Source organism: uncultured Brachyspira sp., assembly GCF_944390595.1.
Taxonomy (GTDB): domain Bacteria; phylum Spirochaetota; class Brachyspiria; order Brachyspirales; family Brachyspiraceae; genus Brachyspira.
The window spans coordinates 1-54,227 of sequence record NZ_CALXRN010000067.1 but is presented as its reverse complement, the minus strand read 5'-3'; the positions used below and the strand labels follow the sequence as shown (position 1 = coordinate 54,227).

General features: G+C 28.2%; 50 protein-coding genes and 2 pseudogenes. 20 read left to right on the top strand and 32 right to left on the bottom strand.

Going from position 1 to position 54,227, the window contains the following annotated elements:
- From Q0J90_RS03630 to Q0J90_RS03605, 6 genes and pseudogenes are all read right to left on the bottom strand, one after another.
- A pseudogene (locus Q0J90_RS03630) lies at nt 1-1,411 on the bottom strand (methyl-accepting chemotaxis protein); the annotation flags it as partial.
- A 67-nt stretch (nt 1,412-1,478) separates the two neighbouring features.
- Nucleotides 1,479-2,891 carry a F0F1 ATP synthase subunit beta gene (gene atpD / locus Q0J90_RS03625; protein WP_297276612.1) on the bottom strand — a complete coding sequence of 471 codons (1,413 nt, stop codon included), beginning with the start codon at nt 2,889-2,891 and terminating at the stop codon, nt 1,479-1,481.
- A gap of 60 nt (nt 2,892-2,951) precedes the next feature.
- Entirely contained in the window at nt 2,952-3,860 is a 909-nt protein-coding gene (locus Q0J90_RS03620) for an inositol monophosphatase (protein ID WP_297276611.1), read from the bottom strand.
- 24 nt (nt 3,861-3,884) lie between these two features.
- Entirely contained in the window at nt 3,885-4,664 is a 780-nt protein-coding gene (locus tag Q0J90_RS03615) for an MlaD family protein (RefSeq protein ID WP_297276610.1), read from the bottom strand.
- Between the two features lie 39 nt (nt 4,665-4,703).
- Complete coding sequence (locus Q0J90_RS03610) at nt 4,704-5,483, bottom strand: ABC transporter ATP-binding protein (RefSeq protein WP_297276609.1); 780 nt, start codon at nt 5,481-5,483, stop codon at nt 4,704-4,706.
- Between the two features lies 1 nt (nt 5,484).
- Nucleotides 5,485-6,462 carry a type I phosphomannose isomerase catalytic subunit gene (locus Q0J90_RS03605; RefSeq protein ID WP_297276608.1) on the bottom strand — a complete coding sequence of 326 codons (978 nt, stop codon included), beginning with the start codon at nt 6,460-6,462 and terminating at the stop codon, nt 5,485-5,487.
- A 295-nt stretch (nt 6,463-6,757) separates the two neighbouring features.
- Here Q0J90_RS03605 and frr point away from each other — a divergent pair, with 295 nt between their 5' ends.
- Genes frr through Q0J90_RS03590 form a run of 3 tightly spaced genes read left to right on the top strand, consistent with a single transcriptional unit; the run spans nt 6,758 to nt 8,937 of the window.
- The gene (gene frr, locus Q0J90_RS03600) at nt 6,758-7,306 is read left to right on the top strand and encodes a ribosome recycling factor (protein WP_028329620.1); all 549 of its coding nucleotides are present in this window, start codon (nt 6,758-6,760) and stop codon (nt 7,304-7,306) included.
- Nucleotides 7,303-8,025 carry an isoprenyl transferase gene (locus Q0J90_RS03595; protein WP_297276607.1) on the top strand — a complete coding sequence of 241 codons (723 nt, stop codon included), beginning with the start codon at nt 7,303-7,305 and terminating at the stop codon, nt 8,023-8,025. The genes frr and Q0J90_RS03595 overlap by 4 nt, the downstream gene beginning before the upstream one ends.
- 6 nt (nt 8,026-8,031) lie before the next feature.
- Nucleotides 8,032-8,937 carry a phosphatidate cytidylyltransferase gene (locus Q0J90_RS03590; RefSeq protein ID WP_297276606.1) on the top strand — a complete coding sequence of 302 codons (906 nt, stop codon included), beginning with the start codon at nt 8,032-8,034 and terminating at the stop codon, nt 8,935-8,937.
- A gap of 77 nt (nt 8,938-9,014) precedes the next feature.
- Here the strand turns inward: Q0J90_RS03590 and Q0J90_RS03585 are convergent, their stop codons facing one another.
- The 6 genes and pseudogenes from Q0J90_RS03585 to Q0J90_RS03560 form a co-directional block, all read right to left on the bottom strand.
- Nucleotides 9,015-10,595: an amidohydrolase gene (locus Q0J90_RS03585; RefSeq protein ID WP_297276605.1), complete on the bottom strand. Its 1,581-nt coding sequence runs from the start codon at nt 10,593-10,595 to the stop codon at nt 9,015-9,017.
- Between the two features lie 28 nt (nt 10,596-10,623).
- Nucleotides 10,624-12,447 (bottom strand): ABC-F family ATP-binding cassette domain-containing protein, encoded by a 1,824-nt coding sequence (locus Q0J90_RS03580; RefSeq protein ID WP_297276604.1) that lies wholly within the window; start codon nt 12,445-12,447, stop codon nt 10,624-10,626.
- 92 nt (nt 12,448-12,539) lie between these two features.
- Nucleotides 12,540-13,955: a UDP-N-acetylmuramoyl-L-alanine--D-glutamate ligase gene (gene murD, locus Q0J90_RS03575; RefSeq protein ID WP_297276603.1), complete on the bottom strand. Its 1,416-nt coding sequence runs from the start codon at nt 13,953-13,955 to the stop codon at nt 12,540-12,542.
- A 46-nt stretch (nt 13,956-14,001) separates the two neighbouring features.
- Complete coding sequence (locus tag Q0J90_RS03570) at nt 14,002-15,024, bottom strand: sugar kinase (RefSeq protein WP_297276602.1); 1,023 nt, start codon at nt 15,022-15,024, stop codon at nt 14,002-14,004.
- A gap of 150 nt (nt 15,025-15,174) precedes the next feature.
- A pseudogene (locus tag Q0J90_RS03565) lies at nt 15,175-15,993 on the bottom strand (sialidase family protein); the annotation flags it as partial.
- Nucleotides 15,994-16,023: 30 nt separating this feature from the next.
- Nucleotides 16,024-16,500: a sialidase family protein gene (locus Q0J90_RS03560; RefSeq protein ID WP_297276601.1), complete on the bottom strand. Its 477-nt coding sequence runs from the start codon at nt 16,498-16,500 to the stop codon at nt 16,024-16,026.
- Between the two features lie 176 nt (nt 16,501-16,676).
- Between Q0J90_RS03560 and Q0J90_RS03555 the strand changes: the two genes are divergently transcribed.
- On the top strand, nt 16,677-17,270 hold the full coding sequence (locus tag Q0J90_RS03555; protein ID WP_297276600.1) for a hypothetical protein: 594 nt from the start codon (nt 16,677-16,679) through the stop codon (nt 17,268-17,270).
- Between the two features lie 126 nt (nt 17,271-17,396).
- On the opposite strand, the gene epsC is transcribed toward Q0J90_RS03555, so the two are convergent.
- The 6 genes from epsC to Q0J90_RS03525 form a co-directional block, all read right to left on the bottom strand.
- Nucleotides 17,397-18,107, bottom strand: coding sequence for a serine O-acetyltransferase EpsC (gene epsC / locus Q0J90_RS03550; protein WP_297276599.1), 711 nt, complete (start codon nt 18,105-18,107; stop codon nt 17,397-17,399).
- Nucleotides 18,108-18,126: 19 nt separating this feature from the next.
- Complete coding sequence (locus Q0J90_RS03545; protein WP_297276598.1) at nt 18,127-19,041, bottom strand: PLP-dependent cysteine synthase family protein; 915 nt, start codon at nt 19,039-19,041, stop codon at nt 18,127-18,129.
- Nucleotides 19,042-19,213: 172 nt separating this feature from the next.
- Nucleotides 19,214-21,205 carry an OPT family oligopeptide transporter gene (locus tag Q0J90_RS03540; protein ID WP_297276597.1) on the bottom strand — a complete coding sequence of 664 codons (1,992 nt, stop codon included), beginning with the start codon at nt 21,203-21,205 and terminating at the stop codon, nt 19,214-19,216.
- Between the two features lie 196 nt (nt 21,206-21,401).
- Nucleotides 21,402-22,133 (bottom strand): signal peptidase I, encoded by a 732-nt coding sequence (gene lepB / locus Q0J90_RS03535; RefSeq protein WP_335823462.1) that lies wholly within the window; start codon nt 22,131-22,133, stop codon nt 21,402-21,404.
- A gap of 35 nt (nt 22,134-22,168) precedes the next feature.
- The gene (gatC, locus tag Q0J90_RS03530) at nt 22,169-22,492 is read right to left on the bottom strand and encodes an Asp-tRNA(Asn)/Glu-tRNA(Gln) amidotransferase subunit GatC (RefSeq protein ID WP_297276595.1); all 324 of its coding nucleotides are present in this window, start codon (nt 22,490-22,492) and stop codon (nt 22,169-22,171) included.
- A gap of 108 nt (nt 22,493-22,600) precedes the next feature.
- Complete coding sequence (locus tag Q0J90_RS03525) at nt 22,601-24,040, bottom strand: aminoacyl-histidine dipeptidase (protein WP_297276594.1); 1,440 nt, start codon at nt 24,038-24,040, stop codon at nt 22,601-22,603.
- A 250-nt stretch (nt 24,041-24,290) separates the two neighbouring features.
- On the opposite strand from Q0J90_RS03525, the gene Q0J90_RS03520 reads away from it, so the two are divergent.
- From Q0J90_RS03520 to Q0J90_RS03510, 3 genes are all read left to right on the top strand, one after another.
- The gene (locus Q0J90_RS03520; protein ID WP_297276593.1) at nt 24,291-25,364 is read left to right on the top strand and encodes a ribonucleotide-diphosphate reductase subunit beta; all 1,074 of its coding nucleotides are present in this window, start codon (nt 24,291-24,293) and stop codon (nt 25,362-25,364) included.
- 15 nt (nt 25,365-25,379) lie between these two features.
- Complete coding sequence (locus Q0J90_RS03515) at nt 25,380-27,701, top strand: ribonucleoside-diphosphate reductase subunit alpha (RefSeq protein WP_297276592.1); 2,322 nt, start codon at nt 25,380-25,382, stop codon at nt 27,699-27,701.
- Between the two features lie 329 nt (nt 27,702-28,030).
- Nucleotides 28,031-28,999 (top strand): glycosyltransferase, encoded by a 969-nt coding sequence (locus Q0J90_RS03510; protein WP_297276591.1) that lies wholly within the window; start codon nt 28,031-28,033, stop codon nt 28,997-28,999.
- A 2-nt stretch (nt 29,000-29,001) separates the two neighbouring features.
- On the opposite strand, the gene Q0J90_RS03505 is transcribed toward Q0J90_RS03510, so the two are convergent.
- Both Q0J90_RS03505 and Q0J90_RS03500 read right to left on the bottom strand, forming a co-directional pair.
- Nucleotides 29,002-29,178: a hypothetical protein gene (locus Q0J90_RS03505; protein WP_297276590.1), complete on the bottom strand. Its 177-nt coding sequence runs from the start codon at nt 29,176-29,178 to the stop codon at nt 29,002-29,004.
- Nucleotides 29,179-29,197: 19 nt separating this feature from the next.
- Nucleotides 29,198-29,644: a CAP domain-containing protein gene (locus tag Q0J90_RS03500; protein WP_028329603.1), complete on the bottom strand. Its 447-nt coding sequence runs from the start codon at nt 29,642-29,644 to the stop codon at nt 29,198-29,200.
- Nucleotides 29,645-29,760: 116 nt separating this feature from the next.
- Between Q0J90_RS03500 and Q0J90_RS03495 the strand changes: the two genes are divergently transcribed.
- Complete coding sequence (locus Q0J90_RS03495) at nt 29,761-30,213, top strand: hypothetical protein (protein ID WP_297276589.1); 453 nt, start codon at nt 29,761-29,763, stop codon at nt 30,211-30,213.
- 27 nt (nt 30,214-30,240) lie between these two features.
- Here the strand turns inward: Q0J90_RS03495 and rfaD are convergent, their stop codons facing one another.
- Both rfaD and rfaE2 read right to left on the bottom strand, forming a co-directional pair.
- A complete protein-coding gene (gene rfaD / locus Q0J90_RS03490) occupies nt 30,241-31,185 on the bottom strand; it encodes an ADP-glyceromanno-heptose 6-epimerase (RefSeq protein ID WP_297276588.1) in 945 nt (314 codons plus the stop codon).
- Between the two features lie 17 nt (nt 31,186-31,202).
- A complete protein-coding gene (gene rfaE2 / locus Q0J90_RS03485; protein ID WP_297276587.1) occupies nt 31,203-31,661 on the bottom strand; it encodes a D-glycero-beta-D-manno-heptose 1-phosphate adenylyltransferase in 459 nt (152 codons plus the stop codon).
- Between the two features lie 170 nt (nt 31,662-31,831).
- On the opposite strand from rfaE2, the gene Q0J90_RS03480 reads away from it, so the two are divergent.
- Nucleotides 31,832-32,644, top strand: coding sequence for an ATP-binding protein (locus Q0J90_RS03480; protein ID WP_297276586.1), 813 nt, complete (start codon nt 31,832-31,834; stop codon nt 32,642-32,644).
- An 89-nt stretch (nt 32,645-32,733) separates the two neighbouring features.
- Entirely contained in the window at nt 32,734-33,072 is a 339-nt protein-coding gene (locus tag Q0J90_RS03475) for a cupin domain-containing protein (RefSeq protein ID WP_297276585.1), read from the top strand.
- Nucleotides 33,073-33,134: 62 nt separating this feature from the next.
- Here Q0J90_RS03475 and Q0J90_RS03470 read toward each other — a convergent pair whose 3' ends face one another.
- The gene (locus Q0J90_RS03470; protein WP_297276584.1) at nt 33,135-34,142 is read right to left on the bottom strand and encodes a calcium/sodium antiporter; all 1,008 of its coding nucleotides are present in this window, start codon (nt 34,140-34,142) and stop codon (nt 33,135-33,137) included.
- A gap of 29 nt (nt 34,143-34,171) precedes the next feature.
- Complete coding sequence (locus Q0J90_RS03465) at nt 34,172-34,774, bottom strand: hypothetical protein (RefSeq protein ID WP_297276583.1); 603 nt, start codon at nt 34,772-34,774, stop codon at nt 34,172-34,174.
- A 162-nt stretch (nt 34,775-34,936) separates the two neighbouring features.
- On the opposite strand from Q0J90_RS03465, the gene Q0J90_RS03460 reads away from it, so the two are divergent.
- From Q0J90_RS03460 to Q0J90_RS03435, 6 genes are all read left to right on the top strand, one after another.
- Complete coding sequence (locus Q0J90_RS03460; protein WP_297276582.1) at nt 34,937-35,263, top strand: YbjQ family protein; 327 nt, start codon at nt 34,937-34,939, stop codon at nt 35,261-35,263.
- Between the two features lie 13 nt (nt 35,264-35,276).
- Nucleotides 35,277-35,597: a YbjQ family protein gene (locus Q0J90_RS03455; protein WP_084548621.1), complete on the top strand. Its 321-nt coding sequence runs from the start codon at nt 35,277-35,279 to the stop codon at nt 35,595-35,597.
- An 18-nt stretch (nt 35,598-35,615) separates the two neighbouring features.
- Entirely contained in the window at nt 35,616-36,272 is a 657-nt protein-coding gene (locus Q0J90_RS03450) for a TIGR00730 family Rossman fold protein (protein WP_297276581.1), read from the top strand.
- Entirely contained in the window at nt 36,272-36,865 is a 594-nt protein-coding gene (locus Q0J90_RS03445) for a hypothetical protein (protein ID WP_297276580.1), read from the top strand. The genes Q0J90_RS03450 and Q0J90_RS03445 overlap by 1 nt, the downstream gene beginning before the upstream one ends.
- A gap of 130 nt (nt 36,866-36,995) precedes the next feature.
- Nucleotides 36,996-38,381: a sodium-dependent transporter gene (locus tag Q0J90_RS03440; RefSeq protein WP_297276579.1), complete on the top strand. Its 1,386-nt coding sequence runs from the start codon at nt 36,996-36,998 to the stop codon at nt 38,379-38,381.
- A 45-nt stretch (nt 38,382-38,426) separates the two neighbouring features.
- The gene (locus Q0J90_RS03435) at nt 38,427-39,626 is read left to right on the top strand and encodes a MalY/PatB family protein (RefSeq protein ID WP_297276578.1); all 1,200 of its coding nucleotides are present in this window, start codon (nt 38,427-38,429) and stop codon (nt 39,624-39,626) included.
- A gap of 86 nt (nt 39,627-39,712) precedes the next feature.
- On the opposite strand, the gene Q0J90_RS03430 is transcribed toward Q0J90_RS03435, so the two are convergent.
- From Q0J90_RS03430 to Q0J90_RS03410, 5 genes are read right to left on the bottom strand one after another with little or no spacing between them, the layout of a single operon-like run.
- On the bottom strand, nt 39,713-40,648 hold the full coding sequence (locus Q0J90_RS03430) for a UDP-N-acetylmuramate dehydrogenase (RefSeq protein ID WP_297276577.1): 936 nt from the start codon (nt 40,646-40,648) through the stop codon (nt 39,713-39,715).
- Entirely contained in the window at nt 40,617-42,005 is a 1,389-nt protein-coding gene (murC, locus tag Q0J90_RS03425) for a UDP-N-acetylmuramate--L-alanine ligase (protein WP_297276576.1), read from the bottom strand. The genes Q0J90_RS03430 and murC overlap by 32 nt, the downstream gene beginning before the upstream one ends.
- A 39-nt stretch (nt 42,006-42,044) precedes the next feature.
- A complete protein-coding gene (locus Q0J90_RS03420; protein ID WP_297276575.1) occupies nt 42,045-43,115 on the bottom strand; it encodes a glycosyltransferase in 1,071 nt (356 codons plus the stop codon).
- Complete coding sequence (locus Q0J90_RS03415; protein ID WP_297276574.1) at nt 43,112-44,206, bottom strand: FtsW/RodA/SpoVE family cell cycle protein; 1,095 nt, start codon at nt 44,204-44,206, stop codon at nt 43,112-43,114. The genes Q0J90_RS03420 and Q0J90_RS03415 overlap by 4 nt, the downstream gene beginning before the upstream one ends.
- Before the next feature lie 20 nt (nt 44,207-44,226).
- Nucleotides 44,227-45,117, bottom strand: coding sequence for a toxin A (locus Q0J90_RS03410; protein WP_297276573.1), 891 nt, complete (start codon nt 45,115-45,117; stop codon nt 44,227-44,229).
- Between the two features lie 221 nt (nt 45,118-45,338).
- On the opposite strand from Q0J90_RS03410, the gene Q0J90_RS03405 reads away from it, so the two are divergent.
- Nucleotides 45,339-46,361 (top strand): diguanylate cyclase, encoded by a 1,023-nt coding sequence (locus Q0J90_RS03405; RefSeq protein ID WP_297276572.1) that lies wholly within the window; start codon nt 45,339-45,341, stop codon nt 46,359-46,361.
- Between the two features lie 26 nt (nt 46,362-46,387).
- Here Q0J90_RS03405 and Q0J90_RS03400 read toward each other — a convergent pair whose 3' ends face one another.
- A complete protein-coding gene (locus tag Q0J90_RS03400; RefSeq protein WP_335823585.1) occupies nt 46,388-47,230 on the bottom strand; it encodes a hypothetical protein in 843 nt (280 codons plus the stop codon).
- Between the two features lie 44 nt (nt 47,231-47,274).
- On the bottom strand, nt 47,275-48,696 hold the full coding sequence (locus tag Q0J90_RS03395) for a fibronectin type III domain-containing protein (RefSeq protein WP_297276570.1): 1,422 nt from the start codon (nt 48,694-48,696) through the stop codon (nt 47,275-47,277).
- Between the two features lie 196 nt (nt 48,697-48,892).
- Here Q0J90_RS03395 and Q0J90_RS03390 point away from each other — a divergent pair, with 196 nt between their 5' ends.
- A complete protein-coding gene (locus Q0J90_RS03390) occupies nt 48,893-49,660 on the top strand; it encodes an ankyrin repeat domain-containing protein (protein WP_297276569.1) in 768 nt (255 codons plus the stop codon).
- A gap of 32 nt (nt 49,661-49,692) precedes the next feature.
- Here the strand turns inward: Q0J90_RS03390 and Q0J90_RS03385 are convergent, their stop codons facing one another.
- The gene (locus tag Q0J90_RS03385) at nt 49,693-51,165 is read right to left on the bottom strand and encodes a 4Fe-4S dicluster domain-containing protein (RefSeq protein WP_297276568.1); all 1,473 of its coding nucleotides are present in this window, start codon (nt 51,163-51,165) and stop codon (nt 49,693-49,695) included.
- Nucleotides 51,166-51,486: 321 nt separating this feature from the next.
- On the opposite strand from Q0J90_RS03385, the gene ald reads away from it, so the two are divergent.
- Entirely contained in the window at nt 51,487-52,599 is a 1,113-nt protein-coding gene (gene ald / locus Q0J90_RS03380; RefSeq protein WP_297276567.1) for an alanine dehydrogenase, read from the top strand.
- 152 nt (nt 52,600-52,751) lie between these two features.
- Nucleotides 52,752-54,113: a sodium:alanine symporter family protein gene (locus Q0J90_RS03375; RefSeq protein ID WP_297276566.1), complete on the top strand. Its 1,362-nt coding sequence runs from the start codon at nt 52,752-52,754 to the stop codon at nt 54,111-54,113.
- Nucleotides 54,114-54,227: the final 114 nt, after the last annotated feature.

The following is a 54,227-nucleotide window of genomic DNA, read 5'->3' as shown; positions in this document are numbered from 1 at the left end:
CTAAATAAATACTTATAGAAGATTTTATAACTGTGTTTCTGAAGATTGTATTTTCTCTATAAGACTCGCCATAACGCCAAACATTCATTATATATATACTGTCAAATAATAAATATTTGATGGCATATGTATTAGATTCTCTAAGATAAATAACTTTTACAGTCTTTATTGAATTTAAAAAACTATCATTCTTAGAATCTTTTAAATAACCGGCTGAAACTTTGTTATCTAATTCCCTCTGCATATCAGGTATAGCTGTAGGATTATTAGAAAGTTTAATAGAATATAATGAATCCGCTATAAAAATATTAATATTATTTTTAACTCCAAACTTGTTTAATACATCCATATAAATAGAACTTCTAACTTCTAAAGTTGTAAAGCCTACATTGTTGCCATTAAAGACAATAGGAGTATGTATATAAAATGTTTCATTATTCTGATTTATATCTACAATAGAATTTGTATTTGCTAATAATTTACTAGCATTATTAGCAGAAATATTAGGTCTGAAATTAGTACTTATTGTTATCAAATTATCAATATTATACTGCCAATTTACCAATATGTTTTCTATATTTTCACCAGCAACATTAACATTAATATTTTCTTTATCATTAAAAAATATAGAAAAAGACACTATATTATGATCATTAGCATATCTTGTACTTAAATATCTTGCTATTACATTTACATAGTCATTTAATCCATATCTATTTACTGATATTAAATTCATATATGAAACAATATTATCTGATATATCAACATATTTGTTAACACTGCTATAGAAACTATTAACAAAATCATTGGCATATTGTTTTTTTAATATAACATCATGAGTTTTATCATAAGCTACTTCTGATCTGTAATGCATACCATTAACTAAAGTAACTACAAAGATCATTGTAGCCATAGAAATAGGAAGAAAGTGATATATCATAGGAAGATGATATTCTTTCTGACCTGTTTTCTTATATATAGGACCAACTAATATATTAAAAGAAATAGAAGCAATGGACATAGCTATAGTTATTAAAAATATAACCATTATAAGACGTATATTAAGCATTTCAAATAAAGAAATGCTACCAAGATATATATGGACACTATATGAAAAAACAGCAACCAAAACTACAGCTATGCCTGCTTTTAATACATATATCTTACCTATAGGAATAGATTTACCTTTTTCCAATTTAAGGCAGTCAAAATAAATACTTAAAGAAAAAACAATAATTAAAAGAAAAATAAATATATATAAATAACTTATTAAAGAATTAGACAATTGATAAACAGTTTTTAATAAAATAGAAAAAGCAGATACAGAAATAATCCCTGCCAAAATAAAAAGTACAGGCATATAAAATTTTAATCTCTTTTTCAATATATCTTCATTAACTTTAAAAATCATATCAGCAACCTGAATAAATTATATACTGTTTCAATCATCGGTATAATATTGTTATTTATTAATAATTTTAACTTGCCATAGTTTTAGCTTTAGAAACAGCCTCTTCTATAGATCCTACAAATCTAAATGCCTGATCTGGCAAATCATCATAATCACCGTTACAAATTCCCTTAAAGCTTCTTATAGTATCTTCCAATTTTACATATCTTCCCTGAAGTCCTGTAAACTGTTCTCCTACAAAAAATGGCTGGCTTAAAAACTGCTCTATTTTTCTAGCACGTGCTACAACCAATTTATCATCTTCTGAAAGCTCATCTGCTCCAAGTATTGCAATAATATCCTGTAAATCTTTATATCTTTGAAGTATATGCTGAACTTTTCTGGCAACATCATAATGTTCCTGACCTAAAATATTTGGATCCAATATTCTGCTTGTTGAAGCCAAAGGATCTACAGCAGGATATATACCTTTTTCACTAACCTCCCTTGATAATACAGTCGTAGCATCAAGGTGTGTAAATGCTGTAGCCGGAGCTGGGTCTGTAAGGTCGTCAGCAGGTACATAAACAGCCTGTATTGAGGTAATGGAGCCATTTTTAGTAGATGTTATTCTCTCCTGCAATCCTCCCATCTCAGTTGCTAAAGTAGGCTGATAACCAACAGCTGAAGGCATACGTCCAAGCAATGCTGATACTTCACTTCCAGCCTGAGTAAATCTAAATATGTTGTCAATGAACAATAATACATCCAAACCAGCTGAATCTCTGAAATATTCTGCCATAGTCAAGGCTGATAATGCTACTCTAAGTCTTGCTCCAGGCGGCTCATTCATTTGTCCGTAAACTAAGCAGGTTTTATTTATAACGCCAGACTCTTTCATCTCGCACCATAAATCGTTTCCTTCCCTAGTTCTCTCTCCAACACCTGCAAATACAGAATATCCTCCATGTTCGCTTGCTATATTATGTATAAGCTCCATTATAAGAACTGTTTTTCCTACTCCGGCACCGCCGAATAAACCCGTTTTTCCTCCTTTGATATAGGGAGCTAATAAGTCTATTACTTTGATACCAGTTTCAAAAATTTCCAGCTTAGGTTCTAATGTTTCAAACTTAGGAGGAGCAGCATGTATAGATCTATATTCTTTAGCAGCTATAGGTTCGCCTTTATCAACTGTTTGACCTAAAACATTGAATATTCTGCCTATAGTTTCATTTCCAACTGGAACCATTATATGATTTCCGCTATCAAATACATCGTCTCCTCTTGATAAACCATCTGTAGATTCTAAAGCTATAGCTCTTACTCTCCCGCCGCCCAAATGCTGCTGAACTTCACAAACTATATGTCTTTGAATTCCTTCTACTTCTTTATCTATATAAAGTGCATTTAATATAGGAGGAAGATGACCTTCTTCAAATTCAGCATCTAGGGTAGAACCTACAACCTGAATAATTTTTCCTCTTTTTCCCTCTACCATAAAATATTCCTTTAGATTATTAAAATTTTTAAGTTAATATATTTTATATTGATTACAAACTTATTCAAGTACATTTATCATTTCTTTGTGAATTTTTTTATTGCTTGCTATATATTGCTTTTTTGAAAAGATATTATATTCATTCATTTTTATATTGCTTACCATTCCGCCGGCTTGCTTTAATATTATAGTTCCTGCACATACATCCCAAGGAGATAATCCATACTCAAAAAAACCATCAGCAGCACCCTCTGCCACCATGCATATATCCAATGCAGCTGAACCATCTCTTCTTAATGCTAGACTCCTTTTAACCATATTGGCAAAATCCACCATTCTGTCATGCAAAAAATAATCATCAACACTAGCATTATAATAAAAACCAGTTATTACAACAGATTCTATTAACTTATTATTATTGCTGACTTTAATTACTTTATTATTCTTATATGCCTTTGATTTTACATGTGCTTTATAAACGGAATCTGTTAAAGGAGCATATATAACTCCTAGTATAGGCACTCCTTTATAAGCCAAGCCTATTGATACGCAATAAAAAGGATATCCATGTATAAAATTACTTGTTCCATCAATAGGGTCTACTATCCAAAGGAAATCTTTATTATCCGGATTATTAGATTCTTCACCAAAAAATCCAAAACCCGGATATTTTTTCATCAGATATTCCCTTATTATAGTCTCATTTTTTACATCTATTTCTGTAAATAAATCGGTCTTACCTTTCTTGGAAACTTTTTTCGGACATCCGAAATATTTCAAAGAAAATTTACCAGCTTTAACTGCTATTTTTTCAGCATCTTTTAAACATCTGTTCAATTTACTCTTAGAAAATTTCTTTATTTCATCCTGTATCTTTATATATTCTGCTTCTTTATCTGACAATTTATTTTTTTTCACTTTACTCCCTGAAATACTTTTCATTATCAAAGTCATGAAATCATCTATCATAAGAAAATCCCCCGTAACAATATGCTACTTAACTTCCTTTTCTCTAAAAAGAAGAACTGAAGGGTTATCTCTCAATTTCTCGCTAAATATTTTCAAGTTAGTAATTATTGCAGAAATATTAGTCTTCATTCCAGCATCTTTAAATAAAGCTCCTGCTGTTCCATTTCCATTTTCAACATCATTAATAACAGATGCTAAATCCTTTGTAATACTGTTAATATGTGATAAACTGTCATTAACATTTGAAATAGATTTTGTAATATTTTCTTCATTAGTACCTATAACATCTGAAATCATGTTAATAGTTTGAGCAAGATTAGTAATTATTGATGAGAACTCTTGAAAATTTAAATCTTTACCTATATCACCGATAGAACCTAAAGTAGTTTCTATACTGAAAGGTTCAACTCCTTTAACCACACTTTCAGGAGCTATACTTTTCATTCCTGTAGTATCTATGGCAGGAGGAGATACCATTATGTATTTTTCTCCCAATCCTAAACCAACTGTTTGTATAGAGAATTTTGTACCTTCTGGAATAATAACAGTTTTATCGGTTATAAACAAAGTTACTCTTATTGTACCATCTGCATTAATGCTTATCTTTTCAATAAAGCCTATCTGTATTCCGCCGCCTCTATATGAGACTTTACCATTTTCCTGCAAATCACCGATAAATACATAGTCTACATATATTCTATATCCATCACCTTTCAACTTGAAATTACCTAACAATACTATTGCACATACAAATATTACAATAGTAATGATAAAAAATATGCCTAATTTTACTTTATTTTTCATATGCTGTCCTTATCCTAAAAATTATATATAAAAATAATATTAATCTTTTGGTCTTATACTTTCTATATCTTCACCTTTTTTAGCTATACTGCTCATAAAAAAGAACTTTAAATGAGGATTTTCTATCTCATGCAAATGATCAGGGTCTCCTCCTTCTATAATCTGTCCTTTATGCAGCATAACAACTCTATCCGACATTCTAAATACACTGGTCATATCATGTGTAATAACTATGCTTGTAACATTAAGTATAGACTGCATTTTTACTATTAAATCGTCTATAACCCTAGACATAACAGGATCCAAACCAGTTGTAGGCTCATCGTATAGCAATATCTCAGGGTCCATAGCTATAGCACGTGCTAATCCCACACGCTTTTTCATACCTCCGGAAAGTTCGGAAGGCATCTTATGTTCTATATTAGGCATACCTACCATCTCCAATACTTCTGCAACTTTTACTTTTATTCTTTCTTCCGGCATACCCTTTTTTATTCTTCTTAATCCGAAACTTACATTTTCATAAACATTCAATGAATCGAATAAAGCTGCACCTTGAAAAACCATAGCAAATTTTTTACGCACCTCTGTTAATTCATTATCTGAAATCTGATTGATATCATGTCCGTCTATTATTATTGTACCGGAATCGGGCTGAAGAAGTCCTATTAAATGTTTTATAAGAACACTTTTTCCGCATCCTGAATTACCTATTACAGATAATGTTTCACCTCTATTAACTTTGAGATTAACACCATTCAATACTTTCTGCGGTCCAAAAGTTTTATAAACATCTTTTAATTCTATAATATAGCTCATATTATAAAGTTATCCTCAAAAATTTTATACTATTATCAGTGTTTATTATATATTCACCCAAACTGGCTGGTATTAAAACCGTTTTGCCAGAATGGAGATTAATAATATTATCATTTATATTAGATTTTATTATGCCATTGCCATCTGCAACAATAATTATCTCAAAACTTTCATCATTAGTTTTTGAAGAGAAATTATTTTTAACTATATATTCCTCAGCTGTAAAATATTCATTTGAAAATATTGTATTAATTTCTAATAAGGCATCTTTAAATTTATTTTTTTTATCAGATTTTAAACTGTAAGCATTTATATCTTTAATAACATTAAATGAATCTTCTATATGAAGTTCTCTTGATTTTCCATTTTTATCAACTCTGTTCCAATCATAAAGTCTATATGTAACATCGCTTGGAGTTTGTATCTCAGCTATAACAGAATTACCAAGTATGGCATGTATGCATCCGTTAGGAATATAGAAAGCATCTCCTGCTTTAATATCAAAATAATTAAACATATCTTCTATATTTTTTTTATCATTTAAAGCATTTTTTAAATCTTCTTTAGTAAAATTTTCTTTTAATCCTATGAGAAGTTTTGCATCACCGTCTGTATTCATCACATACCACATTTCATTCTTACCATGCTTATTATGTCTCTTAATGGCATATTCTTCATCAGGATGAACTTGTATTGACAGTTTATCTCTTGCATCTATAAGTTTTATAAGAAGAGGAAAATAATCCTCTTTAAATTTAGTTCCTAAAAGTTTAGTCCCATATTCTTTTACTAAAGATGATAAAGTTCTTCCTTTGAGTTCTCCATTAACAACAATATTATTATCATTAGGCAGATCGCAAATTTCCCAACTCTCACCTATAGCTTTATTCTTATCAAAAGGCTTAGAATATAATGAAGCAAGTGTATTTCCGCCCCAAATAACTTCTTTTGATATTTCTTTAAATTCTAATAAATACATAGTTTAATTATATAAGATAAAATAAATAATTCAATATATTAAATTCAAAATTAATTTTATTTTATTAAAAACAATTTAGAATACATTGAAATTATATATATTTTATTAAAAATAGAAATTATAAGCACATAATATTAATAATCTTTATAATTTTCTAGTATATTTTAGAGCATATTTGTATAAAATGTAAAGAACATATATAATACCGTATATAAAGAATTAACTTGACAATAGTATTATATTAAATTATAATCTATTAAAATAAATATTATTTATAATAAAAGAGGTTTTATCTATGTCAAAAGAATCGTATAAAGATAGAATGGAAAAGGCTATTTCAAGTTTGCAAAATGATTTAAAAGGTATAAGAACAGGAAGAGCTAATGCTTCAATATTGGATGGAGTTAAAGTAGAAGCTTATGGAAGCAACATGCCGTTAAAACAAGTAGGTAATATTTCTACTCCGGATTCAAGAACTATTATGATACAGCCGTTTGACAAAGGTTTAGTTAGTGACATAGAAAAAGCTATATTAAAAGCTGATTTAGGTTTTAATCCTTTCAATGATGGCGGAAATATTAGAATAGTTGTACCTGAGCTTACAAAAGAAAGAAGGGAAGAATTAAAAAAAGGTGTAAGACATAGAGGAGAAGATGCTAAAATAGCGGTACGCAATATAAGAAGAGATGAAAACGATAAAATAAAAAAAGAATTAAAAGATAAAACAATTACTGAAGATGAATCAAAATCTCAAGAGAAAAAAATACAAAATGATACTGACTTATATATCAAAAAGATTGATGAACTAATCTCAGCAAAAGAAAAAGAATTAGATACTATATGATTACTGATGAGTCGAAAATTCCTACACATGTGGCTATAATCATGGATGGCAATGGCAGATGGGCTAATGCTCATAATAAAAGCAGAAGTTACGGTCATAGAGCAGGAAGTGAAAATGTAATTAATATAGTAGAAGCATGCTGTGAAATTAATATAAAATATTTGACCCTATATGCTTTTTCTACAGAAAATTGGAAAAGACCTGAGGAAGAAAAGAAGGCTTTATTTCAATTATTAAAAGAGTTTTACAAAAAAGAAATTAAAAGACTAATTTCAAATAATATATTAGTAAAACATATAGGCGATATTACGGCATTTCCAAAAGATACTATAAAAACAATAGAAGAAACAGAAAAAGAAACATTAGAGAAATGCAAAAATCCGATATTAACTGTAATATTAGCTTTGAATTATGGATTTAGAGACGAATTAAAAAATGCTGTAAAAAATATATGTTATGATGTAAAAAATAATAAAATAGATATAGAAAATATCGATGAAAACTTTATTAAAAATTACTTATATACAAAAGATACGCCAGATCCTGACCTTATAATAAGAACGTCCGGAGAATCAAGATTAAGTAATTTTCTTATGTATCAGGCATCATATAGCGAATTATATTTTACCGATATATTATGGCCTGATTTATCTAAAGATAATTTCAAAAAAGCTATAGATGAATACTCTAATAGAAATAGAAGATATGGAGGCCTTTAATTTATCATGAAGAAAAGATTAATATCTGTAGCAATTACTCTTCCATTATTTACTATAATAATGTTTTATGATAAAGTTATATATTTATTTCATCTTCTTATATTATCTATATCCATTCTTAGTGCATTAGAAATATTTTACATGGCAAAAGTTCATAGGCAGAAAAATTTTAGAACAGTAGTAGCATCAATGATAGCTATGGTTTTAGGATATATAATAACTATATGCGGACTTAATGTATTCAGAGGCGATTTTTCAAACCTTTATAAAATAATAGAAACAAAAAACCCTTCAATGGATTTATCTTTAGTAATGGTTTTTGCTTTAATAGCGGTATTATTTATAATAAATATTTTTAAAGTTAATGTTTCTACTTTTGAAGAAAAAGGAAGAGCAATATTAACTGCTGTATTTTGCTTTATATATGTCGGTTTAGGAGTATGGCATATATCTCTTATGCGTTTTATGCCTAGCGGAAAATATTATATCGTATTTATTTTATTATGTGCTTGGCTCAGCGATACCGGAGGATATGTTGTCGGAAGAAAAATAGGAAAACATAAACTTTCTAATAGTGCTTCACCAAATAAAAGCTATGAAGGATTAGTCGGAATGTTTATATTTACAATACCTATTGGAATTTTATACTATTATCTATATTCTAAAGGATATTTAACCATTTTTCTAGGTAAAAATATACCAAATTTTACTCTTCCGCAAATAATATTATTAACATCAATATTTACAATAACAGGATTTCTTGGAGATATGGGAGAAAGTCTCATAAAAAGAATGTATGATACTAAAGATTCAAGCAAATTATTTCCAGGTCATGGAGGAGTATTTGATATATTTGACAGTGTAATATTAACTGCTCCTATATCATATTATATTTTCTTAATATTACAATAATTTTTGATTTGTTTTATATTAACAAAATAAAAAAGGATCTGGAAAAATCCAAATCCTTCATCATATCAAATTAATTATTAGGCACTATAAACTATATCACCATCAATTATAGTCTTTAATACTTTGATATCTTTTATCTCTTTAGTATCAACTTCAAATATATCTCTATCCAAAACTATAAAATCAGCAAGTTTATCTTCTTCAATGCTTCCTTTAATACCATCTTCAAAAGACATATAAGCACTTCCCATAGTATATAAATAAACTGCTTCTTTCACTGTAAGTTTTTCCTGAGGCATCCATCCGCCATGAGGCCATCCTTTTAAATCTTCTCTATTAACTGCACAATGTATACCTTCCATAACATTAATACTGTCAATAGGTCCGGCTGAACCAAAACCAATATTAACCCCTATATCCATAGCTGTTTTATAAGCATAGCTTGCAGCAGCCTTATCATGTCCTACTCTATCTTCAACCACATGCATATCATAATTTAAGAACACAGGCTGATAATATATCCCTACATTCAATTCTTTCATTCTTTCCAATAACTCTTTATCTGTAATCTGACAATGCACCAAACCATTTCTTCTATATTTAAAATCTTTGGTATCCTTTATTTTGTCTATTGCATTTAAAGCCATCTCAATAGCTCCGTCTCCTGTAGCCTGTATTGCAAGAGAATAATCTAAACTATTTGCATATTCAACTAATTCATCAAGTTCATCCTGCTTATATTGAGTAACACCTCTGAAGCCTTTAGAATCTTTATAATCTTCTTTCAAAAGTGCAGTTCTTGAACCTATACCCCCGTCTATTATAAATTTAATATGTCCCACTTTAAATCTGTCATCATCTATATATTGATAATAATAATACTGTCTAAAATCATCAATATCTTCTTTATTAACAAACTGAGCCTGTTCGCAAACTCTTATTTTTAATTTCTTTTCTCTATGTAGTTTTTGATAAGCATCTATAATTTTTCTATAATCTAAATCCGGCAAGCTTCTTAAATCATCTGCCTGAACAGAAGTAATACCCATTTTGAAAAAAACTTCCTGAGTATCTAATATTAAAGATTTTAATGTATCAATTTCAAATGATTTAATCTTAGCCAAAATCAAAGCCATAGATTTTGAGCTTATTAATCCATTCTCAAAATCTATAGTATCGCTTTGCATATCTTTTGTAATTCCGCATATTTCAAGAGCTTTGCTGTTTGCAGCTATCATCTCACCGCAGCATCTTCTAAAAGCAACAGGATATTCACTAGAAATATTATCCAAATCATATTTATTAAGCATTCTCTTCTCTTCAAAATAATCCTGATTCCAACCCCTTCCTATAACCCAATCATTATATCTTTCTGCTTCTCTAGAAATTTCTATTACCTCTCTTATAGATTTACACTCACTTAAATCAAGCATAGTATTAAAACGTGCATAAGAAACAAAATTAACATTGCTGTCATTAAATCCCGGTATAACTGTTCTGCCTTCTAAATCTATTATTTCCTCAGCTTCAGGATATTTTTTTAATACCTCTTCATTAGTTCCTGCAAAAGATATTCTTCCATTATCAACTGCAACAGCTTCATAAACATTATCATTTTTATCCATAGAATAAATTTTAGCATTTTTAAAAATTCTCATTTACTTTTCTCCCTTATAATAAAAGTATTTATAATGCAGACTTTATATTATCTATTTCTTCATTAGTTAAAAGCCATTCATTTTCTGTTTCTTCTATTAATTTTTTTACTTCCATAAGTCTCCTGCTCTTTTCATCATCATATCCTAATGAAGTTTCAAAAAATTTTAATATTTCAGCCTCTTCCTTTTTATAATCCTCTATCTGTTTCTCATGTTTTTTAAGCAAAGATTCATATTTAGAAAGTTTATTTCTTATTTTCTTTCTTTCTTCATAACTGTTTTTTTCATCTGCGTTTGAACTATTATCTTTACTTAAAACTTCTTTATTATTCTCCTGATATTTTAATTCTCTTTCTTCCTCTTCCAAGGCATCAAGTCTTACTCTATAAACATAAGCCTCATAATTTGAAGGATAAAGAGAAAGTTTTTTATCCTTTACTTCTATAATAGTATCAGCAAGCAAACTGGCAAAAGTTCTATCATGCGAAGTAAAAAATATTGTTCCTCCGTAATCTCTTAATGAAGATGCTAATGCCTCAACAGTTTCAAAATCCAAATGATTTGTAGGCTCATCCAATATAAGCACATCGGCACATTGAGTAATAGCAGAAAGAAGAGAAAGTCTTGCCATCTCTCCTCCGCTTAAAACTTTAACATCTTTATTAACATTATCTCCGGAAAATAAGAAACTGCCCAAAAGAGTTAATAACTCCTGACTAAGAAGTCCTTGCTTGGCATTCTTTTTTAAGTATGACAAAACTGTATCATTGGCAGTAACATTTTTATATGTATCCTCTCCGAAATATGCTATCTTTATACCGTAAGAATAATTATAGCTTCCAGAAATAGGATTAAGCCTTCCTGCTATAGTTCTTAAAAATGTAGTTTTACCCTCTCCATTCTGTCCAAGAACAGCAACTCTGCTTCCTCTAGGTATTTCAATACGTCCGCTCTCAGCAACTATATTATCTCCATACCCTATTACAAGATCATCAGAAATCAATGCAAAACCTTTTTTTTCAGGTACTTCAGGCAATTTGATTTTTACATTTTTAGCAGGATGAGTTATTTCTATAGTCTTTAATTTTTCTATCTGCTTTATACGTGATTGAACAGCTTTAGCCTTTGTAGCTTTGTATCTAAACCTCTCTACAAATCTTTCTAAATGTGCTTTTCTCTCTTCAATATTTTTATTATACTTTTTTATTGTATATTCTTTTTCTTCTTTATATTCAAAATAATCTTCTATATCTCCAGGAAAATATGTAATTTTTCCATTTTCCATTTCTATAGTTTTTTCACAAGTAGTTTTTAGAAATTCCCTATCATGCGAAACTATTAAAAATCCGCCATTATAATCCATTAAAAAATTTTCTAAATCTATTAATGTATTCAAATCCAAAAAGTTTGAAGGTTCGTCAAGTATTAAAAAATTAGGCTCATAAAGCATCATCTCAGAAAGTTTAACTCTCATTCTATAACCGCTCGATAAATTGCCTAAATTATAATTAACTTTTATATGATCTATACCAAACCTACTTGCTATTTTAGAACATTTCCAAGATTCTTTTCCTGTAATTCTTACAAGATAATCTATAACCTTTTCATTTTCATAAAAATCCCCCTGCTGACGTAAATAACCTATTCTTACATCATCAGAAAGTATTATTTCTCCGTCATCAGGCTCTTCAATTCCCATAAGAATTTTCAAAAGAGTAGTTTTACCCGCTCCGTTTCTTCCAATCATGCCTATTTTAGATTTCTCTTCTATAAGCAAATTAACATTATCAAGCAAAACCTTGTGAACAAATCTTTTAGATATATTTACTATGTTTATAATACTTCTAGCCATATTCTATTTTTACATTAAATATTTTTTATTAGTCAATAATTTTATAACAATTTTTAAAAATATTCAAATACAAAAATATAATAATTTCAATATTATTCTTCAGAAATATTACCAAGTTTATATACTAAATTTTTAAAATACCTACCTCTCTCCTCATAGCTTTTAAACATATCAAAGCTGGCACATCCTGGAGAAAGAAGCACTGTATCACCATCTATAGATATGGCAGAAGCATAATTAAATGCATCTGTAAAATCTTTTATTATAATCTTGTTTTCAAAATGAAGCATAGAATTAAGTGCCTCAGCAGCTTCTCCTATAAGTATAAGTTTTTTAAGTCTATTTTCTAGAAGACTATTTAAAGGAGTGAAATCTATATTTTTATTACGTCCGCCCATTATTAATATGATGTTCCTATCAAAAGATTTCAAAGCACTTGTTACAGCATTCATAGATGTAGCTTTAGAATCATTAATATATCTAACACCATTTATAACAGCAGCAACTTCTAATCTATGTTCTATGCCTTTAAAATTATTAACAATGTTCTCTATATGATCTACAGGGATATTATCTTTCAAACATACTAATACTGCTGCTAGTATATTTGCTATATTATGTCTGCCTAATATCTTTCTGTCTTTTATAGAGAACAATTTTTCATTATTATAATATATACATTCATCTTCTTCATTATAATAAATATCAGCAAATTTACTTTTTAACGAAAATGTTAAAAGCTTCATCTTACAATTATTAATCAGTTCATTATAATAGATATTCGTATATATATTATCATAATTTAGTATAAGAAAATCATTTTTATTTTGATTAATACTTATATTTTTTTTGGCATTAAAATAATCTTCTATATTGCTGTATCTATCAAGATGATCTTCCGCTATATTTAATATAACACCTATATGTGCATGGAATTTTTCAACAGTTTCTAATTGAAAACTTGAAAGTTCTAATACAACATCTTCACCTTCCTCTATATTTTCAATTTCTTTAGAAAATGTATTTCCTACATTACCCAAAAGTTTAGCTTTTTTATAAGAACTTATTATTTTATGGATAAGAGTAACTGTTGTGGTTTTTCCATCTGTACCTGTTACAGCAATATAATTTCTATTAGGTAAAAGATTATATGCAAATTCTACTTCACCTATAACTTTAATTCCGCGTTTCTGAGCTTCAGCAACTATAGGAATAGTACGAGGCACTCCAGGAGAAATTATTATAAGAGTAATATTATCTAAAATGGATAATTCCTGATTTCCAAAAAAAAGCTTTGCCTCTTTATCTTTTAAAGCATTTATACTTTCCTGAAGCTCGCTTTCACTTTTACTATCGCTTAATGCATATTTGATATTAAGATTCATAGAAGTATTAATATCATATAAAATATTAGAAATACTAACTCCGCTTCTTGGAGCAGCACCAAGTATTAAAATATTTTGTTTTTTTAAAACTTTTATATACGTTTTATTTAAATTAAAAATCATTTCACAACACCAAATAAATAATTATCATTAACAGCAATAAACTTAATCATCTCTGTATGCGTCCGGAAGCATCTCCATTATAAACGGTCATAACCTCATCAACTGTCACAACATTAAAATCACCTTCTATAGAATGCTTTAAACAGCTGGATGCTGTAGCAAACTCTAATGCTTCTCTGTCATCTTTACCATTCAAAAATGAATATATAAGACCTGCAGCAAAACTATCTCCTCCTCCTACTCTATCAACTATCTTTATTAAATACTCTTTTGAAAAGAAATATTCACTGCCATTATAAAGCATACAAGACCATAAATTCTCGCTTGCTGAAATAGAACCTCTTAAAGTAATACCAACTTTTTTTACATTAAATCTATCCATTATCTCTTTGGCAACATCTTTATATCCCTCATGAGATAATTTTCCCTCTACAACATTTGAATCCTTTGCTTTTATACCAAAAACTTTTTCTGCATCTTCTTCATTAGCCACGCATATATCAACATAAGGCATTAATTTACTCATAGTCTCATTAGCTTCTTTGGATGTCCATAATTTTTTTCTGAAATTTAAATCTAAACTTACAGTTAATCCTTTTTCTTTAGCTTTCTTGCAAGCTTCAATACAAATCTCTGCAACATTTTTTCCAAGTGCCGGAGTTATGCCTGTCAAATGAAACCATTTAGCATTATTAAAAATCTTATCCCAATTAAAATCTTCTTTACTGGATTTTGATATAGAAGAATTAGCTCTGTCATATATAACTTTGGATCCTCTCTGACTTGCCCCTTTCTCCAAAAAATATATTCCTATTCTATCTCCTCCCAGAACTATATTGGAAACATCAACCCCATATCTTCTTAATTCATTAATACAAGCCTGCCCTATGTCATTACTCGGCAGTTTTGTTACAAATGAAGTATCTACTCCAAAATTTGCTAATGCAAAAGATACATTAGCTTCTCCGCCTCCGAATCTCGCATCATAAGAATCTGTTTGAACAAATCTTAAATTTGAAGGCGGTGATAATCTTAGCATTATTTCACCAAATGTTATAACTGAAGCCATAAAAAAATCCTTTAATAAATCACATAATTAACATAATTTAATTAACATAATAGTAAATTATTTTGATAATTATTTCAATAATATTTTATAAATAAAAAACAAAGGAAATAAATTCCTTTGTTTTTACAATATTAAATTACTATCTTCTTATCAATACTTTTCAGGAGGGGTATAAAAATCTTTATCGGATTCTGGTAAATTCGCTGTAAGCCATCTTAAATTAAATCTTCTAAATACAATATTATAAAGCTCCTTAGAGCTTGAAGGCAAGTCATGTCCGCCTTGTTCTTCAGCTAATGATATTATTGTACCGTCTTTTAATCTTGCTAATGCAGAATATCCTGCTCTTCCTGAATTTAATACTCTTAGTTTTTTCCAACTATTCCCTTCATCATAACTTATAAAAGATGTTAAATTTCTTCTATCTGCATTTGAATCTAATGCTAAATGTATAAGTCTGTTCTTATTATACCCTTCTTTAGTAGAAGTAAACAAAATACCCTCAGCATTACATGCACCGTCATAAAAATTACCTGCAGGATTAAGCTCTTCCCAAGAAGAACCTAAATTAGCAGCAGATCTAAACCAAACTCTACTTTTATTCACTCCGTCATAAGGTCCGGAACGTACAGATAATAAAATTCTACCATCATTTAATTGAGTAACTACTTTAGGCTCATCCTGAGTACCCGATTTTCTTTTAGCTATACTTCTAACTTTCCAATTATATCCATTATCAGTTGAAACTATAACAGCAGCAGCAGGATTGCTAAAATTATCATTATTAATCATCATAGCCCCCATTAGAGTTCCATTATTAATCCTAGACCCTGTACCTGAAACAGCAAAACCTCTGGTATATCCTTTTAATAAACCTTGTCCAAAATTATTTATATCTCCTTTTGCAAGTTCCCAATCACTCCAAGTTAACCCGTCATCTGTACTTCTTGATATCATGATTTTTGATTTTCCAAAACCTGCAGCTTGCTTATATCCGCCTCATGCTGCACATAAAACAACTAAATCTCCATTTGCACAAGAAAAAAATAATGAATCTCCATGGGCATTTTTATTATCTAAAGCTATAGGAGGTATCGTTATTTCAGGACCCCAAGTTATACCTCCGTCTGTACTTCTTCTCACAACAATATCTATTGCTTTAGAACCATCAAAACCTACATCAAGATAACTGTCTTTCCTATTATCAGCAACTGCTATTATAGTATTTTTTTCCGAAACCGTTATGCCTGGTATTCTATATATCTTTTTTGGAGAATCAGCATTATTATTATTTACCTCACTCCTAAAAATTATAGTTTCCTGCATAAAAGGTTTGATCTGATCTTCAGGCTTCAAAAACCAAGATGGTTCAGTTTCAGGATTAAATGGGTTTAACTTCTTAGAACATGAAATTACTGAAAATATTAACAATCCAATAACCAAACAAATCAACAAAATAAGACATTTTTTCTTCATACTTCAGACATCTCCAGCATTTTTGTAGTTTTAATTATCATGCACTTGTAATATATTAAAAAGTATATTATAGTAAATAAATTGAACGCTTTAATATACTATTTTTTCAATAAAAAGTAAATATTTATATTAAAAAAACTATATTATTATAACTAAAAGTACATAATGGAGAGTAAATGCAATATAAAAAATATATAATATTTATTATTTTATTAATATCAACATATAAAACATCATTTTCAGAAATAAAAGGAGGATTTGAAGCTATAATTAATGTACCTTTAGGTATGGGTATTACTGTAGTACACAAAAATGTAGATGTTCAAGGCAATCCTAAGGGTAAAGTTAATTTTCAAGGAGGTATTGAAGCAAATCTTGGCTATATGTTTCAAATAAAAGAGGAAATGGGAGTGAGTTTATTAGGAGTATTAGGATATAGTTATACAGAATCTAAATATTCTAAATATGATGATAAAGTACAATATAAATTTATAGATAATGATTTGTACTTCGGAATAATGCCTAAATTCAATTTTTATTCATGCTCAATAGGATTAAATATAGGATACAAAATTACATTAACTCCAAATTCTATATATTATAGTCCTGAAACTGGAGAAAAAGAAATAAACCATGATCATTACTTAAGACTTTATATAAGAGGAACATTTGATTATTATTTCTTTGCCGGCCTAGATTCATCCATTAATTTGGGATTTTATATAGGATATGATTTCGGAAGTTATTGGTGCAAACAAGCAGCTATCTAAATGTAGTTAAAGATGAAACATTTGGAAATGTAGATATCGGCATACAACTTGGATACAGATATGGTCCCAAATTCTAATATTATATAAAAACATAGATATTATATAAATTATTAAAACAAACTATTTTTATAATGTTACCTTTTTATTTTCTTCAACTGATTCCAATACAATACAGTTAGCACCTATAATAGCATTTTCCCCTATAACTGTATTTCCTCCAAATATTGAAGCATTAGCATATATAGTAACATAATCGCAAACGGTAGGATGTCTTTTCTTACCTTCCAAACTTCTGCCGTTAGTCAAAGATAAAGCACCTAATGTAACTCCTTGATAAATTTTAACATGATGTCCTATTATTGTAGTTTCACCTATAACAATACCTGTTCCATGATCTATAAAAAAATAGTCTCCTATAGATGCACCAGGGTGAATATCTATGCCTGTTTTGGAATGTGCAAATTCAGATATCGTTCTTGCTATTAAATATTCTTTTTGATTATAAAATATATGTGCTATTCTATAATGAAATATAGCTCTAAAACCAGGGTATGTTAATACTATTTCATCATAAGATTTTGATGCCGGATCTGACTGAAAAAAGAACTCTAAATCTTTTTCTAAACTTAATGTAATATCATCCAGCTGCTCTATAAAATCAAGCAATGCTGAATCATCTGTAACTATTTTCATATAAAGTTTTGCTATGCTTTTTTTTACCATATCTCTATTTTCTGATTCTCTAAAAAAATTTGGAAAAGCATAATCTCTTACAAGTTTGATCATTTCTTTAATAGATTTTTGATTTGGTAATTCACTAAAAGTTTTTAATTTCATAATTGTATCCAATAATAAATTAATTCCAAGAATATCTCTCTCCTGTGTCCGGTAAAATACAAAGGAGCTTGATACTTTTTTCTGTTCTATTTAATTTTTTAGAAAAATCAATTGCAGCATATACGCATGCTCCGGATGATATTCCTACAAATAATCCTTCATAAAAACATATATCCTTTGCTGTATTAATAGCATTATCATCTGATACATCTACTATTCCATTTACAACATCTAAATCTAAAATTTTAGGTACAAAATTAGGACCTATACCTTGTATTTTATGAGGCCCAGTTTTTCCTTTTGTAAGTATAGGTGATGATTCTGGCTGAACTCCTATAACTTGAGTTTTTTTATTGTTATCTCTCACATATTGTCCTATTCCAGTGATAGTGCCTCCAGTACCGATACCTGAAAAAATATAATCCACATTTGGAATATCTTTAAATATCTCCACAGCTGTTGTAATATAATGTGCCATAACATTAGATTCATTTACAAATTGTCCAGGAATAATAGAATTTGGAATTTTTTTATTTAATTGCTCAGCTCTTTCTACAGCAGCATCCATTCCTCCATCAACTAATTCTAATTTAGCCCCGTAATCTCTTATTAGTTTTCTTCTCTCTTCAGACATAGAAGAAGGCATCACTATTATAACATTTAATTTTAAATATCTTCCTATAGCCGCCATAGCTATGCCTGTATTGCCTGATGTAGGCTCTATTATTGTATCTCCGGCTTTTAATTTACCATCTTTGAACAAATCTGTTATTATTTGCTTAACTGCTCTATCTTTTATAGAACCAGCAGGGTTGACTTTTTCTACTTTTCCATAAAGTTCTATTTTACTGCCTAAATTAAATTGTGATTCTATATTTTTCAATCTTACAATAGGAGTGTTTCCTATCAAATCAAGAATACTGTTATATACCATATAAAAATCTCCGCAAAATATCTTCCTACTAATATACATTAATATCATAATAAAAACAACATATAAAAAAACAAATATATATATCACATATTTTTAAAATATCAATATTATCTATATTATTTTTTATTATGCTATATAGATATTGCATATAAAGTTAATAATTTCAATACATTTATAATTTATTTTTCGATAAGCAATTAATATTTCTATTATCTTTTGATTTTTTTATAATATACAAATACATAAATACAGCAAATAAAATATACATAATAAATGCTGACAAACTTCCGAAATCAAATACTTTTTCTCCAAAATTAATATTTATATTAAATGCAGTTATTAAAGCAATGATAACACCGGTTATTGAATCCCCGGCAACTAAACCGGATGATAATAATATTCCTTTCTTCACAGCCTTTTCATTTGAATTATTATCATTTCTAAATTTATACTCAACTAATTTTCTAATTAATGCCCCTATAAATATAGAAGCTGTTAAACTTACATTCAAATACAATCCCAAAGCAATAGCAAGAACCGGCAAATCTGTCATAGAACAAAATACAGCTATAAAAGCACCTATTACAACTAAAGTCCAAGGAAGCTGTGATGACATTATACCTTCAACTATAAGTTTCATTAATACCCCCTGAGGTGCAGGTACAGAGTCAGTTCCAAGCCCATAAACATTCTGCATAAGAATAAGAGTAGCTCCGGAAGCAAATGATGCTGCAATCAAGGATATAACTACTCCTAATTGAACATTCTTTGGAGTACCTCCTATTATAAATGTAGATTTTAATGATTGGGTTGTACCTCCTGATGCTGAAGTTGAAATTGATACAACGCCGCAAACTAAAAGTGCTGCTTTAATTCCAGACTCTCCTATATATCCTGTAAATTTAAATATTGAAGCAACTATTAAAAGTGCCGCTATAGTCATTCCTGAAACAGGATTATTGCTTGCACCAACAATACCTACTATACTGGCAGATACGACTGCAAAAAAGAAAGAAAATAATACAGCTGACAATCCTCCCAATACACCCCCTTTTATACTTGGAAGAAAACAAGTTCCTGCAAAACCAATTACAGCTGCTAATAAAATCATTGTAATAGGAGCATCTCTATTTATTCTATCAATATTGTATAAATTATTATTAATATTTCTTATTGATTTAGATAATGAACTTACTATTGTTGGAACTGATTTAGCTAAAGATATGAAGCCTCCCATAGCCAAAGCACCAGCACCAATATAAACAATATAACTGCTCCAAATCTCCTGTGCAGTCATATTAGATATTAAAGATTTTGACGGAAAAATAGCTATATCAAGATTAGAACCAAAATATTTTATTAGAGGTATAAATACAAGCCATGACATGATGCCTCCTGCAAACATTATAGCAGAACTTCTTATACCAATAATAAAACCAAGACCAAGCAATGAAACTAATGTATCAACACCTATCATAGTATTTTGATATGAATGTATTACATAAGAGGCTTTTTCTTTCCAAAAACCAAAGCCTCCTGAAAGCAGCTTATATATAAAACCAGAAAATAAACCTGTTAAAACATATTTTAATCCTTTGCCTCCCTCAGTTCCTATAACCAAAACTTCAGATTGAGCCATAGCTTCCGGATATATTAATTTTCCATGCTCTTCTACAATTAAATATTTTCTTATAGGCGTAATAAAATAGCATCCCATCAAAGCTGCCAATGCTGTAATAGTAACTATGGTTAATACGGAAAGATCCATTCCAAATAAAATTACAGCCGGAAGTATAAATATAACTCCTGCTGCTATTGACTGTCCTGATGCAGAAAGTGCTGATGTTAAACTTGATTCTAATATATTATTTCTTTTAAATAAATTTTTGAATATAGCTATAGAAAGTATAGCACCAGGAATACCTGAAGATATTGTAAGACCAACTTTAAGACCTAAATATGTATTAGCAGAAGCAAATATAATTGCAAAAACAACACCCAAAATAATAGAATATACTGTCATCTCAGGCATATTAATATTTGATGGTACAAACGGCATATAATCCTCGCCTTTTATACCTCCGTAAGCATATTTTGATAATTTCTTTTCTTTTTCTGCTGAAGAATTTTCATCTCCATTATTTAATTCGTCTCTTTCGCTCATAATAATTTTCTCCCTATTGTATAATTATACGCAAAAAAGAAACTAATTAAATATGACTTTTTAATTAATATTATAATTATTTATTTTTTTAAAACTATAAAAATAACAATTACACAAATAAAGCAAATAAAATATTTGTATTATATAAATATTAAATTTATGCCATAAGCAATCAAAATATAATAGTTTTTAATCTCTATTTAGAAATGACTTTTCCGTCTATTAATGAAAAATGAACATTACCGAAATCCCTACTGTCATAACCATAATCTCTGTTATCAGATAAAACAAAATATTCATTATAACCTATAATATAAGGACCGAAATTATCTCTTGATGAAACTTCTTTATCTAATATTCTGTCATCGCTTCCTATATTAGCCCAAGGTTCATTTAATGCCTCTCCATTAATATATACAACTTTATCTCTAATTTCTATAGTTTCATTTGGAAGCCCTATAACCCGTTTTATTATATATCTGGTTTTTGATATATTTACATTTCCAAAAGTTACAAAATACACAAAATATGAAGCAAATCTCTTCAAAAAAAATTCTCTTTCTGTCCTAGGATCTATCATAAATACAATATCTCCTCTTTTAGGCCTTGAAAATATAAATGTTTTTCCAGTAAGATGCGATACAAAAGGTCTTAATGCAACTGCATACTTAAATTTTGAAGTAATTAATATATCATTAGGTTCAATAGTATTCATCATAGTTGAACTTTTCATTCTATCAAACCTTACAAATAAAGTAATAATACCAAAAATAATAAATGCTAATATAAAACCCAATATAAACCTAGCTACAGCCCTATACAAAAGACTATTGCTCCTATAATATATAAAGATAAAAGGTTTAAAAATAGCCTTGATGGTATTCCTTTTTTCTTTTTTTATTTCCTCTTTATCATAAGAATAATTCATCTATTAATTGATGACCTCTATATTTTTTATATAATTTAAGATTTTTTAGCCTGATGTTCGCTGTTTTCCAAAGCTGCCGGCACTGCTGGAACTACTATATAACCATATTCACCGTTGCGGCATAGATCCATTATTACATCATTATTTAATGTCTCTCCTGCAACATCTTCTCTCAAATATTCAGGTAAATCAATAACATGATATAAAGGTGAAATATTATCAACATTAACTTCAAATAATTCTTCTATGAACTTTAAATCTTTATTTAATCTGTCTAAAACTTCATCTTTTTGATTTTCATCTACTCTTAATCTAGTTTGATATAAAAGTGCTTCTAATTCTTCTCTGTCTGTTGTCATTTTATTATATCCTTAAATATTATAGTATAAATATAATATACTAATATAAATAATTTTTCAATAGTTTAATGCGGTATTATTTATAATATCTAAAAACTTAGCATAAAATTATTTTATATTAATAATAAGTTCTTTTAAAAATTTCCACATTCTATCAACCGAAGATATGCTTAAATGTTCTTTTGGTGTATGTACATCATAAATATTAGGTCCAATACTTATCATATCAACATTTGGAAGAGGTTTCTTTAATATACCGCATTCCAAACCTGCATGTATAGCTTTCATTTCAGCATCTTTACCTGTAACTTTTTTGTATACTTCAGCAGCTACATCTTTTATCTTTGAATTAGGATCATACTGCCAAGCAGGATATCCGCTTGATGCCTTAAAATGAGCATTTGTTCTCAATGCTATATCCTCTACTCTTGCTACAATTTCCCTAGATGAACTTTCAACGCAGCTTCTTATTGATATAACTAAATTTAATTTGCCGTTTTCCTCTTTCAATACACCATTATTAGCACTTGTTTGCACCAAACCTTCAATATCTCTGCTCATATAAAGAACCCCGTCCGGTGTAAGCATAAGAAAATCTATAACATTATTTGTTAACTCTTTAGTAAAGCATTCTTTAATATTATCACATTTAGAAATTGATATTTTCATATCAGGATCTTCTATTTTATATTCGTTTTTTATATTTTGAGAAATCTCTTCTATGCTGGCTTTCACTTTATCCATATTGTTGGAAGTTATTATAGCCTCAGAATTCTTTGCTATAGCATTACGTTTAGAACCGCCGGATATAGAGTGAATATTAATATCATTTTTTACATAATACAAAATTCTGGATAAAATTTTAATAGCATTAGCTCTTTGATTATGAATTTCCATACCGGAATGTCCGCCTTTAAGTCCGGAAACTTCTATTTTTAAAGCATCATTACTATTTGATTCTCTAACTATATCAAAATCGATTATTGTATTAATACCGCCTGCACAGCTTACAAAAAATACACCCTCTTCCTCAGCATCTATATTTATGAGAGTTTTTCCTTGTAAATGCTCTGAAGTAACATAAAATGCACCATGCATGCTGGTTTCTTCTGCTGTTGTTATTAAAACCTCCAATGCAGGATGAGGTATATCGTTAGAATCAAGCAAGGCCATAGCAAAAGCAACTGCTATACCATCATCAGCACCTAAAGTTGTATTATTAGCTCTTAAAATATCTCCCTCAAGTATTAATTCTATAGGATCTTTTCTAAAATCATGATTGGATTCTTTTGTTTTTTCACAAACCATATCCATATGTCCCTGTATTATAACAGGTTCTAAATTTTTATATCCTGAAAAAGACTTTTTCTTTATAATTACATTATTTTCTTTATCCTGATAAACTTCTAAATTTCTATCTTTTGCAAATTTCACTAAAAAATCGCTAATTTCCTTCTCATGGGCTGATTCTCTTGGAATCTTACTTATCTCAGAAAACCATCTGAAAACCTCTTTTGAATCAAGACTTTTTAAACTATCTAAACTCATACAAAACCCCTTTAAATATTAAGCATTTAATAAATACATAACTTTTAATTTATATATTTTATCACGGTATTAAGCTATGTCAATAACAACTTCAATAATATTAATAAATAAGTATAAAACGTTTTATAATAAAAATATTGATTATATTTACGATAAATAAAATTCCTTGACAAATATAAAAAATAAAATTAGAATAACTAATTAAATTCTAAAATACATAAATAAACATAGAAATACATCGGAGATATAGATGAAAGTAATTGATATAGATAAAAAACCCGAAAATGAAAAAATATTTTTTGGAGATTTCGGTCATTATATAAGAATAGATTCTGTAAGCCATGAAATAGCTAGAAAATTAAAAGAAGCCAGTGAAGGAAATACATGGTTTTCAAAAGAAGTTGATTATAAATCTGATAAAACTAGATTTTCTTCACTTCCTGAAGATGCACAAAGAGCTTTTAAATTAAATATAGCATATCAAACATTAATGGACAGCGGAGTTACAAGCGGATTTTCATCAATATTAAATAGAATTGTAACTAGTTCTATATGGTCTATTCTTTATGCCAGAATAGCAATAGAAGAAAATATACATGCTGAAAGCTACTCTTACGGACTTTCTGAAGTATTCGGACATGAAGCAACTGATACATTAGATTTGGTTTATAATGATGAATTCGTTAAACACAGAATGGAAAAAGAAGTTGAACTATTCGGAAATGTTGATGAATTATGCAATCTTGAAGGGTCAAATGCTTCATTAGATGAGAAAAAACAAGCTATTTTAAAATTATTAATAGGTATATATTTGCTTGAAGGTATAAAATTTCCATTCTCATTTCTTGTAACTTTCACAATAAACAACAGTTATGACAATGCTATAGCAGGATTTACAAAAACTATTAAATTGATAGCACATGATGAATTAAATGTTCATGTACCTACTGGAAAAAATGTAATGACTATTCTTAGAAAAGAAGAAAATCAAGGTTTTTCTCATCTTTTTAAAAGCGGATGGTTTAACGATACAGCTAAGGCTATGGTTGAATTTACTGTAAATGAAGAGATAAAATGGGCTAAATATCTATTTGATGATAAAGAAGTATTAGGCATCAACTCCTCTGTGAGCGAACATTTTATAAAATATTGGGCTGGAGTAAGATTAAAAGATATAGGAGTTGAAACTGAATATTTATCTGAAAAAAAATCTGATATAATAGATTGGTTTAACAGTTATAGAGATATAAATAAACAAAATGCAGCCTTACAAGAAACTACTAATACATCTTATCAAAAAGGTGCATTAAAGAACGATTTATAATAATTGGGGTAAATTATGATAGAATTTGGAAAAGGTAAAAAGCATATTATAATAAAAAGAGATGGAAGAGAAGAGCCATACAATGAGGAAAAGCTGAGAAAGGTTATAAATTGGGCTACAGAAGGTAAAGAAGCATTCACCAATCAAATTCTGGAAGGATTAAATATAAAAATTAATGATAAAATGAAAATAGAAGTATTATATGATGAACTCATAAATACTGCTGTTAATATGATAAGTCCTTTATACCCTATTTACGATACTATAGCAGAAAAACTTTATTTAATGAAGATATACAAAGAAACATGCGGGCTTAAAAAAATAGGTTCATATCCTCATATAAAAAATTTCTTGAAAAAAGGAATAAAATACAAAATATACGACAAGGATATAATAAAATTATTTACAGATAAAGAATTAGATAAAATAAATTCTATGATAGAACCTGACAGAGATTTGCTTTTTACATATAAGGGACTTGCAATATTCTATAAAAAATACTGTAAAAACATAGGAAATAAAAAACTTGAGCTTCCTCAAATAACATATATGGCAGCTGCTATGTTCTCATTTTATGATGATTATTATAAAGGAAATAATAAAGACAAATTAGAAATAAGCAAAAATGAGAGATTAAAATATATAAAAAGAACTTATGATATGCTATCAAAACATGAAGTTACTTTTGCAACACCTAGAATAGCTAATAGCATGACAGTAAAAGCACAGCTTGCAAGCTGTATATTGAATACCCCTGATGATGATACTTGGAGCTTGAATCAAACAGACAGCAATATGGCATTATATTCTAAATTTTCAGGCGGAATAGCTTATGATGCTTCATATATACGTGCTTCCGGCTCTACAATACAAACTAACAGAGGACGTTCCGACGGACCTATACCCTTCATAAAAAGAGTAGAACAAACTATATCATCATTCAATCAAGGAGGGGTTAGAAAAGGCGCATGTGTTATTACATTCCCTTGGTGGCATTTGGATGTACTTGATTTGATTATGTTAAAAGATGCAGGGGGAACTGAAGACACTAGAGCTAGAAAATTAGTTTATTCTATTAGAATAAGCAATATATTTAGAGAACGTGTAAATAAAGACGGATACGTAACTTTATTTGACCCTAAGGAAACACCTCTTCTTAATGAAGAATATGGTGAAAAATTCAATGTTGCTTATATGTATTATGAAAGTAAATCTTCTATAAGAAAAAAGAAAATAAGAGCTAAAGATCTATTATTTCAAATATTAAAAGTGAGGCAGGAAACAGGAAATTTATATTTAACATTTGTTGACAATATAAATGAACAGAATATGGTCAATAAATTTGTAGGAGCTTCAAATCTTTGTCAGGAAATAGTAATACCTTCCTATCCTTCAAAACTTATAAAAGAAAAATATGTTATAAATGAAGACGGAGAATATGAAATTATACAAAGAAAAAAAAGCGGTGAAATTGGAATATGTAATTTAGTATCGATCAATCTAATGTCATGGGTAGGTTTCACCCCAGAAAAGAAAAAATCATTCTGTTATACGCTTTTAAGAGGATGCGATAATATAATAGATACACAATTTTATCCTGTAAAAGAAGGTGAAATTGCTAATAAAAAGAATAGGCCTATAGGAATAGGAGTTATTAATTATGCAAATCTTCTTGCTTCTAATAAATTGAAATATACAGATAAAGAGGCTTTAGAATTTACAAATCAAATTTTTGATGATTTATATTATCATATATATGAAGCTTCTAATATACTTTCAAAAGAGAGAGGTCCATATAAAACATTTAATGAATCAAAATGGAAAGAAGGATTAACTCCTTTTCATATATCATTATTAAACAAAAATAAAAATAATAAACTTGATGTAAAACTTGATAAAGAAAAATGGGATAAACTAGCAGAAGAAATAAAAACAAGCGGAGTTCGTTTTTCATTCCATGGTGCTATAGCTCCTACAGCTACATCAGGAAAAAGTGTATCTGCTACAGAAAGCATAGAACCTATTGTGGATTTATTTTTTGTAGAAGAAGGAATACAAACGCTTCCTAGTTTAGTACCTAATATAAAGAAAAACAGACAATATTATGAAAGATGCTGGGCTATACCTGCAAAAACAATAATAGAACTTGCTGCTGTAAGACAGAGATATATAGATCAGTCTCAGTCATTAAATTTATATTATGTTAAGCCGGATTCTGCTAAAGAGCTTTGGGAAGATATACAATATGCTATGGATTTAGGACTTAAAACATTATACTACATGAAAACCCCTAAATCTAACTTTGAATTAGAAGAAGTTTGTGAATCTTGTACATGATTTAAAATATTAATACTTAATATTTTAATAAAAAGACATGGGGGTATTTTAAACTCAAGTCTTTTTATTCTAAAACTTCAAAAATATAATTAATAAAACAATTTTAAGTTGACTTTAAGTTCAAATTATAATATTATGTTTTTATATAAAAAAATAATAACGGAGTAAAATATGCATCGCATCGCATCGCATCGCATCGCATCGCATCGCATCGCATCGCATCGCATCGCATCGCATCGCAAATATTACCGTAAAATAATTTTTTTATTATACAAACAATTTTTATCAACCTTGATAAATGTTAAATTGTATATTCTATGGGGGAATATATGATATTTTTTAATTTTAAAAAAGTCAAATTCCCTGATATGCCTATATCTGGAGAAAAATATACAAATTTTAAACATATTGATGACTCAAAACTATATACAGACAATGAATATGCTATAGAATACCTAAAAAATAATTTAGAAAATAATAAAAAGGAAAATATTAACACAAATATATCATACCATTCATATTGGTATGGAAAAATAAATGAAAAACATGTACTTTCAATAAAGTCATTACTATGTACACAAAAAAATCCTAAAATATATTTATGGATTGATAGTAAAACAACAAAAGAAAATTTAAATAATAAATATATTAATGAATTGGAAAATCTTATTGAAATAAAAACATATAACCCTAAATTAGAAATAAAAAATACATGTTTTGAACAATTTGATTATATATTTAACCAAAAGAAAAAATTACCAGCAAGAGCAGATGCTTTTAGATTATTAATACCATATAAATATTTAGTAGAAAATAAATATAATGGTATAGTATATTTTGATTTAGATGTAATGTTTTTAAGGGATTTTTCAGATATATTGGATAATAGTTTTTGTTACCAATGGGAAAAACAATCTTATGCTAATACTGCTATATTATATATCAATGATAAAAATATGATAGAAGAAACTGTTCAAATAATAGAAAAAGAGCAAACTGTTTTACCATGGATAATATTCAATTTTTCTAATGTGCAACTAAAAAATTTAATGGTATTCCCATGTGCTTTTTTTGATCCTCTTTGGAATATAACAGATAAAAATAAATATAATTATCCTGTAACATCACCTAATGATTTCTTTACAAATTATAATGGAAATATTACATCTTATAAAGAGTTTTTTACTGGATGCTATACATACCATTGGCATAATCTATGGAATACAGAAGCAAATGAAAACTCTTTATTTAATATGTTCTATAGAGAATTTAGCAATATATTAAAAAATAATATATAATATCAATCAAATAAATTATCTATTTTCTCTTCAGCTTGTTCCATTTTTTCTTCAGCTCTTTCCATTGATTTTTCTATTTTGTCAGTTGCTTTGTCGATTCTATCTTCAACATTATCATCATCACATGATATAAAAATAAAAGAAGAAATAATACAAAAAATAAATATAAACTTTTTCATCAAATTTTCTCCTCAAATATTACTCTGCTAAAGAGCAATATATTATAGCCCAATATGTATTTTTAGCATTTTTATATATTCCAACTCCGATATGGGTATAATCTATATCCAATATAGAAGAAGAATCATCAGGATCTTTAAGCATAGCATTCAACATAGCACTTGCTGTTTCATAACCAGTTCTTATAGATTCTCCATAATACGCAACTTTTATCCCATTTTCTGCATAAACTGTATAAATTTCGCTTCCATCTGGTCTAACCGAATCAAAAACTTTAGAAATTTCCTCTGCTCTTGTAGCAGCTGCTTTCTCAATATTTTCATCTGTTTTGTATTCATATAGACCTGCTTTTTGCCTCTCCATATTTATTAATTCATAAAGTCTTTTGGACTCTTCTGCATCTTGGGCATAAACTGACAATGCAGATAATAGAAAAAATAATAAAAATAATGACTGTACTCTCATAATGAAATTCCTTATAAATATTTTACCCTATATAATATATAATCCATTTTTTGTAATATAAGTAAAATATTTTTTGTAATTATTAATAATAAATTAATATAATATAAAATAAAATTATGAATAATAAATATAAATTTATTAAATACAAAGCTGTACTATTTTTTGCTACTTTTATGTTTTTATCTATGTCTGCTTTAATAATGTATTTAAATATAAAAAAGACAATAGATTATAAAAATGGAAACATTATTAAAATAATGGCCAATATTGATGATATTACATATTATCAGTATGGAATAAAGAAAAGAGATATAAGCTATATAATTTATAGCTTTGAAATAGATAATAGTAAATACTATGCTACTAATATATATAACGGAATAATAAGTATGACAAATAAAAATACAGAAAAAGAAATATATTATGATAAAATAAATAATGAAATAATAGAATTACAAAACAAATCTAAAATATTTCTTTCCATATTCTTTTTTGTATTAGGAGCAATAATACTAATATGGGCTATAAAATTAAAGCAAAATAATATACATACATGGAACAAATTATAAAGTATGTATATTATTTTTTATCTTTATTTACATTAAATATCCGCCGCTTTTTTCTAAAACTTCAGCGTATTTTTTTACGCCAGTATTAACATTCATAAAATCTTTATTATAACCAGCATTTTTTAATTTTTTCAAGTCAGCCTGTGTAAATTTTTGATATTTTCCTTTTAAAGCATCTGGAAACTCTATATGTTCTATCTCAGCTGAAGTATAAACCTCTTTCAAAGCCTTAGCTATCTCAACAAAACTTTCAGCTTTTCCAGTACCGCAGTTAAATATACCGGATTTATTTTCATTCTCGAAAAAGAAATTATTAACAGATACAACATCATCAATATGTATAAAATCTCTAAGGAAATTCTCACTTCCCTCAAATATTTTCATTTTCTCACCAGCTTTTATTTGATTAAATAAATGGAAAGCAACAGATGCCATTCTTCCTTTATGATTCTCCTGCGGTCCATATACATTAAAATATCTAAGTCCTACAACCTGACTGTTAATCTTATTTTCTTTGAATAATTTATTAACGTATCTGTCAAATTGATATTTGGAGAAAGCATACACATTAAGAGGATACTCATTTTTTTCATTTTCCTCAAAACCATTTTCTCCGTTTCCATATACAGAAGCACTTGAAGCATATAAGAATCTTATTTTTTTATCCAAACAAAAATGAAAAATATTTTTTGTATATTCATAATTATTTTTCATCATATACTTACCGTCTGTTTCCATAGTGTCAGAACAAGCACCTTGATGAAATACCGCTTCAACTTTAACATTTTTAAAAATATCTAAATTAAAATCTTCTTTATCTATATAATCTTTAAAATTAATTCTATTTAAATTTTTATGTTTAGAAGCGTTTTTTAAATTATCAACTATTAATATATCATCGATACCTAAATTATTTAATCCTCTAACTATATTAGAGCCTATAAATCCGGCTGCTCCGGTTACAATAATCATAATAAAACTCCTAAATTTTAATTATTTATCTTTTTTATTATATTAGTAGTAGAATACCCATTTAAAAAATCAATTAATACTGTTTCTTTAGAGTACTCTCTTCCAACTACATCTTCTATCTTATAATCACCGCCCTTAACTAAAATATCGGGCTTAACTATCTTTATTAATTCAATAGGAGTGTCTTCATCAAATATAGATATATAAGTAATGCATTCCAAAGCTGCAAGTACAACAGCTCTGTCATTTTCATTATTTATCGGTCTGCTCTCCCCTTTTAACCTTTTTACAGAAGAATCGCTATTTAATCCTAGTACAAGCAAATCTCCAAGTTCTCTTGCTTTTTGCAAATACTCTACATGACCGCGATGAAGTATATCAAAACATCCGTTTGTAAATACTATTCTTTTATTATTTTTTCTGCAGTCTTCTAATATAATATTTAATTCATTTCTATCTTTTAATTTTCTATTCATAAAAAATCCTGATAAATTATACCATAACAATTTAATTTTAACAGCATCATTAAATATTTTTTAACTCTAATTAAATAAAAAACATAGTAAATTTTCAATGTTGCTGAGGCAATAGATTTTTATAATTGAATATATTATTATAATCAAATATTAATGATAAAGGAGAATTAATGAAAAGAAGAATAATCAAAATAGATGAAGATAAATGCACAGGATGCGGAATATGCATACCGGATTGTCCTGAAGGAGCATTGCAGATAATAGACGGTAAAGCAAGACTTATAAGTGATTTATTTTGCGACGGACTTGGTGCTTGTATAAAGGCTTGTCCTGAAAACGCTATGGAAATAGAAGAAAGAGAAGCTGAAGAATATGATGAAAGCAAAGTAATGGTTAATATAGTAAAAGGCGGAGAAAATGTTATAAAAGCTCATTTAAAACATTTAAAAGATCATGGAGAAGATAAACTCTTTAATGAAGCTGTAAAGTATTTAAAAAATAATAATATGGAGGTGCCGAATATGGAAGAACATAAACATTGCGGATGTCCTGGAAGCATGCAGAAAGATATGAGAAATCAATTTAGAGGAGAAAATAATAATAATATACAAATGAATTCTGAATTGAGAAATTGGCCTATACAGTTAAAATTAATAAACCCTAATGCCAATTATTTAGATAATGCCGATTTATTAATAGCGGCAGATTGCGTACCTTTTTCTTATCCAAATTTTCATTCAAGATTTTTGAAAAATAAAACTCTTTTGATGTTCTGTCCTAAATTAGATACTGGTATAGACAGCTACATAGAAAAACTAGTTAACATATTTACAAATAAAAATATTAAATCTATATCTATAGTAAGAATGGAAGTTCCATGCTGCGGAGGAGTTGAAATGATAGTACAGAAGGCTCTTGAAATAGCCAATAAAAATATCATTATAAAAGAATACACTATTTCTATAGATGGTAATATAATTTAAGCAAAAAATTATATTTTGTTGCCATAGCAACAGCTTTTTATTTAATTATATTATATAATACTAACAAAATAATGATATTGAGGAAATTGATGGAAAATTTTATCAATAATATTAATTATAAAAAAGTTGTGTCATTAAATGATTTACTAGAAATCAAAAATAATTCTATATCAGCATTAACATTAGTAGATAGAAAAAGTCTTGGAATGAAAATAATATCTGTTGATAAAGGAGCTGAAATACCTCCTCACACAAGTACAGGGGATGTTTTGGTTACTGTTATAGAAGGAAAGGCAGAAATAACAGTTGACAATGATAAATTTGAAGTTTCAAGAGAAGAGTCTATATTAATACCTGCTAATGCTGTACATTCTTTAAAGTCTATAGAGGCATTTAAAGTATTAGTAATACAAGTGAAATCCGAATAACCCTAAATAAATTCATAATGCGACATGGGATACTCTCAGTCCCATACCTTCTTTTTTATGATTTATGAAACAGAAGTGGTTTTTAATAAATATATAACATAGGCTACATAAATTATTAAAAATAAACTTCCCTTTAATTTTCCTAAACTCTTACCTTTCAAAGTAAATAGCAATAATAATATTCCAGCAAATACCATCATAAGAAAATCTATTAAATAATTCTGCTCAGGATTAAGAAGTATACCCCCGAATTTAAATGAAGCTATTGATGATATTCCAAGCACTCCGCCTACATTAAATATATTGCTTCCTACTATATTACCTATAGATATATCAGATTCTTTTTTAATAGCTGCTATAACACTTGTAACAAGTTCAGGTATGCTTGTACCTACAGCAACTACTATAAATCCTATTATATGCTCGCTTAAGAAATTTCTAAATATTCCAGTAACACCTTTAATAAAAATATCAGATCCAAAAGCTAAGGCTAATATTGCAACTATTATTTTAAATATGGCTCTAGCTATAGAATGAGTTTTTGTAGATGATGCTACTTCCTTCTCAAAAGAAGCCATTTCATCTTTATCTTTTGATATTACATTATATAAATAATAAACATATATACATAGCAATATTAAAAGTACAGCACCTTCTATTACGGAAATCTTATCTCCGCTTAATGTTTTAGTGTTCATATTGAAAAGCATTATACATAAAGCAATATACATAATAAACATTGAAAGCATTGATACATAATAAGATTTTTTGCCGGCACACATATTCATAAATAAAGCAGAAATTCCAAGTACGAATACTATATTAAAAATATTACTGCCTATAACATTACCAACTGCAATAGCACTTTCTCCCCTAAGAGCACCAAATAAACTTACAAAAAGCTCAGGCATAGATGTACCCATAGCAACAAAAGTTAATCCTATAACTATTGGAGGTATTTTAAGTTTATTTACCACCATTACGCTTCCATCTACAATATAAGTTCCGCCGAGATACAGCAATAATATTCCAGCTGCTGTAAAAATTATATTCAACAATATATTATCCATTTCGTTTCCTCTGCCATTATGTATTTTAATTAATTATTATTTTCCGTCTTTGTTTCTGTTTCATTAGTACTAGTTTTTTCTGCATTATCAGAAGGGTTTTCTATATTACTGCTTTCTGCACTATTATTTGCCTCAGCATCAATACTTTTTTGTTTATTTTTCTTTGATACCGCTGATATAATAGATACTATTATACATATAATAAGTATAGATATAGTTAATGCTGTTGAAAGCCATAATGGTGATAATACCCAAGCCCAGCTCCATGTTACAGCTTTAAATAATTTCAATATTATAAATATAATACCTAAAAATATAAAGAAAACTGCTGCTATATTTAATACTGGTAATTTTTTTTGTTTTTCTATTACATTTGCATTTCCATTATTAGCCTGACTTGAAGTATTATCTTTTTTGAAAAATAGAGAATAAAATACTATTGTCATTATTATAAGTATTACTTCTAATACTAATACAGCAATAATTAATCTCCAATCCAACTCAAATACTTTAGCTAATTTTAATAAAGTTATTGCTATTATAAAAACAGGCAATACCTTTGAAGAAAAATCTAGTAAGACTTTAATAAGATGTAAAGTTGCCATTGTAAAAATGCTTTTAACTTTTCCCATAATTAATATCCTATAATTATATTTATTAATATATTATATTATTTTTATCAAATTTAAATAGCATACTCATATTTTTTATTAAATAAAAAAGAATTAAAGATATGAATTAATTTCCGAAAAACTAATTAACATAATATTGCAAATTATTGAAGAGGAAATGATATGAGCTCAGATATAAAGATGTTTACAGTAAGTTATTTACCAAGTAATTATAATTATGAACCATTGGAATTAGTTAAAGGAAATGTATCTTTGGCTAAACATGTTGGAAAAGACTTACTTGCAGGATTAAAAAACATAGTAGGCGGTGAGGTTGAAAGCTATACAGAAATGCTTAATGAAGCTAGAGAAATAGCAACTAAAAGAATGACTGAAGAAGCTAAAAAATTAGGTGCTAATGCCATTATAGGTATAAATTATTCATCATCATCTGTATTACCTGGTACCGTAGAAGTTGTTGCTTATGGTACTGCTGTTATATTAAAATAATTAGGAGATTTAAATGGATATAAAACTATACACAACAGACTATTTGCCAAGCAGCTATAATTATGAATTATTAGGATTAGTTAAAGGAAACATTGCTCAGGCTAAACATATAGGAAAAGATTTGCTTGCAGGACTAAAAAACATAGTAGGAGGAGAAGTTGAGGGCTATACAGAAATGATAAATGAGGCTAGAGAAACTGCAACAAAAAGAATGATTGAAGAAGCTAAAAAATTAGGTGCTAATGCTATTATAGGAATACATTATTCATCATCATCTGTAATGGAAGGAACTACTGAAGTTATAGCTTATGGTACTGCTGTAATTATAAAATAATATAAAAGGATATTGTTAATGAGAAGAGAAACTTATGAATTACAAAATTCTGATATGCCTAATGAATCTTGGCGTATATTTAGAATAATGGGTGAATTTGTAGAAGGATTTGAAACTATGTCTCACTACAAAAATGCTGTGACTATGTTTGGGAGTGCAAGAACTTCTCCGGATCATCCTCATTATAAATTAGCTTATGAAACTGCTAAATTATTAGCTGAGAATAAATATGATATAATAACAGGAGGCGGACCTGGTATTATGGAAGCTGGAAATAAAGGTGCTTTTGATGCTAATGCAGGTTCAATAGGATTATGTATAGAATTGCCTTTTGAACAAAAAACAAATCCTTATGTTAAAGAAGAAATAAAATTCAGATACTTCTTTGCCAGAAAGGTTATGTTCTTAAAATATGCAAAAGCTATTATAATATTTCCAGGCGGTTTTGGAACAATGGATGAAATGTTCGAAACTCTTACGCTAATACAAACTAAGGTTTTACAAAATATTCCAATGCTTGTAATGAATTATGATTATTATAATGATCTTATAAGCTGGATGAAAAAAGATATGATTAAAGAGCAGTACATAGACAAAGAGGATTTAGATTTAATACAATATGTTAAAACTCCTCAGGAAGCATTGGATATCATAAATAATTTTTATAAAAAATAATGAAATATATTTTAATAATTTTATTAATAAGTTTTAACACAATATTTGCTCAGCTGCCTGAGCTTTTTGATTTAGACGGATATAAAAATTTAAAGTTCGGCATGAGTATTGAAGAAGCAAATAATAAAATTACTAATTATAATTTAGATTTATATGCTGATTTTTCTGCATCATTTCAAATAAAAAATAATACAATACTTAATATATATAAAAATGATAAAGAGAAATTAGCATATTATTTATATTTTTATAACAATGAACTTTACAGAATAGAAATTTGCAACCATATAGGCGATATTTACAAAAATCCTTCATTTTATGATCCTGCCACACTTGCTGTAATAGATGATATAAAAGAAAAATTAACTTTTAAATACGGCAGCATAACTAAAACAGATATTAAATATTTTACTTACTATAAAAAAACATTTGAAGAGTATACTATTTGGTGGTCTTCAGATTTAGTAAGTGTATCATTATATGTAAAGCCTGATTTAGACAGTTTGGATAAGGTAATTAAACTTTATTCTTACAGAATATCTTTCTATGATGAAATAAGGCTAAAAAAAATATATTCTTCAGATTCTAAATAATTATACTTCCGCTTATATTAAAAATAAAACTATATAAATAATTTTTTTATTTTTATAATTGTAAGTTTTAATAATTTATAATATATAGTATAATTCAAAAGTTGTTTATAACTATTCGGAGAATATAGTAATGAAAGATAGAGAAAAATTAGGAAGCAGATTTGGATTTATATTAGTATCGGCAGGCTGTGCTGTAGGTATGGGAAATGTTTGGAGATTCCCTTATATAACAGGACAATACGGAGGCGGTGCTTTTGTTGTATTATATATTATATCAATAATTATTCTAGGTGTTGCTCCAATGGTAATGGAATTTGCTGTAGGAAGAGCAGGAAGACATGACATAGCAACATCTTTTAAAAAATTGGAAAAAGAAGGACATCATTGGCACAAAATAGGATATATTCAAATACTTGGAAATGTAATACTTATGTTATTTTACACTACTATATGCGGATGGTGTTTATCATATTTTTATTTTATGATAACAGGTAAATTTTCCGGACTCAATGCTGCTGAAGTAGGTAATTTTTTTAACGGAGTATTAGGAAGCGGAGCTACATTAACTTTATGGATGGGAATAAGTCTTCTTTTAGGCATACTCATTTGCTCTGCAGGATTGGAACAGGGTGTAGAAAGAGCAAGCAAATTTATGATGCTTTCATTATTTGGTTTGTTAATTCTTTTGATAATAAGAGCTTTAACATTGAAAGGTGCTATAGAAGGGTTAAAATTCTATTTAGTACCTGATTTAAATAAATTATTCGGAAACGGCATTACAGGATTCATAGCAATATTTTATGCTGCAATAGGTCAGGCTTTTTTCTCTCTAAGTGTAGGACAAGGAGGAATGGCTATATTCGGCAGCTATATAGATAAAAAGCAGTCTCTCACAGGCGAAGCATTGATAATAATAGCATTAGATACATTAGTTGCTTTATTTGCAGGACTTGTAGTATTTCCTGCATGTTTTGCTTTTAATGTTAATCCTGATGAGGGAGCAGGACTTGCATTTGTAACTTTGCCTAATATATTTAATTCTATGCCTCTAGGAAGATTATGGGGAGCTTTATTCTTCTTATTTTTGGCAATGGCAGCACTTACTACTGTAATAGGTGTTTTAGAAAATATATATTCTTTTATTATAGACAGATTCAAAATTACAAGAAAAAAAACTTCTGTAATACTATTTATATTATTATTTATATTCAGTCTTCCAACTACATTAGGTTTTAATGTTTTATCTTTTATAGCTCCATTAGGAGAAGGTACTGTTATAATGGATTTGCTTGATTTTATAGTAAGCAACAATATACTTCCATTAGGTGCTTTGGTAACATTATTTTTCTGTACAAGGGATTTCGGATGGGGATTCGATAATTTTATAAAAGAGGCTAATACAGGCGACGGCATAAAGTTTCCTGTACAATTAAGATTTTATATAAGCTATATACTTCCTTTTATAGTTTTAGCAATATTTCTTTATGAGTATATAGCTAGATTTTTATTAAAATAAGATATATTATATATTTCAATCATTACAAATAAAAGGACATAAAAAATGGAAGTAAAAGATTTTATAAGCAAGTATGCTGTATCAAGGGAAAATACTAATTCCGTAAAATGGGATATTGAATCGGATCCAAGATTTGCTGAAGCTAATTTAACTCCTATGTGGGTAGCTGATATGGAGTTTAGAGTTCCTGATGAAGTTATAGAAGCATTACATAAAAGAGTGGATCATGGAATATTCGGATACACTCATATATGGGACAGCTATTTTGATGCTTTTTCTGCTTGGCAAAAAAAGAGATACAATATCGATTTAGAAAGAGAATGGATGTCTTTTTCTCCAGGTGTTGTAACTGGTTTCTATTGGGCTGTTCAAGTTTTTACAGAAGTTAATGACAATATACTAACATTAAATCCTGTATATTATCCTTTTCATAGTGCTGTAAAAGATAATAACAGAAATCTTATAACATGCGAATTAAAGAATGATAATGGTATTTTCACAATAGACTATGACAAATTAGAAAATACTATAAAGGAAAATAATGTCAAATTAATAATATTCTGCAATCCTCATAATCCGGTAGGAAGAGTTTGGACTAATGATGAAATAGAAAATGTATTTGAAATTTGCAAAAGACATAATGTTTACATAATTTCAGATGAAATACATCAGGACATCAATTTAGGCATAAGACCTTTTATTTCAGCATTTTCTATAAAAAACAAAGATAAATATATTGACAGGCTGATAGTTTTTACAGCTCCTTCCAAAACTTTTAATATGGCTTCGCTTTTGAATTCTCATGTTTTTATACCAAATGAAGAACTTAGAAAAAAATATAAAAAATTTGCCTCAGCAGCTCATAGAGCAGATTTTAATTTATTAGGACTGATAGCAGCAGAAGCAGCTTACAGACACGGAGAATATTGGCTTGAGGGATTACTCAATGTTATTAAATATAATTTTGAATATATTAAAACACAATTAAATCAGAATGTTCCGGATATAATAATATCTCCTTTGGAAGGAACCTATTTGCCGTTTTTTGATTTGAGAAAAGTTGTTGATATAAACCGTGTTAAAGAATTTATACAAACAGATTGCCGTATAGCTGTTGATTTCGGGGAATGGTTTGGAGAGAATTCTAAAGGATTTATACGTCTTAATATAGCAACTGATACTAAATATGTTGAGTTTTTTACACAGCAGGTTATTAATAATCTAAAAAATAAAAAATATAAATGATATAAAACATAACTATTTTAATATATTAAATTATTAAGGTTCTTTAATAAATAAAGAACCTTAATAAAAATATATGAATTATGAATTTATACTAATAAAGTTATATTTATTTTAGGGTTTATATCATAATGCTGTTCTATTTTTTTTCTTGTGTCTTCTATAAGATTTATAACATCAATGGCTCTGCATATCTCATTATTATCTTCATTGCTGTTAATACAATTATTGATAATATAATTTGGGAACCTTTTATGCCATATCATAGCGCCATATTTCATATCAAGTCCTCCTACACGCTCCACCATCTCATAAGCCTTTACATCTCCAAAATCTTCAAATACAGGACCTATATTTGCTTCCATAGGTGCAACAGAACCTCTTATATATCTGTACCAATCTATTCTATTGTCAATACTTTCAGGATTATCATTTTCCAATTTAAATATAATAGATAATATAACAATATTATTTTTATCTTCTTCAGTCATAGACACATATTCATCTGTGCTTATTTCTTTTACTTCGGCAGTCTTTTTATCTATAATTGTAACATTCTTTACTATATTCATTAATGACATTCCGAATGATTCCAATTTTTCATAAATGGCAGAACCTACCCTGCTATTAACTAATGCTAGAAATTCTAATCCGGATAAATTTCTTATTCTAGCTTCATGTGATAATCTTTCTAAAATAGCAGAAGCATTGGCTTTTAGAATTCCATTGTCTAAAAACTCGAAATTTTCAAATTCACCCTCCATAGATATCATAATGCCTCGATATCCATCATCTGATACTAAAACTCTGTTAGCATCTCTCATAACAAAATAGTCTATATTATTATTATATAAAAAAGAAACCAATTCTAAAAAAGATTTTATTTCTTTTACTATTATAAACAAATCAACATTTCCGCCTACACTGAAACTGCTGAATTTATTAAAAGGATGATTAACATAATATTCTATATTATTATCATTGAGAAATTTCTCAACTGCTTGATAATTGTTTTGCATACTCATTACTAATCCTTACTATATTGCCAGCCCCCAAAGTTAATATTATATCTCCATCTTTTTTCATATCATTTAATACTGACAATACATCTTCTATATTTTTTACATATTTTACATTTTTATTCTGTCTTCTTACTATATCGCATATAGTTTCACCGCTTATTCCCTGTATAGGAGCCTCGCCTGCAGCATATATATCCGTAATAATCACATTATCAACATCATTAAAAGCATATTCAAAATCATTCAACAATAATTCCGTTCTGGTGTATCTATGCGGCTGAAATACAGCTATAATACGCCTATTAGGATAAGCCCCCCTTACCGATGATAATGTAGCCTTAATTTCTGTTGGATGATGAGCATAATCATCAAACAACATAATCTCTTTATCATAAAGTTTATTTAATCTTCTTCCTACACCTTCAAATGTTTTTAACCCTTCTTTTATGCTTTCAATATCTATACCTAAATGAAAAGCAACACCAATAGAAGCTAATGAATTCAATACATTATGCATACCTATTAATGGAATATTAAACTCTCCAAGAAGCTCTCCATTATGATAAGCATTAAAATACGTTATAGGAGCTTCTACTCTAATAGAATTCTTATCAACATAAAAATCATGCTCAGGTGAAAATCCGTAAGAATAATATTTTTTATTTGTACTTTTAGATAAATCCTTTACAACATCGTCTTCAAAACATAGAAAAGAACATCCGTAAAAAGGAACTTTATTAATAAATTCTAAAAAAGCAACTCTCAAAGCCTCGACATTTCCGTAATAGTCCAAATGATCATTATCAATATTAGTAACAACATTAATTACAGGAGAAAGCCTTAAAAAACTTCCATCGCTTTCATCTGCCTCGCATACCATATATTCGCTTTTTAAATCATTACATGCAGCATTGCTTTTTAAATTAAAATGATTTCCTCCAATAATACAAACAGGATTAAGTCCGGCATACATCATAATCTGAGTAATTAAGGAAGTTGTTGTAGTTTTTCCATGAGAACCAGATATTGCTATTCCATATCTTAAACGCATAAGTTCTGCAAGCATTTCACCTCTCGATATTACAGTTATCTTTTTAGCTTTAGCTGTAAGTATCTCTTCATTAGTAGGGCTTATAGCAGAAGATGTTACAACAGCTGTTACATCGTCCTCAATGTTGTCTGCTTTATGTCCGTAATAAACTTTTATTCCAGAAGCCTCCAAAGATTCAGTTTTAGCTGTTTTAGCTAAATCACTTCCAGTTATAGTAAAACCTATAGCATTTAATACGCTTGCTATAGCACTCATACCTATTCCGCCGATTCCTATAAAATGTATCTTCTCTTTTCTTCTTGTAAACATTCAATTTCCTAATTTTTTATTTAAATATCAACCAAATTATCATTTATTTAAACTATTCATTATATCATCAACTATCATAGAAACAGATCTGGAAGACCAACTATTTTTTATATTTTCTCTCATAGCCATTAATCTTTCATTATTATTTAAATTGTTAACTATAACATTCTCCAATTTTTCTACAGTTAAATCAGATTCTTCTATTAAATATGCCATATCTTTATTTAATAAATCTAAAGCATTAAAATATTGATGATTATCTGTTGCATAAGGAAACGGTACTAAAAGAGATGGTACATTAACAGCTAATATCTCACTTATAGAACTGCTTCCTGCTCTTGATATAACAAAATCAGCTGCATGCAGCAATGTAGACATATCTTTATAATAACTATGAACTGTTACATTATCAAATTTTGCCTTGTTAACTTTTTCTATCATCTCAGTTCCCCATTTAGGACCTGCAAGCCATATTATATGCAAATTTTGTACCTTAGATTTTATATTTTTAATACATTCAAAAAATAATTCATTCAATTTTAAAGCACCTTGAGAACCGCCCATAACAACTAATAATTTATCATCATTGCCTAATTTCATAACAGTTCTTGCACCTTCTCTATTAACAATGAAAAACTCTTCTCTTACAGGATTACCGAATACCTTTCCATTAGGCATAAACTCTAATGTTTTAGAAAAAGTTAAATAAGTATTCTTAGCATGCTTATAAAATATTTTATTAACTTTTCCAGGTATGGAATTTTGCTCGCATAAAAATATTGGTATATTCTTCCATTTTGCCATTTGAAGCATAGGCAGCGATACAAATCCACCCATTCCTATTACACAATTCGGCTTATGCTTATCAAGTATTCTGCCTGCTTTAAGCAGAGACGGTATAAATTTCAATAAAAACAATATATTCTTTAACATATTTCCAGGAGGATTAATATTAATAGTATTAAAATCATAATTATGAGGTATAAGATTGTAATCTTTAGCCGCAACTACTAATCTAGGGTTATGACCTTGTTTTTTTACATAATCATATATTGAAACTGCAGGGGTAATATGTCCGGCTGTTCCTCCTCCGCATAAAATTATATTCATTGTTCTCTCCTTTGAGTTATTTTTAATAATATAGCAATCATAATCATGTTAATAACTAAGGCATTTCTTCCATAACTAATTATAGGAAGAGGCATACCTGTAGTCGGAATCATAAGTGTAGCAACCATTATATTTAAATATGCCTGAACACTAATGAACATCGTTATTGCAAATGAAAGATTCTTCAAAAATAAATCGTTTGTCCGCGATGATATTATAAAACCTCTTATAGTAAAAGAAAGAAATAATAATAATATTATAATATTACCTATTAAACCATACCTTTGGGATACAGATGCATATATGAAATCAGTTAAAGCAGCAGGTAAATGTGTACTTACATCCCTTATTTTCTCATCAGGAATACCAGTTACTCCTCCATAATTGAACGCTAACTTAGCCCTTCTTATTTGATATATATCTTCTTCTGACTGACTATGCGGATCAAGATAAGAATTAACTCTGCTTCTCATATAAGGAACATTAAAAATAAATAAAGCAAAAACTATCATTAAAAATAATGCCGAAAGAAGCAATGATCTAAAAGGTATTCCGCCGTAAAAAAATATTGAAAATCCTACCATCGCAAATAAAAGTGCTGTTCCCGAATCCGGCTCTATTAATATTAAACCAGAAATTGCACATAAAACAGCAAACGGAGGAGCTAATCCTTTTTTTATATCAAATAATTTCTCGCCTTTTTTACTTAATACACTGGCTAAATATATTGAAAATGTTATTTTTGCTATTTCAGAAGGCTGTATAGTAATTCCTGGAGCTATAAGAAGCCATCTTTTTGCAAGACTCCCTGCAACTGTGATACCAAAAAAATAAACCCATGCCAATAAAACAAGTGTTACCAATAACAATAATGGAACCATCTTATCTATAAGATCAAAAAAGTCCGGCACTATAAGTAATATAATAGTACCTGCTATCATGATAGATAATAATTTCAAATGATTATTAAAATAATTCCCATTAGGTTCATGTATAGTCTGTGCTCCGTATATAGCAACTAATCCTGCTATTAATAAAGCTACATATATAATTAACAAATATCTATCTGGAATTAATTTTCTTTTTACCATATATAAAAACTCTTTTATTTCTATAATATTTTATAAGCTAAAGATAATTTAAGCTCTATAAAAGTTGTATTATTATAATTAGGAAGTCCTACATGCAGTCCAGCAGAAGCCCCTATATTAAGCAGCAAACTGTCTTTTAAAAAATTAAAATTAATAATACCGGCTATACCAAATTTGTGCGAAAGATGTTTTGAATTAATAAGATATGTTAAACCATAATATCCGCCTATATAAAACGGATTTATATTACCCAGCAAATAAAAATCATTAATTAATTCAAATTCGCTTTTTTTATGCAATATAGCAGTTCTAGGATCATAATAATATTTTTTATCCCCAACATTAATATAAGTCATAGTAAAATTATCTATCAATACAAAATGATTAAATCTAAAAACAAAATAAGGCGAAACATTAATCAAAAATCCGAATGCATTGCCTTTTTGCATTGCAAATAAAGTATTAAAAGAGTAATCAACATTATTATTATCAAAACCAGCATAACCAAAATTCATGGCATTAAACATAAAATCTAAATAAGCACTTACTCTAACACCCAAAAATGATAATGGTTTAATATCTGCAAATATACCTACCATGTCGGAAGACAGAGAAAAATTATTTTCTATACCAAAATCTGCTTTTGTATTTTTATATAAATAATTATCTGTCATTTTATACAGATAAAGTCTATAGTATAATTTGGTTTCTAAATTAAATTTTATATAGTTGAATCCTCCTAAAACAGTTTGCTCTATAAAAAGTTCATTACTATAAACACCTGTATTCGTATTAACTGGTATATTTCTATCATATATATCTATGTTAAAAAGTGTATTTACATCTGCAAAAATAATATTATAACATAAAAAAAATGATAAAACTATGATAAAAACATTTAATTTTCTCATTAAAATCTCAAACCATATAATAATGACTATTATATGATACTTTATAAAATAAAAAAATCAAGATTATTGAACTACTATTTTTATAATTTTAATTTACAGTATATAAATTCACATTATCAAATTGTATTAACGGCATTAACAACAATTAAAATATTATTGAAAAAAAAGAATATATATGTTAAACTCCTAATACAGCGGACTAATACAGTTAGGGTTTATAAATGTACAAAAGCATTATCAAATCAATAATGGAAAATCGTATAAATATAGTGAAAAAAAATTCCACTATATCAGACTTAATTTCCATTATATGTAAAAAATCCAGCAAAATATTGGCAGTAACAAATGATTCTGATAAAATAGTTGGTGTAGTTAATTATGATGAATTATTGGTTAATATCCTAAATAAAATGTCCAGCAAAAAAAATCAGGATATATTGAATAAAGAAATTTCAAACTTTATGAATAAAAACCTAATACTTGCTCATCCTGAAGACGATGCACTTATCACTTTTGAAATAATGAAAGAAAATAAAGTAGATTATATTGTCGTAATTAACTCTGATAATTATCCAATAGGTGTTTTGAACATATACGACTTATTTGAAAGCGTCATTAAAACAAAAGTACGAAATATGGATTATTCTGTTAATGAAATAGAAAAAAAGTCCTCTATTGAAAAAGATAAAGTAATAAAAAAGCTAATGAAAGAAATAGATACTTTACATGCTCAATCAACAATAGATCCATTAACAGGATTATTTAATGTAAGATATTTTAATAAAATAATAGAAGAAGAGGTGGAAAGAGCTAGAAGATATAAATATAGTATATCAATTATATTTATGGATTTGGATCACTTCAAAGATATCAATGATATATACGGGCATGACTGCGGAAATCTTGTACTTCATGAGATTGGAAAATTATTGAGCAATAACTCCAATAATATTAATATGCTTAGAAAGAGTGATGTGGCAATACGTTATGGAGGAGAAGAATTTATAGTTATATGCCCAAATACCAAGAAAGAACAAGCATTAATACTTGGAGAAAGAATAAGAAAAACTATTGAAAAGAAAAGATTTAATTATGAATCTACTATGATTAATATAACAGTAAGCGTAGGCATTGCCGAACATAAAGGTTCATCAAAGCAGCCTATAGCTGTAACTATAAAAAATGCTGATTCTGCAATGTATGAAGCAAAACATTTAGGAAGAAACAAAGTTATAGTACATTAAACTTTATTATCATAATTTCTAATAAATTATGATACATAAACTTTTTCTTCATAAACTTCTTTAGCTTTAGAATACAATTCTGCTGCTTTTTCATAATTTTCATTAATAAATTCAATATTTCCAAGGTGAAAGTAATCACTTGATTCTGGATTTTCTTTTATTTTTTTAGTATATTTGGCCTTACATTCTTCTAAATTTGGATAATTATCTCTTAAACTTTTACTTCTAAGATTTTTAAGAGCCAAAATTTCAGGAGTATCTGCAGGATACATAGCTAAAGCTTGTAAATACATATTTTCTGCTCTTTTATAATCCTTAATTTCATGTAAGCAAACCCCATAATAATGATAGTCATTATGATCAGCTAAATTATTATCAACTAAAATTTTATAAAAATTCATAGCCTCTTTATAAAGCTCATTTCTAAAGAAATAATTAGCCATATAAACTAAAGCAACCCTATCTTTACTATTAATTTTAAGAACATTTTTAGCCGCTTCTAAACCCTTATCCTCTTCTTTAAGTAAAGTACATAAAGATAAAAATTCATAATAAGGATTCAAATTAGAGGATGTATATAAAGTAATACCTTTTCTATAAAGTTCAAATGCCTCTTCTAATCTATATTCTTTTTTGGCAATAGCACCTAAAATAAAATATGCCTCTGCCGCCATCCAATACTCTAAAAAAGTATTTAAAAATATTTTTGCATGTTCATAATTACCACTTTCAAATAAAGAAACGGCAACCTGTAAGTATGATTTCATATCATCACCTGAACTAAGTCTCATACTTCTTTTTAAAGCTTCAACGGCTTCCTCATTTACTCCTTTTTTCAATAATTCTTCCGCAAGATTGCTTAATTTCATTGCTTTAGTATTAGTAGTAGACACGTTAAATACTCCTTTTTATTTTAATGAACTGGTCTAGCATAAACTTCTTCAGAAAAACCACTCTCTATATTTCCGCCTTCACCGCCTATAGCTGTAACCCTAAAATAATAAACTTCTTCAGGATTTAATCCTTCTAATAAATATTCTGTCTGATTTCCAACTACTATAGGAGTATGTTCAGCATTGTTATAAACTCCTGATTTAGTTCCATAATATATTTTATATCCTGAAACATTCTCATGCGAACCCTCCCATTTTAATATAATGGAATTATTATTTGCTGGTGCAGCAGTCAAATTTATTGGAACTAGAGGTAATCTGCCATTATGATAAACTATATCAATATTATTTAATATTGGTGTAATATTTCTATCCGTATTACTTTTTAATACAGCTCTTATTTGTATATATCTAGCTCTATTAACAGTGGCAAATACATTATTATCATCTAATAATTGCCAAGTTATATTATTATCATCCGGAGCAAAATAATAATCAGAAGTTCTATAATAAATATCTATATATGAACCATTAGTAAAACTACCGATATAATTTATAGAATCAATAAATGTATTCACACTTCCAAAATCTATAACTTTACTTATTATCTCTCCATTTGGTAAATATTTATATAAATTAAAACTTTGTTTATAATTAGGAGTAAAATAAAATGAATCTATACCTCCTATAAAACCCTGACCCAAATAAAGAGGATCTAAAGACATGTGAGTAAAATCAACATAATAAGGAGAACCTGTTCTATCACCTGTACTTGTCAAATATATAACCTGCTCTTCAAGACCATCTATATATTTTACTAACTTTCCAGTAGATGCATCAAAACTTATACTATGATGTCTCCATTCATTTTCTTTCAAATATTCTCCCTGTGATAAAGTAATATTTGTATATTCTCCGTTATATGTAAATATATTATTAAATTGCCAAACTAATCTGCCGTTTATAATATTAGCTCTTATGCCTGAGTATTTTGTTACTCCATTATCATTATATATAGCCATTTTAGATAAAACTTGAGAGTTCATTCTTATCTTATAAGGATTCAAATAAAACTCTATAGTAAAACTGCTCATAATATCATTTAATTGTTTTTCATGATGTTCTATCTTTATAAATGATTCTATATTTGGAAGAAGTACTGCTGTACCTCCATTGGCACCGTCTATATATTTTATGTCTCTGCTTCTAGTAATGCCATGATGATACGATGCATCTAATAATACAGATCTTTCAAACAATGAAGAAATATCAGATACAGCATCTTTATTATCAGAAGCATTATCCAATATAAAACTATTTGTAACACTGCTTAAAGTATTATAATAAATATTATTTGTGTTTGAAAATACATTATAAACATCAGCATTTAAGCTAGCTGTAAAATATAAAATAAATGCTATAAAAAAACCTATATAACGCACAATAAATTCCTAATAACCATTAATTCTTTAGATAATTATTCGGATGTTTTTTTAATTCCATTATTAAAAATATAATAAAAACACTAATTTAAAACTGTATATTAATACATTGAGTAAAAATTATATTTATATATGTAAAAAAATAAAAATATGTTATTATTAACTTTTATAAGTTATATAAAATTAAGGGTTAATTATGAAAACATTATACAAATTTATAATTTTAACTTTAATAATATCAAATACATTAATATCTGCAGATATAAAAGGTGCATTTTTTTCAGCTGTACATAGCGGTAATATTAATTTAGTAGAAGAATATATAAAAATGGGTATAAATGTAAATATACAAGATGATATGAAAAGAACAGCATTAATGATAGCAATGTATAAAAATGATATGAAAATTGCAAAACTCTTAATTGATAATAACGCAAATGTTAATATACAGGATAACAAATTTAATTCTCCATTTCTATATGCATGTGAAAAAGGATATATAAATATATTAAAAACTATGCCTATAAATTCTGACACCAAAACTACGCTTAATATATATGGAGCTAATGCTTTAATGCTTGCATGCGAAAAAGGACATTGGGAAACTACAAAATTTTTACTTGAAAATACAGATATAGAAGTTAATCATATAGATAATTTATCAAGAACAGCTCTATTAGAAATTGCAATATTTGGAAAGGATACCATCAATTATGTAGAAATAGTAAAACTTTTATTGCAGCATGGTGCAGACAAAAGCATAAAAGACAGTAAAGGACATGATGCTTTATACTATGCCAAAGAAAGAAAATTAAATAATATAGAAAAATTATTGGTTAATGAAGATACTAATAATGTTAATGAAAATACTAATAATGTTAATGAAAATACTAATAATAGTGAAGAAAATACCAATAATGAAAATACTAATAATATTGAATATAAATCAAAAGACAAGATTTAATGTACTCTTGTCTTTTGATTAATAATATTTTATTATTCTTTTTTTAATTCTGAACCAGTAGAAGCATATCTCTGTAATTGAACAGCAGCAACTTTAGGATTTTTCACAACACAAGGACCTCCTACACATCCGCCATTACAAGCCATAACCTCAACAAGATTAGGAGTGTCATCAGTAACAGGAGTTTCTCCGGATTGAACTTTTCCATAACCTTTTAACTGCTTCATACCTTCTTTATCAAGCCCATTAATAACAGCAGCTTTTAATTTTTCAGGATGTTTTAATCTTATTTTAACAGCCTCAGATACTCCTCCGCTCATAGCATATTTTCTTCCAGAAGCAGTAGGCACAGCTCCTAAATCTAAATCTTCTTCTTTAGCGACATCTGTACCTGTGGCAATAAATAATGCATCAAGTTCTTCCATAGATAAGCAATAATCTACTAAATCATCATCTATACTCTCTCTTCTTTTAGCTAGACAAGGTCCTATAAACACATTAATAGCATCAGGATCTTCAGCATGCATCATTTCAGCTGTATAATGCATAGGAGTTCTAGTTTCTGATACACAAGGAATTAACTCAGGAACATGCTTTCTAACAGCTTTAACATAAGCAGGACAGCATGATGTAGTCATTAATTTATCTCCTCTTTCCATTCTCTCTTCAAATTCTTCTGCCTCTTTATCTGAAGTAACATCAGCTCCTAAAGCTACTTCCCATACTTTATTAAATCCTATCTTTAACAAAGCACTTTTTAATTGCCCCGGTTTAGCATTAAATTGAGAAGCTATAGCAGGTGCATACATAACATTAACTTTTTTATCATCTTTTAAATGCTTAAGTACATCTATAAGCTGGCCTTTATCCATCATGGCACTGAAAGGACATTCTCTCATACAGTTTCCGCAGAATATACATTTATGATAATCTATAACTTCTTTACCCTGCTCATTTTTATTAATAGCTCCTACAGGACATGACTCTTCGCATGGAACTGGTATATAAATAATTGCATGATAAGGACAATTTTTCAAACATAATCCGCAGTTAATACATTTGCTGCTGTCTATATATGCCCTTTTCTCATCTAAAATAGTTATTGCATTTTTAGGACAGTTCATCATACATGGTCTTGCCAAACAAGCCTGACAAGCATTAGTTACCATAAAGTTAGCTTTTACACAAGCATTGCATGCTTCATCAAGTACCGTAAGCATAGGCCAAGTTGGTTTTTCTCTCTCTAATGCCAATTTAGCATATTGAGATAATGGAATACCGCTGTCTTCTTTACCTTCAACACTTATACCAAGTCTTGCCATAATTCTATTCTTTATTATTTCTCTATCATGATAAATACAGCATCTTATTGATTTGCTGTCTCTTGGTATAATTTCTATAGGCAATTTGTCTATATCTTCTATTAATCTATCCTCAATAAACATTAAAGTAATCTGAACCAAGATTTCCTTTTTTAGCTGTGAGGCATTATTATTAATATTCACTTTCTATACTCCTAAAATTAAGTGATGTATTTTAAACAATAAATACTTTTATGGTATTTATTGTTTAAAATATTATAAAATAAAAAATATTTTTTTCAAGTATAATATTCGTATATTATACAAAATTTTATTGTATATAGTATTCATATTAAATGTTTTATTAACACTAAAAAAAATATTAAAAAGGAAAAAATAGAAATAAAAATAAACATTATTTCTTGACAAACACAAATAAAACAATTATACTGAATGCATGTATATTTTTATATTCCATATAATATACATCTATATATAGTAATTTTTATTTTAAGGAGTTTTTTTATGCTTATAGGATGCCCAAAAGAAATCAAAAACCAAGAATACCGTGTAGGTTTAACACCAGCAAATGCTGCTGATTATATTGCTAAAGGTCATAAAGTAATCATGGAAAAAGGTGCTGGAGAAGGTTCTGGTTTTACTGATGATGAGTACAAAAAAGTTGGAGCAGAAATAGCTGATAAAAAAAGAGTATTTGAAGCTGATATGATTATTAAAGTAAAAGAACCTATTGAAGAAGAATATGAATGTTTCAGAGAAGGTCAAATCCTATATACTTATTTACACTTAGCTGCTGATAAGCCTTTAACAGATATGTTATTGAAGAAGAAGATAAAATCTATAGCTTATGAAACTATGAAAGATGAAATGAATCAATTACCATGTCTTGCTCCTATGAGCGGTATAGCTGGAAGATTATCTATTCAGCAAGCTGCTAAATATACAGAGAAAAAATTCGGCGGTCAAGGTATATTATTAGGCGGTGTACCTGGCGTACAAAAAGCTAATGTTGTTATACTTGGTGCCGGTGTTGTAGGATTTAATGCTGCACAAATGGCTATGGGTATGGGTGCTAATGTATCAATTACTGATGTTAATTTAAAAAGATTAGAGTATATTGACCATGTATTTAATATGAGAATTAACACATACTTCAGTGCTCCTGCTAAATTAGAGGAATTATACAGGACTGCAGATGTTGTTATCGGAAGTGTTTTAATACCTGGAGCAAAAACTCCAAAACTTTTAAGAAGAGAACATTTAAAAATTATGAAAAAAGGTGCTGTTATCGTCGATGTTGCTATTGACCAAGGCGGATGTTTTGAAACTTCTCATGCTACAACCCATGACGATCCTATCTATATTGAAGAAGGTATAGTACATTACTGTGTTGCTAATATGCCGGGGGCTGTGGCAAGAACTTCTACTATAGCACTTACAAATTCTACAACTCATTACGGAATAATGCTGGCAGAAAAAGGATTAGAAGAAATTTGTAAAACTAATAATACTATGCTTACAGGACTTAATACTTATAATGGAAAATGTACATTTAAAGGAGTTGCTGATGCATTAGGTATTGAATACACTGATCCAAAAACTGCTTTAGGTTGCTAAAATATTTAGTTAATTAAATTAAAGTATGGTATCGCTATAAATATTTTTTGTAGCGGTATCTAATCTAAACTACCATACCGTATATTTTTTAACATATAGAATAATTCTTAATTATTCTATAATAAAGATAAAATCTATAATAGGGGAAAATTATGCAAACAATAGAAAATATAAATAATGTAGTAAATAGTTTCGTATGGGGACCTTACATGTTAGTACTGCTTGTTGGTACAGGAATATATTTAACAATAAGATTAAATATATTTCAGATAACAAGAGTAGTATTATGGATGAAAATGACTTACGGATCTTTAGGCTCTAATAAAAAATCATCTCATAATGTTACCCCATTCCAAGCTGTTAGTGTGGCTTTGGCCAGTACAATAGGAATAGGAAGTATAGCAGGTGTATCGACAGCATTAGTCGCCGGTGGTCCAGGAGCGCTATTTTGGATGGTATTATCTGCTTTTTTTGGTATGATAACTAAATTTTCAGAAGTTACTTTATCAGTATACTTTAGAAATAAAGATGAAAAAGGAATACACTATGGCGGTCCTATGTACTATATGGAAAAAGGATTAAAACTAAAATGGCTTGCTATGTTATTTAGTATATTTGCAGGAATTGCCACTTTTGGTGCTGGAAATATGACACAATCTAATGCAATAGCTAGTTTAATGCAGCAAACTTTTAAAGTACCTAATATAGCAAGCGGTATAATAGTGGCATTTATAGTAGGACTTGTTATAATTGGAGGAATAAAAAGAATAACTACAGTAACTGAAAAATTAGTACCTTTTATGGCTTTATTATATTTTATATCCGGTTTAATAATATTAATAATAAATTCTAAAAACTTACCTAATGCTATTAATTTAGTATTAAATAGTGCATTCTCTATGGAATCTATTGGAGGAGGAATATCTGGATATGCTATATTTATTGCTATGAGATATGGTGTAGCTAGAGGAGTATTTTCTAATGAAGCAGGAATCGGTACTGCTCCTATAGTACATGCTACAAGTGATACCAATAATCCAATAGAACAAGGTATGTGGGGAATATTTGAAGTTTTCAATGTATTAATAATATGTATAATCACAGGGCTTGTAGTTTTATCTTCTGGTATATATGGAACTACTAATGTTGATGGTGCAGCTCTTACTTCATTGGCTTTTAAAAATTCTTTAGGCTTTACAGGTGAAATCATACTTACTATATCTAGTGTATTATTTGCCTTATCTACTATGATAGGTTGGGCTTATTACGGAGAAAAATGTTTCGGTTATCTAACAAATGGAAATAAAATTGTAATATCCATATACAAATTGGCATTCATAGTTGCTATAGTATTAGCATCTGTTACAAACTTAAAATTAGTTTGGGCTATATCTGATACATTTAATGGACTTATGGCTATACCTAACTTAATAGCTATACTTTTATTATCGCCTATAGTAATAACTATGACAAAAAAATACTTGAAAGATCCTAAATCTACTGAAATAGAATAATTTGAATTATTAATAATACCTATTTTATAATTTATATATTATGAAATGGGTATTATTTTTTTATCATTTTAGTATATCTTTAATCTTTTTCAATTCTTTTTGGTATTCTTTTGA

Excerpts from the sequence above, each read along its gene's own strand:
- atpD (WP_297276612.1), bottom strand. The coding sequence starts at position 2,891 with ATGGTAGAGGGAAAAAGAGGAAAAATTATTCAGGTTGTAGGTTCTACC.
- Q0J90_RS03620 (WP_297276611.1), bottom strand. The coding sequence starts at position 3,860 with ATGATAGATGATTTCATGACTTTGATAATGAAAAGTATTTCAGGGAGT.
- Q0J90_RS03615 (WP_297276610.1), bottom strand. The coding sequence starts at position 4,664 with ATGAAAAATAAAGTAAAATTAGGCATATTTTTTATCATTACTATTGTA.
- Q0J90_RS03610 (WP_297276609.1), bottom strand. The coding sequence starts at position 5,483 with ATGAGCTATATTATAGAATTAAAAGATGTTTATAAAACTTTTGGACCG.
- Q0J90_RS03605 (WP_297276608.1), bottom strand. The coding sequence starts at position 6,462 with ATGTATTTATTAGAATTTAAAGAAATATCAAAAGAAGTTATTTGGGGC.
- frr (WP_028329620.1), top strand. The coding sequence starts at position 6,758 with ATGTCAAAAGAATCGTATAAAGATAGAATGGAAAAGGCTATTTCAAGT.
- Q0J90_RS03595 (WP_297276607.1), top strand. The coding sequence starts at position 7,303 with ATGATTACTGATGAGTCGAAAATTCCTACACATGTGGCTATAATCATG.
- Q0J90_RS03590 (WP_297276606.1), top strand. The coding sequence starts at position 8,032 with ATGAAGAAAAGATTAATATCTGTAGCAATTACTCTTCCATTATTTACT.
- Q0J90_RS03585 (WP_297276605.1), bottom strand. The coding sequence starts at position 10,595 with ATGAGAATTTTTAAAAATGCTAAAATTTATTCTATGGATAAAAATGAT.
- Q0J90_RS03580 (WP_297276604.1), bottom strand. The coding sequence starts at position 12,447 with ATGGCTAGAAGTATTATAAACATAGTAAATATATCTAAAAGATTTGTT.
- murD (WP_297276603.1), bottom strand. The coding sequence starts at position 13,955 with ATGATTTTTAATTTAAATAAAACGTATATAAAAGTTTTAAAAAAACAA.
- Q0J90_RS03570 (WP_297276602.1), bottom strand. The coding sequence starts at position 15,024 with ATGGCTTCAGTTATAACATTTGGTGAAATAATGCTAAGATTATCACCG.
- Q0J90_RS03560 (WP_297276601.1), bottom strand. The coding sequence starts at position 16,500 with ATGAAGAAAAAATGTCTTATTTTGTTGATTTGTTTGGTTATTGGATTG.
- Q0J90_RS03555 (WP_297276600.1), top strand. The coding sequence starts at position 16,677 with ATGCAATATAAAAAATATATAATATTTATTATTTTATTAATATCAACA.
- epsC (WP_297276599.1), bottom strand. The coding sequence starts at position 18,107 with ATGAAATTAAAAACTTTTAGTGAATTACCAAATCAAAAATCTATTAAA.
- Q0J90_RS03545 (WP_297276598.1), bottom strand. The coding sequence starts at position 19,041 with ATGGTATATAACAGTATTCTTGATTTGATAGGAAACACTCCTATTGTA.
- Q0J90_RS03540 (WP_297276597.1), bottom strand. The coding sequence starts at position 21,205 with ATGAGCGAAAGAGACGAATTAAATAATGGAGATGAAAATTCTTCAGCA.
- lepB (WP_335823462.1), bottom strand. The coding sequence starts at position 22,133 with ATGAATTATTCTTATGATAAAGAGGAAATAAAAAAAGAAAAAAGGAAT.
- gatC (WP_297276595.1), bottom strand. The coding sequence starts at position 22,492 with ATGACAACAGACAGAGAAGAATTAGAAGCACTTTTATATCAAACTAGA.
- Q0J90_RS03525 (WP_297276594.1), bottom strand. The coding sequence starts at position 24,040 with ATGAGTTTAGATAGTTTAAAAAGTCTTGATTCAAAAGAGGTTTTCAGA.
- Q0J90_RS03520 (WP_297276593.1), top strand. The coding sequence starts at position 24,291 with ATGAAAGTAATTGATATAGATAAAAAACCCGAAAATGAAAAAATATTT.
- Q0J90_RS03515 (WP_297276592.1), top strand. The coding sequence starts at position 25,380 with ATGATAGAATTTGGAAAAGGTAAAAAGCATATTATAATAAAAAGAGAT.
- Q0J90_RS03510 (WP_297276591.1), top strand. The coding sequence starts at position 28,031 with ATGATATTTTTTAATTTTAAAAAAGTCAAATTCCCTGATATGCCTATA.
- Q0J90_RS03505 (WP_297276590.1), bottom strand. The coding sequence starts at position 29,178 with ATGAAAAAGTTTATATTTATTTTTTGTATTATTTCTTCTTTTATTTTT.
- Q0J90_RS03500 (WP_028329603.1), bottom strand. The coding sequence starts at position 29,644 with ATGAGAGTACAGTCATTATTTTTATTATTTTTTCTATTATCTGCATTG.
- Q0J90_RS03495 (WP_297276589.1), top strand. The coding sequence starts at position 29,761 with ATGAATAATAAATATAAATTTATTAAATACAAAGCTGTACTATTTTTT.
- rfaD (WP_297276588.1), bottom strand. The coding sequence starts at position 31,185 with ATGATTATTGTAACCGGAGCAGCCGGATTTATAGGCTCTAATATAGTT.
- rfaE2 (WP_297276587.1), bottom strand. The coding sequence starts at position 31,661 with ATGAATAGAAAATTAAAAGATAGAAATGAATTAAATATTATATTAGAA.
- Q0J90_RS03480 (WP_297276586.1), top strand. The coding sequence starts at position 31,832 with ATGAAAAGAAGAATAATCAAAATAGATGAAGATAAATGCACAGGATGC.
- Q0J90_RS03475 (WP_297276585.1), top strand. The coding sequence starts at position 32,734 with ATGGAAAATTTTATCAATAATATTAATTATAAAAAAGTTGTGTCATTA.
- Q0J90_RS03470 (WP_297276584.1), bottom strand. The coding sequence starts at position 34,142 with ATGGATAATATATTGTTGAATATAATTTTTACAGCAGCTGGAATATTA.
- Q0J90_RS03465 (WP_297276583.1), bottom strand. The coding sequence starts at position 34,774 with ATGGGAAAAGTTAAAAGCATTTTTACAATGGCAACTTTACATCTTATT.
- Q0J90_RS03460 (WP_297276582.1), top strand. The coding sequence starts at position 34,937 with ATGAGCTCAGATATAAAGATGTTTACAGTAAGTTATTTACCAAGTAAT.
- Q0J90_RS03455 (WP_084548621.1), top strand. The coding sequence starts at position 35,277 with ATGGATATAAAACTATACACAACAGACTATTTGCCAAGCAGCTATAAT.
- Q0J90_RS03450 (WP_297276581.1), top strand. The coding sequence starts at position 35,616 with ATGAGAAGAGAAACTTATGAATTACAAAATTCTGATATGCCTAATGAA.
- Q0J90_RS03445 (WP_297276580.1), top strand. The coding sequence starts at position 36,272 with ATGAAATATATTTTAATAATTTTATTAATAAGTTTTAACACAATATTT.
- Q0J90_RS03440 (WP_297276579.1), top strand. The coding sequence starts at position 36,996 with ATGAAAGATAGAGAAAAATTAGGAAGCAGATTTGGATTTATATTAGTA.
- Q0J90_RS03435 (WP_297276578.1), top strand. The coding sequence starts at position 38,427 with ATGGAAGTAAAAGATTTTATAAGCAAGTATGCTGTATCAAGGGAAAAT.
- Q0J90_RS03430 (WP_297276577.1), bottom strand. The coding sequence starts at position 40,648 with ATGAGTATGCAAAACAATTATCAAGCAGTTGAGAAATTTCTCAATGAT.
- murC (WP_297276576.1), bottom strand. The coding sequence starts at position 42,005 with ATGTTTACAAGAAGAAAAGAGAAGATACATTTTATAGGAATCGGCGGA.
- Q0J90_RS03420 (WP_297276575.1), bottom strand. The coding sequence starts at position 43,115 with ATGAATATAATTTTATGCGGAGGAGGAACAGCCGGACATATTACCCCT.
- Q0J90_RS03415 (WP_297276574.1), bottom strand. The coding sequence starts at position 44,206 with ATGGTAAAAAGAAAATTAATTCCAGATAGATATTTGTTAATTATATAT.
- Q0J90_RS03410 (WP_297276573.1), bottom strand. The coding sequence starts at position 45,117 with ATGAGAAAATTAAATGTTTTTATCATAGTTTTATCATTTTTTTTATGT.
- Q0J90_RS03405 (WP_297276572.1), top strand. The coding sequence starts at position 45,339 with ATGTACAAAAGCATTATCAAATCAATAATGGAAAATCGTATAAATATA.
- Q0J90_RS03400 (WP_335823585.1), bottom strand. The coding sequence starts at position 47,230 with ATGAAATTAAGCAATCTTGCGGAAGAATTATTGAAAAAAGGAGTAAAT.
- Q0J90_RS03390 (WP_297276569.1), top strand. The coding sequence starts at position 48,893 with ATGAAAACATTATACAAATTTATAATTTTAACTTTAATAATATCAAAT.
- ald (WP_297276567.1), top strand. The coding sequence starts at position 51,487 with ATGCTTATAGGATGCCCAAAAGAAATCAAAAACCAAGAATACCGTGTA.
- Q0J90_RS03375 (WP_297276566.1), top strand. The coding sequence starts at position 52,752 with ATGCAAACAATAGAAAATATAAATAATGTAGTAAATAGTTTCGTATGG.